General features: G+C 69.5%; 58 protein-coding genes and 1 tRNA gene (2 of these 59 cut by a window edge). 31 read left to right on the top strand and 28 right to left on the bottom strand.

The genetic code is table 11. The features are described from left to right. A protein-coding gene (locus tag ABZW60_RS15375) for a sulfatase-like hydrolase/transferase (protein ID WP_355477134.1) crosses the window boundary here: on the bottom strand, nucleotides 1-1,354 show its 5' portion. It extends 83 nt beyond the left edge of the window; only the first 1,354 of its 1,437 coding nucleotides appear in the window; it begins with the start codon at nucleotides 1,352-1,354; its stop codon lies off the left edge, out of view. Beyond that, on the bottom strand, nucleotides 1,351-2,604 hold the full coding sequence (locus ABZW60_RS15370; RefSeq protein WP_355477132.1) for an MFS transporter: 1,254 nt from the start codon (nucleotides 2,602-2,604) through the stop codon (nucleotides 1,351-1,353). Before ABZW60_RS15370 ends, ABZW60_RS15375 begins: the two co-directional genes overlap by 4 nt. A gap of 102 nt (nucleotides 2,605-2,706) precedes the next feature. Between ABZW60_RS15370 and ABZW60_RS15365 the strand changes: the two genes are divergently transcribed. The 9 genes from ABZW60_RS15365 (at nucleotide 2,707) to ABZW60_RS15325 (ending at nucleotide 9,971) form a co-directional block, all read left to right on the top strand. Continuing rightward, nucleotides 2,707-3,549: a uracil-DNA glycosylase gene (locus ABZW60_RS15365; RefSeq protein ID WP_355477130.1), complete on the top strand. Its 843-nt coding sequence runs from the start codon at nucleotides 2,707-2,709 to the stop codon at nucleotides 3,547-3,549. Between the two features lie 61 nt (nucleotides 3,550-3,610). Continuing rightward, nucleotides 3,611-4,351: a hypothetical protein gene (locus ABZW60_RS15360; RefSeq protein WP_355477128.1), complete on the top strand. Its 741-nt coding sequence runs from the start codon at nucleotides 3,611-3,613 to the stop codon at nucleotides 4,349-4,351. After that, nucleotides 4,348-5,007, top strand: a complete 660-nt coding sequence (locus tag ABZW60_RS15355) for a DnaJ domain-containing protein (protein WP_355477127.1) — start codon at nucleotides 4,348-4,350, stop codon at nucleotides 5,005-5,007. Before ABZW60_RS15360 ends, ABZW60_RS15355 begins: the two co-directional genes overlap by 4 nt. 59 nt (nucleotides 5,008-5,066) lie before the next feature. Then, on the top strand, nucleotides 5,067-5,888 hold the full coding sequence (locus tag ABZW60_RS15350) for a nuclease-related domain-containing protein (RefSeq protein WP_355477125.1): 822 nt from the start codon (nucleotides 5,067-5,069) through the stop codon (nucleotides 5,886-5,888). 80 nt (nucleotides 5,889-5,968) lie between these two features. Then, nucleotides 5,969-6,472, top strand: a complete 504-nt coding sequence (locus ABZW60_RS15345) for a GNAT family N-acetyltransferase (protein WP_355477123.1) — start codon at nucleotides 5,969-5,971, stop codon at nucleotides 6,470-6,472. A gap of 98 nt (nucleotides 6,473-6,570) precedes the next feature. Next, nucleotides 6,571-7,095 (top strand): hypothetical protein, encoded by a 525-nt coding sequence (locus tag ABZW60_RS15340; protein WP_355477121.1) that lies wholly within the window; start codon nucleotides 6,571-6,573, stop codon nucleotides 7,093-7,095. A gap of 100 nt (nucleotides 7,096-7,195) precedes the next feature. After that, on the top strand, nucleotides 7,196-8,908 hold the full coding sequence (locus ABZW60_RS15335; protein WP_355477119.1) for an alkaline phosphatase family protein: 1,713 nt from the start codon (nucleotides 7,196-7,198) through the stop codon (nucleotides 8,906-8,908). A gap of 371 nt (nucleotides 8,909-9,279) precedes the next feature. After that, nucleotides 9,280-9,549: a hypothetical protein gene (locus ABZW60_RS15330; RefSeq protein WP_355477117.1), complete on the top strand. Its 270-nt coding sequence runs from the start codon at nucleotides 9,280-9,282 to the stop codon at nucleotides 9,547-9,549. A gap of 140 nt (nucleotides 9,550-9,689) precedes the next feature. After that, nucleotides 9,690-9,971: a hypothetical protein gene (locus ABZW60_RS15325; RefSeq protein ID WP_355477115.1), complete on the top strand. Its 282-nt coding sequence runs from the start codon at nucleotides 9,690-9,692 to the stop codon at nucleotides 9,969-9,971. A gap of 69 nt (nucleotides 9,972-10,040) precedes the next feature. Here ABZW60_RS15325 and ABZW60_RS15320 read toward each other — a convergent pair whose 3' ends face one another. The 5 genes from ABZW60_RS15320 to ABZW60_RS15300 form a co-directional block, all read right to left on the bottom strand. Then, nucleotides 10,041-10,433: a hypothetical protein gene (locus ABZW60_RS15320; protein ID WP_355477113.1), complete on the bottom strand. Its 393-nt coding sequence runs from the start codon at nucleotides 10,431-10,433 to the stop codon at nucleotides 10,041-10,043. 250 nt (nucleotides 10,434-10,683) lie between these two features. After that, nucleotides 10,684-11,421: a hypothetical protein gene (locus ABZW60_RS15315; protein ID WP_355477111.1), complete on the bottom strand. Its 738-nt coding sequence runs from the start codon at nucleotides 11,419-11,421 to the stop codon at nucleotides 10,684-10,686. 528 nt (nucleotides 11,422-11,949) lie between these two features. Continuing rightward, nucleotides 11,950-12,032 (bottom strand) — tRNA-Leu (locus ABZW60_RS15310). A 25-nt stretch (nucleotides 12,033-12,057) separates the two neighbouring features. Beyond that, nucleotides 12,058-12,573, bottom strand: a complete 516-nt coding sequence (gene def / locus ABZW60_RS15305; protein WP_355477109.1) for a peptide deformylase — start codon at nucleotides 12,571-12,573, stop codon at nucleotides 12,058-12,060. 23 nt (nucleotides 12,574-12,596) lie between these two features. Continuing rightward, complete coding sequence (locus ABZW60_RS15300) at nucleotides 12,597-13,103, bottom strand: ACT domain-containing protein (RefSeq protein WP_355477107.1); 507 nt, start codon at nucleotides 13,101-13,103, stop codon at nucleotides 12,597-12,599. Between the two features lie 104 nt (nucleotides 13,104-13,207). Here ABZW60_RS15300 and ABZW60_RS15295 point away from each other — a divergent pair, with 104 nt between their 5' ends. Both ABZW60_RS15295 and ABZW60_RS15290 read left to right on the top strand, forming a co-directional pair. Further along, nucleotides 13,208-14,320 (top strand): histidine kinase, encoded by a 1,113-nt coding sequence (locus ABZW60_RS15295; protein ID WP_355477105.1) that lies wholly within the window; start codon nucleotides 13,208-13,210, stop codon nucleotides 14,318-14,320. Beyond that, nucleotides 14,317-14,976 (top strand): response regulator transcription factor, encoded by a 660-nt coding sequence (locus ABZW60_RS15290; protein WP_355477104.1) that lies wholly within the window; start codon nucleotides 14,317-14,319, stop codon nucleotides 14,974-14,976. The genes ABZW60_RS15295 and ABZW60_RS15290 overlap by 4 nt, the downstream gene beginning before the upstream one ends. Here ABZW60_RS15290 and ABZW60_RS15285 read toward each other — a convergent pair. From ABZW60_RS15285 to ABZW60_RS15270, 4 genes are all read right to left on the bottom strand, one after another. Further along, a complete protein-coding gene (locus tag ABZW60_RS15285; protein ID WP_355477103.1) occupies nucleotides 14,973-15,431 on the bottom strand; it encodes a nitroreductase/quinone reductase family protein in 459 nt (152 codons plus the stop codon). The genes ABZW60_RS15290 and ABZW60_RS15285 overlap by 4 nt on opposite strands. Before the next feature lie 105 nt (nucleotides 15,432-15,536). Beyond that, nucleotides 15,537-16,844 (bottom strand): NAD(P)/FAD-dependent oxidoreductase, encoded by a 1,308-nt coding sequence (locus ABZW60_RS15280; protein ID WP_355477101.1) that lies wholly within the window; start codon nucleotides 16,842-16,844, stop codon nucleotides 15,537-15,539. A gap of 187 nt (nucleotides 16,845-17,031) precedes the next feature. Next, nucleotides 17,032-17,406: a VOC family protein gene (locus ABZW60_RS15275; protein WP_355477099.1), complete on the bottom strand. Its 375-nt coding sequence runs from the start codon at nucleotides 17,404-17,406 to the stop codon at nucleotides 17,032-17,034. A 15-nt stretch (nucleotides 17,407-17,421) separates the two neighbouring features. Then, complete coding sequence (locus ABZW60_RS15270; protein ID WP_355477098.1) at nucleotides 17,422-18,615, bottom strand: GNAT family N-acetyltransferase; 1,194 nt, start codon at nucleotides 18,613-18,615, stop codon at nucleotides 17,422-17,424. A gap of 105 nt (nucleotides 18,616-18,720) precedes the next feature. On the opposite strand from ABZW60_RS15270, the gene ABZW60_RS15265 reads away from it, so the two are divergent. From ABZW60_RS15265 to ABZW60_RS15255, 3 genes are all read left to right on the top strand, one after another. After that, nucleotides 18,721-19,470: a DUF4118 domain-containing protein gene (locus tag ABZW60_RS15265; protein ID WP_355477096.1), complete on the top strand. Its 750-nt coding sequence runs from the start codon at nucleotides 18,721-18,723 to the stop codon at nucleotides 19,468-19,470. A gap of 228 nt (nucleotides 19,471-19,698) precedes the next feature. After that, on the top strand, nucleotides 19,699-20,526 hold the full coding sequence (locus tag ABZW60_RS15260) for a Bax inhibitor-1/YccA family protein (RefSeq protein ID WP_355477094.1): 828 nt from the start codon (nucleotides 19,699-19,701) through the stop codon (nucleotides 20,524-20,526). 112 nt (nucleotides 20,527-20,638) lie between these two features. Continuing rightward, nucleotides 20,639-21,712, top strand: coding sequence for a VOC family protein (locus ABZW60_RS15255; protein WP_355477092.1), 1,074 nt, complete (start codon nucleotides 20,639-20,641; stop codon nucleotides 21,710-21,712). A gap of 34 nt (nucleotides 21,713-21,746) precedes the next feature. Here ABZW60_RS15255 and ABZW60_RS15250 read toward each other — a convergent pair whose 3' ends face one another. Next, on the bottom strand, nucleotides 21,747-21,977 hold the full coding sequence (locus ABZW60_RS15250; protein WP_355477090.1) for a DUF4287 domain-containing protein: 231 nt from the start codon (nucleotides 21,975-21,977) through the stop codon (nucleotides 21,747-21,749). A gap of 115 nt (nucleotides 21,978-22,092) precedes the next feature. Further along, nucleotides 22,093-23,109, bottom strand: a complete 1,017-nt coding sequence (locus ABZW60_RS15245; RefSeq protein ID WP_355477088.1) for an SGNH/GDSL hydrolase family protein — start codon at nucleotides 23,107-23,109, stop codon at nucleotides 22,093-22,095. 77 nt (nucleotides 23,110-23,186) lie between these two features. On the opposite strand from ABZW60_RS15245, the gene ABZW60_RS15240 reads away from it, so the two are divergent. After that, nucleotides 23,187-24,560: a cystathionine beta-synthase gene (locus ABZW60_RS15240; protein ID WP_355477086.1), complete on the top strand. Its 1,374-nt coding sequence runs from the start codon at nucleotides 23,187-23,189 to the stop codon at nucleotides 24,558-24,560. 230 nt (nucleotides 24,561-24,790) lie between these two features. On the opposite strand, the gene ABZW60_RS15235 is transcribed toward ABZW60_RS15240, so the two are convergent. Both ABZW60_RS15235 and ABZW60_RS15230 read right to left on the bottom strand, forming a co-directional pair. Beyond that, nucleotides 24,791-26,242, bottom strand: a complete 1,452-nt coding sequence (locus ABZW60_RS15235) for an NAD(P)/FAD-dependent oxidoreductase (protein WP_355477084.1) — start codon at nucleotides 26,240-26,242, stop codon at nucleotides 24,791-24,793. A 35-nt stretch (nucleotides 26,243-26,277) separates the two neighbouring features. Then, a complete protein-coding gene (locus ABZW60_RS15230; RefSeq protein ID WP_355477083.1) occupies nucleotides 26,278-27,504 on the bottom strand; it encodes a lactate racemase domain-containing protein in 1,227 nt (408 codons plus the stop codon). Nucleotides 27,505-27,686: 182 nt separating this feature from the next. Here ABZW60_RS15230 and ABZW60_RS15225 point away from each other — a divergent pair, with 182 nt between their 5' ends. After that, nucleotides 27,687-29,066, top strand: coding sequence for an FAD-binding oxidoreductase (locus ABZW60_RS15225; protein WP_355477081.1), 1,380 nt, complete (start codon nucleotides 27,687-27,689; stop codon nucleotides 29,064-29,066). Here the strand turns inward: ABZW60_RS15225 and ABZW60_RS15220 are convergent. Further along, complete coding sequence (locus ABZW60_RS15220; protein ID WP_355477079.1) at nucleotides 29,063-29,788, bottom strand: hypothetical protein; 726 nt, start codon at nucleotides 29,786-29,788, stop codon at nucleotides 29,063-29,065. The two genes, ABZW60_RS15225 and ABZW60_RS15220, sit on opposite strands and share 4 nt — an antisense overlap. 19 nt (nucleotides 29,789-29,807) lie before the next feature. Between ABZW60_RS15220 and ABZW60_RS15215 the strand changes: the two genes are divergently transcribed. Together ABZW60_RS15215 and add are read left to right on the top strand one after the other, a co-directional pair. Further along, nucleotides 29,808-30,287: an NUDIX domain-containing protein gene (locus ABZW60_RS15215; RefSeq protein WP_355477077.1), complete on the top strand. Its 480-nt coding sequence runs from the start codon at nucleotides 29,808-29,810 to the stop codon at nucleotides 30,285-30,287. A gap of 21 nt (nucleotides 30,288-30,308) precedes the next feature. Further along, nucleotides 30,309-31,316, top strand: coding sequence for an adenosine deaminase (gene add, locus ABZW60_RS15210; protein ID WP_355477076.1), 1,008 nt, complete (start codon nucleotides 30,309-30,311; stop codon nucleotides 31,314-31,316). Between the two features lie 232 nt (nucleotides 31,317-31,548). Here add and ABZW60_RS15205 read toward each other — a convergent pair whose 3' ends face one another. Beyond that, nucleotides 31,549-32,427 (bottom strand): NAD(P)H-binding protein, encoded by an 879-nt coding sequence (locus ABZW60_RS15205; RefSeq protein WP_355477074.1) that lies wholly within the window; start codon nucleotides 32,425-32,427, stop codon nucleotides 31,549-31,551. A 102-nt stretch (nucleotides 32,428-32,529) separates the two neighbouring features. Here ABZW60_RS15205 and ABZW60_RS15200 point away from each other — a divergent pair, with 102 nt between their 5' ends. Beyond that, nucleotides 32,530-33,375 (top strand): AAC(3) family N-acetyltransferase, encoded by an 846-nt coding sequence (locus tag ABZW60_RS15200; protein WP_355477072.1) that lies wholly within the window; start codon nucleotides 32,530-32,532, stop codon nucleotides 33,373-33,375. 31 nt (nucleotides 33,376-33,406) lie between these two features. On the opposite strand, the gene ABZW60_RS15195 is transcribed toward ABZW60_RS15200, so the two are convergent. From ABZW60_RS15195 to ABZW60_RS15175, 5 genes are all read right to left on the bottom strand, one after another. Continuing rightward, nucleotides 33,407-34,435 (bottom strand): NADPH:quinone reductase, encoded by a 1,029-nt coding sequence (locus ABZW60_RS15195; protein WP_355477070.1) that lies wholly within the window; start codon nucleotides 34,433-34,435, stop codon nucleotides 33,407-33,409. Between the two features lie 10 nt (nucleotides 34,436-34,445). Beyond that, a complete protein-coding gene (locus ABZW60_RS15190; protein WP_355477068.1) occupies nucleotides 34,446-34,949 on the bottom strand; it encodes a GNAT family N-acetyltransferase in 504 nt (167 codons plus the stop codon). A gap of 86 nt (nucleotides 34,950-35,035) precedes the next feature. Beyond that, complete coding sequence (locus tag ABZW60_RS15185) at nucleotides 35,036-36,772, bottom strand: hypothetical protein (protein WP_355477067.1); 1,737 nt, start codon at nucleotides 36,770-36,772, stop codon at nucleotides 35,036-35,038. Between the two features lie 148 nt (nucleotides 36,773-36,920). Continuing rightward, nucleotides 36,921-37,733: an alpha/beta hydrolase gene (locus ABZW60_RS15180; RefSeq protein ID WP_355477066.1), complete on the bottom strand. Its 813-nt coding sequence runs from the start codon at nucleotides 37,731-37,733 to the stop codon at nucleotides 36,921-36,923. Nucleotides 37,734-37,804: 71 nt separating this feature from the next. Next, complete coding sequence (locus ABZW60_RS15175; protein ID WP_355477064.1) at nucleotides 37,805-38,629, bottom strand: alpha/beta hydrolase; 825 nt, start codon at nucleotides 38,627-38,629, stop codon at nucleotides 37,805-37,807. Between the two features lie 186 nt (nucleotides 38,630-38,815). Here ABZW60_RS15175 and ABZW60_RS15170 point away from each other — a divergent pair, with 186 nt between their 5' ends. From ABZW60_RS15170 to bfr, 4 genes are all read left to right on the top strand, one after another. Continuing rightward, nucleotides 38,816-39,319, top strand: a complete 504-nt coding sequence (locus ABZW60_RS15170; RefSeq protein ID WP_355477062.1) for a DinB family protein — start codon at nucleotides 38,816-38,818, stop codon at nucleotides 39,317-39,319. Nucleotides 39,320-39,599: 280 nt separating this feature from the next. Next, nucleotides 39,600-41,504: a heparinase II/III family protein gene (locus ABZW60_RS15165; protein WP_355477060.1), complete on the top strand. Its 1,905-nt coding sequence runs from the start codon at nucleotides 39,600-39,602 to the stop codon at nucleotides 41,502-41,504. Nucleotides 41,505-41,619: 115 nt separating this feature from the next. Beyond that, nucleotides 41,620-41,829 carry a (2Fe-2S)-binding protein gene (locus ABZW60_RS15160; protein WP_355477059.1) on the top strand — a complete coding sequence of 70 codons (210 nt, stop codon included), beginning with the start codon at nucleotides 41,620-41,622 and terminating at the stop codon, nucleotides 41,827-41,829. Continuing rightward, complete coding sequence (gene bfr / locus ABZW60_RS15155; RefSeq protein ID WP_355477058.1) at nucleotides 41,816-42,304, top strand: bacterioferritin; 489 nt, start codon at nucleotides 41,816-41,818, stop codon at nucleotides 42,302-42,304. The genes ABZW60_RS15160 and bfr overlap by 14 nt, the downstream gene beginning before the upstream one ends. 14 nt (nucleotides 42,305-42,318) lie before the next feature. Here bfr and ABZW60_RS15150 read toward each other — a convergent pair whose 3' ends face one another. After that, nucleotides 42,319-42,894, bottom strand: coding sequence for a hypothetical protein (locus tag ABZW60_RS15150; protein ID WP_355477056.1), 576 nt, complete (start codon nucleotides 42,892-42,894; stop codon nucleotides 42,319-42,321). A gap of 79 nt (nucleotides 42,895-42,973) precedes the next feature. On the opposite strand from ABZW60_RS15150, the gene ABZW60_RS15145 reads away from it, so the two are divergent. After that, entirely contained in the window at nucleotides 42,974-43,735 is a 762-nt protein-coding gene (locus ABZW60_RS15145) for a class I SAM-dependent methyltransferase (RefSeq protein WP_355477054.1), read from the top strand. 5 nt (nucleotides 43,736-43,740) lie between these two features. Beyond that, on the top strand, nucleotides 43,741-44,343 hold the full coding sequence (locus ABZW60_RS15140; RefSeq protein WP_355477052.1) for an ATP-binding protein: 603 nt from the start codon (nucleotides 43,741-43,743) through the stop codon (nucleotides 44,341-44,343). Nucleotides 44,344-44,416: 73 nt separating this feature from the next. Here the strand turns inward: ABZW60_RS15140 and msrA are convergent, their stop codons facing one another. Beyond that, nucleotides 44,417-45,061, bottom strand: coding sequence for a peptide-methionine (S)-S-oxide reductase MsrA (gene msrA, locus ABZW60_RS15135; protein WP_355477051.1), 645 nt, complete (start codon nucleotides 45,059-45,061; stop codon nucleotides 44,417-44,419). 200 nt (nucleotides 45,062-45,261) lie between these two features. Continuing rightward, on the bottom strand, nucleotides 45,262-46,698 hold the full coding sequence (locus ABZW60_RS15130) for a PLP-dependent aminotransferase family protein (RefSeq protein ID WP_355477049.1): 1,437 nt from the start codon (nucleotides 46,696-46,698) through the stop codon (nucleotides 45,262-45,264). A gap of 63 nt (nucleotides 46,699-46,761) precedes the next feature. Here ABZW60_RS15130 and ABZW60_RS15125 point away from each other — a divergent pair, with 63 nt between their 5' ends. Then, entirely contained in the window at nucleotides 46,762-47,421 is a 660-nt protein-coding gene (locus ABZW60_RS15125; protein ID WP_355477048.1) for a hypothetical protein, read from the top strand. A gap of 27 nt (nucleotides 47,422-47,448) precedes the next feature. After that, nucleotides 47,449-47,865, top strand: coding sequence for a YbjN domain-containing protein (locus ABZW60_RS15120; protein WP_355477046.1), 417 nt, complete (start codon nucleotides 47,449-47,451; stop codon nucleotides 47,863-47,865). Nucleotides 47,866-47,938: 73 nt separating this feature from the next. Here the strand turns inward: ABZW60_RS15120 and ABZW60_RS15115 are convergent, their stop codons facing one another. Further along, a complete protein-coding gene (locus tag ABZW60_RS15115) occupies nucleotides 47,939-50,095 on the bottom strand; it encodes an MMPL family transporter (protein ID WP_355477044.1) in 2,157 nt (718 codons plus the stop codon). Nucleotides 50,096-50,199: 104 nt separating this feature from the next. On the opposite strand from ABZW60_RS15115, the gene ABZW60_RS15110 reads away from it, so the two are divergent. Continuing rightward, nucleotides 50,200-50,781, top strand: coding sequence for a helix-turn-helix domain-containing protein (locus ABZW60_RS15110; protein ID WP_355477042.1), 582 nt, complete (start codon nucleotides 50,200-50,202; stop codon nucleotides 50,779-50,781). Continuing rightward, entirely contained in the window at nucleotides 50,778-51,080 is a 303-nt protein-coding gene (locus ABZW60_RS15105) for a DUF1905 domain-containing protein (RefSeq protein WP_355477040.1), read from the top strand. Before ABZW60_RS15110 ends, ABZW60_RS15105 begins: the two co-directional genes overlap by 4 nt. A gap of 24 nt (nucleotides 51,081-51,104) precedes the next feature. On the opposite strand, the gene ABZW60_RS15100 is transcribed toward ABZW60_RS15105, so the two are convergent. Continuing rightward, nucleotides 51,105-53,543, bottom strand: coding sequence for a DUF4097 family beta strand repeat-containing protein (locus ABZW60_RS15100; protein ID WP_355477038.1), 2,439 nt, complete (start codon nucleotides 53,541-53,543; stop codon nucleotides 51,105-51,107). An 8-nt stretch (nucleotides 53,544-53,551) separates the two neighbouring features. Further along, nucleotides 53,552-54,133: a hypothetical protein gene (locus ABZW60_RS15095; RefSeq protein WP_355477036.1), complete on the bottom strand. Its 582-nt coding sequence runs from the start codon at nucleotides 54,131-54,133 to the stop codon at nucleotides 53,552-53,554. A 192-nt stretch (nucleotides 54,134-54,325) separates the two neighbouring features. On the opposite strand from ABZW60_RS15095, the gene ABZW60_RS15090 reads away from it, so the two are divergent. Together ABZW60_RS15090 and ABZW60_RS15085 are read left to right on the top strand one after the other, a co-directional pair. Continuing rightward, nucleotides 54,326-55,480 (top strand): cystathionine gamma-synthase, encoded by a 1,155-nt coding sequence (locus tag ABZW60_RS15090; RefSeq protein WP_355477034.1) that lies wholly within the window; start codon nucleotides 54,326-54,328, stop codon nucleotides 55,478-55,480. After that, nucleotides 55,477-55,774 carry the beginning of a glutamate mutase L gene (locus ABZW60_RS15085; protein ID WP_355477032.1) on the top strand. The gene runs 1,073 nt beyond the window's last position, so 298 of the gene's 1,371 nt are visible here — the first part of the coding sequence; it begins with the start codon at nucleotides 55,477-55,479; the stop codon falls past the right edge of the window. The genes ABZW60_RS15090 and ABZW60_RS15085 overlap by 4 nt, the downstream gene beginning before the upstream one ends.

Raw genomic sequence — 55,774 nt, 5'->3', positions numbered from 1 at the left:
TCGCGCCGACGATCAGCGGCCGGTTGGCGCCCAGCGTGTCGAAGTCGGTCTCGGCGAGGTCCGGGAAGTGCTTGGCCGCCTGGCCGCGCAACTCGAGCAGCACGTCCCGCAGCCGCACGTTGTACGCATGGTTGGTCGTCTCGCCCGGGTCCCGGCGCCGGTCGACGAGGTACTCCTTGCCGTCCGGCGCCGACCAGATGTACTTCCACTCCCGCGTGATCACGGCGTACAGCCCGAGCTCGGCCTGCTGGAACTGGCCGAACACGACCCGCTCCGACCGGGCCTCCTGCAGCGGTACGCCGTCCGTCGCCGGAACCGTCACCCCCGCACTGGTCAGCGCGGTCGGCAGTACGTCGACCAGGCTCGCCGGCGCGTCGACCCGGGCCGGCTCGAAGCCGGGGCCGCTGCAGATCATCGGCACCCGCGCCGCCGCGTCGAGGAACGACCGCTTTCCGAAACAGCCGTAGTCGCCGAGGAACTCGCCGTGGTCCGCGGTCAGCATGATCACCGTGTTGTCGAACTGGCCGCGGCCTTTCAGTTCCTCGACCACGCGGCCGATCTGGTGGTCGACGTACGTCACGGAGGCGTAGTAGTACGAGCGAATCAGTTGCCACAGGCGCCGATCACGCCCGCCGTCGCGGTACTTGTACCGGTTCTGCAGCCGGTTGTACGCCGTCAGCAGCCCGTCACCCGACGGCGGGAGATGCGGGTCGGGCATCAGCGACGCCGGGTATCGCTGGTGCCACGGCGCCGGGGGAGTGAACGGCGGGTGCGGTGCGATGAAGCTGGACCAGAGGAAGAACGGATCGTCCTGATTCCGGAGGAACTCGATCGACCGGTCCGCGACCCAGGTCGTGGGGTGCAGCTCGGCGGGCAGTTGCGAGAGCTGCGGGACGTAGTACATCTCGTCGCGCAGTCCGTGCGGGTACTCGACGTGGCCGAAACCGTTTTCCTTGACCCAGGCGAGGTAGTCGTCGGACTCCGCCGTACCGAACTCCTCCTCGCTGTCGCGGGTCTGGAACCCGCGCAGCGCGTCGCCGTCCGGTGTGAAGTGCATCTTGCCGACGCCGTGCGTGCGATAGCCCGCGGCCGTCAACTCGCTCATCAACGTCGGGCCGTCCGGCATCGGCGATCCGTTGTCGTAGCAGTCGTTGACGTGCGGTTCGCGTCCCGAGATCAGCGAGGCGCGGGCCGGCACGCAGACCGGGGAGGGCGTGTACGCCGATGTGAACAGCGTCCCGTCGGCGGCGAGCCGGTCTATGTTCGGCGTCTCGACGATCGGGTTGCCGTAGCAGCCGAGGGCATCGGCACGCAGCTGATCGCAGAGGATGAGCCAGATGTTCGGTCTGCTCATCGGACCGCCGCCAGGGACTGCGGCCGGCGCGGCATGTACACGGTCCCGATCAGGACGCTGAGGAACGTCGCGATCGCGAGGATCCAGGCGAACGCGGTGAAGCTGCGGGCCACGATCAGCGGGACCACCAGGCTCCAGCCGGCCAGCAGCATCTTCTGGGCGAAGATGATCACGCCCTGCGCGGTCGACCGCAGCATGGTCGGGAACAACTCCTGGCACCACACCCGGTACAGCTGCTCCTGACCGCACGAGGACGCGAGCGCGTTGATCACGATGAAGGCGACGATCGCGACCGAGTTCGTGACCGGGAAGATGATCAGCAACAGCGCCGCCACGACCGAGAAGAAGCCGGCCACGCCGTACAGCAGGCGGCGGTTCACCCGGTCGACCAGCGGCATGAACAGGAACGCGACGCCGAGCCCGACGAGCGTGAAGTTCAACGCGTTCAGGCCGACGCTCGCCGCCTGACCCTTGGCGCCGACGGTCTTGAGGATGTACGGCAGGAAGAACCCGAACGTGCCCGCCGCGACGCTGCCGAGCGTGTGCACGCCGAAGACGAAGACCAGCGGCTTCGCGAGCTCGGGCCGTAGCAGCGCCCGTAGCTGGGCCGCGGACACCTGCGCCCGGTCGGCCTGCGCGTCGACCCAGATCTCGGACTCGCCCATCCGCCGCCGCAGGAACCAGGTCACGAGCGCGACGACGACGAGTTGGCCGAACACGATCCGGATCCCGAGCAGGCCGAAATCGGCGAGCGCGAACGCGAGCAGCAGGCTCACGACCGGGCCGAGGCTCCAGAACAGCGATGTCAGGCCGATCGCCCGCCCGCGCGCCCGTTGCGGGGCGATCTCGCCGACCAGTGCCCAGGACGTCGGTACGTCGGCGCCGACGGCGAGCCCCATGATGATCAGGCCGATGAAGAGCGTGGCGCTGTTGAACGCGGCCATCACCAGCAGGCCGCCGAGCACGTAGATCAGCAGGTCGTACTGGTAGATCCGCTTGCGGCCGAACAGGTCGCCGAGGCGGCCGCCGATCAGCGCGCCGACGGCGTACGACGCGGCGTTCGTCCCGAGCGCGCCGAGCAGGCCGACCGTCGACTTGCTCATCCCGAACTCGGCGGACCAGAGCGCCAGCCCGGACGACGCGGCCACGATCGAGCCCGCGTCGATGTAGTCGGCCATACAGGCCAGGACGGTCCTGCGGACCGGGACACGGTCCGCCCGGGCGGTCTGCAGCTGGGTTCCGCTTGCCATGGTCACTCCTCACTTAGATCGATCTAAGTCAGAATGAGATCGATCTAATCCTGGGTCAAGACCTGACCGTGGCCGGATCCGGTCGCCGCTTACGCTGTGTCGATGAAGCTTCCGCATCCGTTGACCGGGCAGCTGTTCGACAGTCCGGTCCCGCCGGGGACCGGCTGGCCCGAGGATCCCGCCGTACGGCGGACTCCGGTGGCCGGCGACGCGGCGGCGGTCCGGGAGCTCGCGGAGACCGGCGACTTGGCGGAGCTCGAGGCCCGGGTCTCGGTCTGCCGGGCGTGCCCGCGGCTGGTCGAGTGGCGCGAAGACGTTGCGGTCGGCAAGCGGAAGTCGTTCGCGGACCAGCCGTACTGGGGGCGGCCGATCGCCGGCTGGGGCGTCGCCGAGCCGCGGATCCTGATCGTCGGCCTGGCCCCGGCGGCGAACGGCGGGAACCGGACCGGCCGCGTCTTCACCGGCGACCGCTCGGGCGACTGGCTGTTCGCGAGCCTGCATCGCGTCGGCCTGGCCAACCAGGCGACGAGCGAACACGCGGGCGACGGGCTGCACCTGGTCGGCGCGCGGATGATCGCCGCGGTCCGCTGCGCCCCGCCCGCCAACAAGCCCACGCCGGCCGAGCGCGACACCTGCGCTCCGTGGTACCGGCAGGAGCTCGAGCTCGTCCTCCCGAGTACCAGGGCGATCGTCTGCCTCGGCAAGTTCGCGTACGACGCGCTGCTGGCCGCACTGGTCGCGCTCGGGGCCGACGTACCGCGGCCGCGGCCGAAATTCGGTCACGCGGTCGAGTACCGGATCCCCACACCACAAGGCGAAGTCAGCGTTCTCGGTTGCTTCCATCCCAGCCAGCAGAACACGTTCACCGGCAAGCTCACCGAAGAGATGCTCGACGGCGTCCTGCTCCGCGCGAAAACCCTCTCAGGCCTCGGTCAGCAGAGTTGACCTGGATACGCAACGTCATGGAAGCTGCCGACTATGCATGCCGCCCCACGCCGCTGCCGCTATGACGCGTGACAACCTGCCCGAGCACTCTCGGGGACGCCCGGCCGAGCAGCGGCCCGCGGGTGGCGGCGTGGAGCGCGCGCCGGCCGCGCCGCGGATGCCTGCCGCGCACGAGGCAGGGCCGCTGGGCTTCGTTCCCAGCCCGGACCGGTTCCACTGGTGGGCGGAGATCCACGACGACGTCAAGGCATACCTCGAGCGCAAGGTAGGACCCGCGATCGAGTGGTGGGCCGACCTGCACGAGCGCGAGCGTGACCGGCCGTACGCCGTCGTCCTCGGCCCGAACGGTCTGGCCGTGACCACACCGCGCGTCAACAGCCAGGGGCAGCGGACGCAGAGCGTGCGGATCGACCCGTTCGTACCGTCGAGCATCAAGCACGCCGTCGTACAGCAACAGCCGACAAGGCCGCGCGGTGGTCTGCGTTCACTCGTGTCGCGTGGCCGGGACGAGCCGGCGTCTCCGGCGCCGCAGTTGGAGCTCACGCAGGACATGCGGGGCACGCTCGGCAACTTGCCGCTGGAGGCGCAGCAGCGGCTGCAGACGCCGTTCCTCGGGTCGCAGGCCGTCCAGCACTACCGGTATTACTACTACGGCAACGACGAAGACCTCGACCTGTGGATGTATCTGGCGGGCGAGCGGACCGTCACGTTCGCGTCCGGCCACCGCACGCTGCCCAGCGGCGCCGACCCGCACCAGGCGTCCTGGCGCCTCACCTGCTACCAGGCGGACGTCGCTCGATGAGTTCCCGGCGCGACTTCCGGGACCTCGACGGAGCCGACCCCTGGAAGCTGCTCGGCGTCACCCGCGACGCCGGCCCCGAAGAGATCAAACGCAGCTACCGCCGCCTGTCCCGCAGTCACCACACCGACGTCGGCGGCGACGCCTCCCAACAAGCCAAGCTGAACCGCGCGTACGAGATCCTCTCCGACCCTGGGCGGCGCGCCGACTACGCCCTCCTTCTGAACCCGAAGAAGCCGACCGCGCCGTCGCAAGCACCCCGTGCCGCCGAACCCGAGGAGGACCCTTTCGACTGGTCCTCCGGCCCTGGCACCACGTACACGCCCCCGCGCCAGCCACGTCAGGACCCGTACACCGCCCCGCCGTACCGCGAGCCCACCGCTCCGCCGTACCGCGAGCCCTACACCGCCCCGCCGTACAACGACCCGTTCACCGCCACGTCATACCGGCCCCGACGCCCAGGCGTGAGCCGCCAGGCAGTAGCCGCCCTCCTCACCGTCCCGTTCTGCTCCCCGGTCTCCATCTACCTCTCCATCACCGCCCTCCGCCAAATCCGATGGTCCGGCCAACGAGGCAAATCCATCGCCTGGCTCGCCCTCCTCCTCAACATCGGCCTCTTCGTCTGGGTCATCATCGGCGGCGTTCTCACCAAACTCTGACCTGTAACGCGTCCCGCCCTTCCGCGGATACCTCGTACAACGGGGATCGGGGGAACGAGATGACGTCAGACACGAAACCGAACGAGACCAGCCGCCTGGTCGCGCTACAAGACCGCCCGCCGGGCCACGCGGTGATCCACGCCTTGTGCACTCAGCCAGGTTCATTCCGATCGCGCGGTCGGTTGGCACGCCTCTTCGGGGTACGCCCGCTGAGCAACGACGGCAACCACTGGTACCAAGGAGCCCTCGGCGAGCGGGAAGTCGGCCGCTTGCTGTCGAAGCTGGGCCCGGGCTGGACTGTCCTGCACGCGGTCCCGATCGGCCGCCGGGGAGCGGACATCGACCATGTGGTCGTCGGCCCGGCAGGAGTCTTCACCATCAACACGAAGCACCACGCCAACCAGAAAGTCTGGGTCGCGGACCGCGCCCTCATGATCTCGGGCACCCGTCAGCACCACATCCGCAACGCCGAATTCGAATGCCGCCGAACCGCCAACCTCCTCACCAAGGCCCTCGGCCGACCGGTGCCAGTGACGCCAGTAATAGCCGTAGTCAACGCACAGAAACTGACCATCAGAAACCCACCGACCACCGTGGCAGTCGTCGACGCCCGCCGCCTGGTCAAGCTCCTGAAGCGTCAGCCGGCCGTCCTGACTCCAGACGACCTCGCACACCTGGCCCGACTGATCACAGACCCCACGACCTGGGCCCACCAACCCAACCCCTCAGCCGACCTCGACCGCCGCCGAGAGTTCAATACCATCCACACCACAGTCCGCGCCGCCCGCCGCACGCGGATCGCGTGGGCCTGCATCATGGTTGCTGCATCAGGCATGAGCGCTGTGCTGTTGGTTCAGGAGCTACTTCGTCTGTCGTCCTAGCAGCAGCATGATGCGTCTTCGATACAGAGCTGCCAACCACAAAGGCACGCGGTTCGGCGCAGACGTGGTTTCCTGGCGCGATGACAACCCGGATCCGCCTGGCGACCCAGGCCGACATCGAGGACCTCGTCGGGCTCGAATCACAGTTGTTCGCTGCGGACGCGGGCGAGCACGAACCTCTTGTCGACACCACATGGCCGCGGCGACGCGGGGCCGCCGACTTCGCGGCGTTGCTGGGCAAAGAGAAGGCGCTGGTGCTGGTCGCCGCCGACGCATCGGGAGTGTGCGGGCATCTGGTCGGCTGGGTGAGCGAGTCGAGTGAGGTACGCCGTGGCGTGGTGACCGGCTACCTGCGCAGTCTGTTCGTCGAGGAACGCGCCCGCCGGCACGGCGTGGCCGGCGAGCTCGTGGAGCGGTTCGCAGCGTGGGCCGAGGGCGAGCACGGCGCTGTTGCGGTCTCGGTCACGGCGTACGCCGACAACCAGGACGCCCGCGCGTTCTACGCAGACCTCGGCTTCGACACCCTCAGCGTCGTACTCACCCGTGCCCGCAAACCCAGTCGAGCGACGCCGTCGGACCGTTAGCTACAGAGGTTGCAGTTCGGCCACGTCGTCGCCGGAGCCAGCCAGGCTGTGCGAAGTTTTGCCTCGTGACCACATCTGGCGCGGGACGGGCTTGGCGGGTGAGCTGGGTGTATGGACTCCTCGGCTTGGGCCTGGTCGCTGTGCTTACCGGGTGTGAGACTGTCGCGCCCGCCGGCTCGACCGGTATCAGCGTTGACGGGCAGGGCCGTCCGGTCGTCGTCTTCGCGCTCTGCAACGATCACATCGATGGGGCAACGATCTACCGCGATCGGACAGCTAGTGACCCGGCGAGCGACGACTCCTCGGTCTCGGTAGCGGACTGGGACGCTGTCTCGCCGGTGACACCCGCCAACGCGGCGCAAGCCGCTCTGAACACTGCAAAGCCGTCCGCAGTATGGCGCAGGGACGGCCCGGGCGAGGCACTCCGGCCAGCTGTTCAGTACGTCGCCTACGGCTGGACCCGCGACAACTCCTGGTACACCGGGCACGTCGAGTTCACCCTCGAACGTCTGTCGACGTTGAGCCCCGGCCAGGTCCTCACCCAAACCTTCGTCGAGGCCAGTCAACGGCACGAGGAGAGAGTGCAGCCGTATGCGCAGTTCGCGAAAGAGGCCTGCACCTAGAGCACCCGCCGCCTAGACCGGCCAACGCACATCGGTAGGCGCGTTGGCCGGCAGCTCGGGGGTTGTCGCGCGCGGTAGCGATCGAAGTCGTCCGCTTGGGGTGATTGCGGGGGCCGAGCAGCGGATTAGCGTCCCTGACACGAGCGACCGGAGTGGCTCTGGGCAGGGAGTGCAGCGAGGGGGTCTCGGTGCTCGTCAGCCACCTGGTCCTGGAGCGTGGGCAGGAGGAACGGTGGCCGGAGCTGGAGATGGTCCGAAGTTCGATCATGTTGTGTCGGTGATGTTCGAGAACCGGTCCTTCGACAACCTGCTGGGCCGTTTGTATGCGCCGGGTGAGGTGGACTCCTTCGAGGGCGTGCTCGGCAAGGACCTCTCGAACCCGATCCCGAGCTACGCCCCGGGCGCCGAGCGTGGCGTGGTGCCGTATCACGTGGCGACGTCCATGGACGTGCCGAATCCCGACGCGGGCGAGGAGCACCCCCACACGAACGCCCAGTTGTTCGGGACGGTGTCCCCGAACGAGAACCGATTTCTGTCCTACGAGGCGATGCAGCCGCCGTACAACGCCCCGGACGACCCGGCGCGGGTGCCGACGATGGACGGCTTCGTCCTCGACTACGTGAACGCGTTCCGCAGCGAGATGGGCCGGCTTCCGGAGTACGACGAGTACGCGCAGATCATGTCCGGCTACACCCCCGAACAGGTGCCGGTCATCTCAACGATCGCCAGGGGCTTCGCAACCTTCGATCACTGGTTCTGCGAGGTGCCTTCGCAGACATTCACGAACCGGTCCTTCTACCACGCAGCGACCTCCTCCGGTCTGGTGGTGAACGCCGCCGCCCGGCCAGGCGCGGCCCCAGCGTTGGACAGTTTCCCGAAGAACAACGACGCCGAGACGATCTTCGAGCGACTCGACGCCGCGGGGCTGTCGTGGCGGGTCTACGTGGACCCGGGCATGCCGTTGTCGATCACCGGGATGATCCACCGGCCCCGGCTCCACACGCGGTTCGCGACCCAGTTCTCGACCCTCGACGACTTCTTCGACGACGCCGAACGTGGCACGTTGCCCACCTACTCGTTCATCGAACCGAATCTGTTGCACGCGCACAACGACTACCACCCGGCCTACAACGCGCTCTTCCCCGGGCTCTCCGCCGATCCCCCGTCGTCGATCCTGGGCGGGGAGGAACTGCTCGCTCGTATCTACTCCGCCATCCGCACCTCCTCCACGAAGGACGGGTCGAACTTCGCCAATACGCTGTTCCTGGTCGCATTCGACGAGCATGGCGGCAACTACGACCACGTCCCGCCCCCGAGCGCTCCGCCGCCCGACCCGGCCGCTCCCGCTGGGGAGATGGGATTCCGCTTCGATCGCTCCGGCGTCCGCATCCCGACACTGGCCGTCTCCGCCTACATCGATCCGAAGACCGTCGTGACCCAGGAGTACCGCAACACGTCCCTGATCCGGACACTCAGAGAGCGCTTCTCCCTCGGGCCACCCCTCACCGGGCGCGATGCAGCCGCCGCCGACATCGCCCCGATCCTCACGCGTGACACCCCGCGCCCCCAAGAGGACTGGCCGGAGGTCACAGCACGCGCCGTACCCCCGCTCCTCGACCCCATCACGCCAGCAGACAAGCCGCTGCCCCCACTGGGCCAGGTCCTCCTAGGTGCCTTGATCGAGATGGACACGCTGAACACCGGCCACGTGCCGTCGATCAACCCGAAGACCGCGACCGGCCAACAGGCACACGACTACCTAACCGAACGCACCACCCGAATCTGGCCCGGCCTCGTCGTCCCGGTCCCATGAGACGCGGCCCACTCACGCCACACAGCTCACTAATCCCGACCATCCCCAGCCAGCCAGACCCGCCACCGCCCAGTCCCTTTCGGGCCCTGAAGGGCCCGTCTTAAAGACGTAGAGAAACGTGGCACACGACTATCGGCCCCCGACCTCTCCTCCGTCGGCTGATACGCGACACTTGTCCGCCGGGTGATCTGCGACAGTCGAAAGCGCGGATCGCGGCCGCGGATCTTGGCGCGACAGCGCGACAGCCGCGAAGCCTCGTTGTCTCTGGGCGTAGGCGCTTGGGCTCTCCTGCCTCCGCGATGCCTGACCTCCGGCTCTACCGGCGGGTTTAGCCACCGGATCGACTAGGAGTGGACCTTTAGGAGGCAGCCATGACAGCAACCATGCAAGATCAGTCTTCAGTTCCCTCCCGTGATGGAGGCTGGGCTGCACGGATCCTTGTTCGCGAGATGTGGGCCACGCTGGCGATCGTCGCGATGTGGGTGGCCGTGCTGTTCGTCGGCGTGTATGGAGGCGAGGCGACCTTCCACGGTGTCGATTCGAGTTTCAGTAGCATTCCCTCGGTGGTCTTTGTCGCCCTGTTCGCCGCTATCGGCACCGGCTCCGTCGCCAAGCGAGTGTTCGGGCGCAAGCCGGAGTAGCGGCCAAGGCAGGTCGTTCGGCAGTGCCCGGTATCGATTCGCCACGCTCGTGATTCAAAGAGCGGTCAGCCATCGACCGCACATCGACGTGAGCCTGCGATTGCGGCAGAGGAGTGCGTCCGGGATGCCATCATCGAGGGATGGCGAAGTACTCGATTGAAGTGGCGGACTACGACGCATCCCGCGGAGTTGTCGTCCTCACTGAGGAGGGCGGGGATATCGTCGTCCGCCTCGGTTCCGACGGTGTGAAGATCGAGGCGAATCCCGCTGGTCTGCGTGATCTAGCCCGGTGGTGTCTCGCTCTTGCAGATCCCGACGCACCTGCCGGCGCGCACATCCACATGAACCCAGGCCAGTACCTACTGACTGGGGACAGTGAATCGTTGACGCTTGGGCGCTCAGACCCGCTCCGCGCGCAGTAAAACCGTCGGCCGCTCGATGCGCCCACTCTTCGGCATGAGCGTGCGGATTGCGGCAGATCCGAGCGATCGCTAGTCGACTGGTTTCGATGCCATGCTGTCCCACCCGCACCAGTCATCGCGGTCGAACTCGTCGGGGTGGTCGATGACACGCTTCGACCGGCGCGCCCAGGTAAATAGCCATGGGTCATTCGATTGGCCGGCTATTTCGATGGCCGCGGCGATTCGCGAGTCTGAATGGTCGGAATGACCGATGGTGCAATACAGGCTTCCGAGCAGGTCCCGGCGTGATGGGCATGCGGAATCCCCAACTAGCTGAACGAGCGCCTCGAGATTCTCGGGCTCGGCCATGAAGATGTCCCAGTCCTGCTCAGGCCACTTGGCGCCGCTGTAAGCCCATGCCCGGATCTCGTCCCCGGAGGGCTCGTAGACTCTCCGAATCGGTGGTCCGTCGTACTGGGACATGAGCCCACCTTGGCACGTCGCTTTGCCGTCGCGCGACCCTTCGGTGCTCACCCGCATTTTCGGCAGATCCGTGCGTTGCTCCGACACGTGGACCGAGGTCTAGCTTGTCGCACATCGGTTGGCGGAGATGTGTCGCGGATCTGTTGGCGGATCACATATCGGCCCACAACCTGTCGTCCGTCGATACATGCGCACAGTCGTCCGCCAGATGATGTGCGAGAGTCGAGACCGGTGCCCGTATGAGCGTGCGTCAACTGGCAGGTGCGCCCGGGGGCTTGCCCCAGGCTTTGAGCACCTGGTCTCTCACACGGTTTGACTCGAAGGAAACGTTGCGCCACGGCACACCGAGTTCCGGAAGGCTGCCCCACAGCTCATTCCAACTCCTCGGCGAAAGGGTTCGCCCACTAGGCGAGATGCGAACTTCGAACCGGCGACGCCATCGCATTGGTGAGCAGATCACTGCGGTGGGACTCGGGGGCGTCCGCCAGACCGTCGTTCGGCCGGGTGAAGGCCGCCCTTCCAGGAACGCTTTGGCCTCCTCGGCCGTCCAGCGGTCGAGATCTTCGGTGCCGAACTCGGAGTAGTCCACACAGCCGTACATGTCGTCGAGATCGACGAACACCTGGCACCGCGCGTCGCCGTCGTGGCCGACGTTGGAGTGTGCCCAACGGACGACTTCACGGGCACTGAACTCGTTGCGTTCGAAGCGGCGGAGCACGGCACCAAGGGCTCCTCGTTGAGCGTCGACCGACAACATGTCCAGCATCCCCAACTCGTGGAGTGTGCCTTCGATCAGCGGCTTCAGAACGAACGGCGAGTCCCGCGGCGAGGCTCCGGCGAGCTCTCGAAGTGTCGGCGAGTCAACATCGGCTACAAGACACTGTGCGGCGGCATCGATCACCTCATTGGCGGTGCCAGGACTGAGGCGCCAAAGACTGACGGCGTCTGCCAGCATGGCAGTGGCTTCGTCTCGGGCAAGGTCCGGCATGCGGCCAATCCTGCCCCTTCGGACTCGCTCATCGCACCAGCTTTGCTGATGCCAGGTAGTCAGGAGACCTGCGTCGTGATCGGCATGCCGTGCATTGGCGGCGGCCCTTTGGCCTGTCGCGAATCAGTTGGCGGACATCCGTCGCAGGTCTGCCGGCGGATCACAGTGTTTACCCGGGCGGCTGGCTGTCTGCGCGGGTGCCCGAGCGGCGCGCGTCCGTTTCAGATCCGCTGCGGGGGACTGGGGCCGCAGATCGCCGGACGGGTCCGCTCACTCATCACGTGCCGCGCGCCGGGGGCAGTCGCGTCGCGCGGTAGCGCGTGGTCCCGGGCGGTAGCCCGGAAGTTCGCGGGCGGGAGCCCGCAGCTCGCCGGCGGTAGTCGGCAAGAGAGAAGGTCCGGCGCTGAGCCGGGGGTGGGTGGGAGCGGCCGGAGTGGGTGCGCTGAGGAGCGGAGCGACGAAGCAAGCGCTCGCGCAGGACGCGTGGGCTCGACCAGCCAGCTCCGCGTGGGAGGTGCGCCGTACCAGTGCCCGGGACGGGATTCGAACCCGTATGCCTGTGAGGGCCGCGAGGTTTAAGCTCGCTGCGTCTGCCGTTCCGCCACCCGGGCCGGAGGCTCGGGATGAGAGTACTCGTTACTGGTAGACCTTTCGGGGGTACACGGCGTGGGCGCCGGCTACCCGGTCGAGGAAGAGCTTGCCGTTGCAGTGGTCGATCTCGTGCTGGAGGGCGCGGGCTTCGAAGGCGTCGGTGGTGATCGTGAGCTGTTCGGTCGTGCCGGGGAGGGTTCCGGTGACGGTGAGCCGGGTCGCGCGTTTGACGTCGCCGGTGAAGTCGGGGACGGACATGCAGCCTTCGCGGGCCTTCTCGTTGCGGGAGGCTTCGACGACGACGGCGTTGCACAGGACGAAGACGCCATGGCAGGTGCGGGTCTTCGGGTGATCGGTGACGTCGAGCGAGAACATCTGCGCCGCGACGCCGACCTGCGGCGCTGCCAGGCCGACGCAGCCGGGGGAAACCCGCATGGTCGCGACGAGGTCCGCGGCGAGCTGGATCATCTCCGGATCGAGCGGGTCGACAAGAGCGCCTTCCGTCGCCAGCACCGGGTGCGGCGCCCGGACGACCTCCAGAACGTTGCCTGCGACGTCCAAGCGGGCAGGAGACCAGTCGGTGATCACAGCTCGTCGCTCTCGGCCGGGCGCAGCGTGACGCCCACCCCGAGTTCCTCGGCGGTGATCTCGAGTGCGCGGCTCAGCATGGTCAGCTCGGCGGTCGGCGGCAGCTCGACCTCGGCGGTCAGGACGTACAGCCCGCCGCTCAGCCGGGTCGCCAGGTCGGTGATGGTGCCTCCGGCGGACGCGATCATCCGCGTCACGGCGGCCACGATCCCCGGCCGGTCCGCGCCGTGCACGCTCAGCATGTACGGCGCACCGATCGGCGCGTGTTCGTGCTCGGGGCCGACCTTGCGGACCGTGATGACCAGCTCGCCGCGCAGCGGCTCGAGCGCCGTCTTCACCTCGTCGAACGGGCCGGCGCAGACGATCATCATCGCGAAATGCCCGCGCAGCAGCGTCATCGTGGAGTCCTCGAGGTTGACGCCGGTACCGGCGAGGGCCTCGGTGACGTCGGCGATGATTCCCGGGCGGTCCGGGCCGATGACGGTGACTGCGAGCTGACTCATGCCCGGCAACCTACCGCCGACCTAAGTACCGAACCGCACCGACTTCGGTATCCGGACACCCGCGAACGCCCCGGAGATCGCTTACCCACCGCTACATTCATCACATGAGCGAGCCGCGTCGTACCGCCCGTAACTGGGTCGTGGACAGCGTGTCGTTCGTGCTGGCGGTCCTGATCGGGCTGCTCGCCTACAGCGAGGGTGAGTCCGACCCGGTGTCGCCGACGCTGCTCGCGATCGACTTCTGGTCGGGCATGGTGCTGTGCCTCGCCCTGTGGTTCAGGCGCCGTTGGACCGTACCGTTGGCGCTTCTCGCGGCCGCGGTCTCGGTGTACTCCGACACCGCGGCCGGGCCGGTGCTGGTGCTGACCATGACCGTCGCCGTCCACAAGCCGTGGCGGACCTCGATCTGGGTCTTCGCGGTGAATTGCGTCGCCACGCTCAGCTATCTCCAGGTGCGGCACAAGGAGGACTGGAAGACCCAGCTCATCATCGGCATCACCCTGTACGCCGCCATGGCCGGCTGGGGCTTCTACATCCGGTCGCGGCGACAGCTCATGCAGACGCTGCGAGACCGGGCGGATCGCGCCGAGACCGTGGCGACGCTGCAGGCCGAGCAGGCCCAGCTCAGGGCCCGCGAGGAGATCGCCCGCGAGATGCACGACGTACTCGGGCATCGGCTGTCGCTGTTGAGCGTCCACGCCGGCGCGCTGGCGTACCGTCCGGACGCGTCCACGGAGGAGGTCGCCGGCGCGGCCGAGATCATCCGGGCCAGCGCGCATCAGGCGCTGCAGGATCTCCGCGAGGTCATCGGCGTACTCCGGGCCCCGGTCGGCGAGCTCCCACATCCCGCGTTCGCCGACCTGCCCGCGCTGGTGGAAGGCTCCCGCGCGGCGGGGATTCCGGTCGAGATGACGCTCGAGGCGCCGGGCGCGCTGCCGGAGCACGTCGGGCGTACGGCGTACCGGATCGTCCAGGAAGGCCTCACGAACGCGGTCAAGCACGCGCCGGGCGAACCCGTGACGATCAGCGTGACCGGTGCCCCGGGCAACGGATTGTCCGTCGAGCTGCGCAACCCGGCACCGAACCGCCGGCGCGGGGACGGCCAAGGGTTGAAGGGCCTCAGCGAACGCGCCGCCCTGGTCGAGGGCCGCGTCGAGCACGGCCGCACCCCCGAAGGCGACTTCCGGCTCTTCGCCTGGCTACCGTGGCCCGCATGACCATTCGGGTTCTCATCGTCGACGACGATCCGTTGCTGCGGGCCGGGCTGAAGCTGATGCTGGGCGGCGCCGAGGACATCCGGGTGGTCGGGGAGGCCGGCGACGGGTCCGGCGTGCAGGGGCTGATCGACAGGCTCGCGCCGGACGTGGTCCTGATGGACATCCGGATGCCCGGGACGGACGGCCTGACCGCGACCGAGACGGTACGGCGGCGCTCGGGCGCGCCCGAGGTCGTCATCCTCACCACGTTCGATGCCGACGAGCACGTACTGCGCGCGCTCCGCGCGGGCGCGGCCGGGTTCATCCTGAAGGACACTCCGCCGGCGGAGATCGTCGAGTCGGTACGCCGGATCGCGGCCGGCCAGCCCGTGCTCTCACCGGCGGTCACGAAACGCCTGATCACCCGCGTCGCCGACGCGGGCCAGAACGACCGCAAGGCCAAGGCTGTCACCCGGCTCGCGGATCTGAACGACCGCGAACGCGAGATCGCTGTCGCCGTCGGGGAGGGCAAGTCGAACGCCGAGATCAGCGCGACTCTCTACCTCAGCGTGCCCACGGTGAAGACGCACGTCTCGCGCATCCTGACCAAACTCGACCTGAACAACCGCGTCCAGATCGCACTCCTGGTCCACGACGCCGGCCTGCTGCACGACTAGCGCGGTTCGAGCACCACAACGGCCGTCGGCTTGGAACGCCGCGCCGCCCACGCGTCGAGCTTCTTGTCGATCTCCCGCCAGCGGTCCCACAAGCGATCCCGCTCCGCGCCCTCGGCCGCCCGTCCGTGCACCGACCGCGTCCCGTCGGCGACCACGACCTCGGCGTCCGGGTGCGCCTGCAGGTTGAGCCACCAGGCAGGCTCCGGTTCCTCCCAGCCGTTCATCGCCAGCGTGACGAGATTCTCGCCGTCCTCGTAGTACCCGAGGATCACGCTGCGCGGCTCACCGGTGCGCCGGCCGGTGACCGTCAGGCGCATCGTGCCGTAGCGCCCCTCCCGCGGCAGCGACAAGCCCAATCGGCCGCCGCTCAGGTTGTAGATCCCGCGATGGATCTTCCACGCCAGCCACTTCACCCAGTGCGGTGGCACCCAGGCCGTCCGCTCCGAAGTACTCATGTCCCCCTCCAGACACTCGTGGTGTCCAGGGTGACAGAAGGCCGGGGCCTCCGGCGAGTTGGAGGCCCCGGCCGATCAGGTGGTGTTACGACTGCTTACGACCGCTCATGACTGGGTCGCGCGGCGGAACTCCTCGTTCGGCGTCTGCAGGCTGCCGAGGCTGGTGACCTCGCGGCGGAAGAACAGCGCCAGGGTCCAGTCGAGGATGACGCGGGCCTTCCGGTTCAGGGTAGGCACGCGGGACACGTGGTACGTCCGATGCAGGAACCAGGCCAGCCAGCCCTTCACCTTCACGCCGTACAGCTGCGCGACGCCCTTGTGCAGGCCGAGGCTCGCGACCGAGCCGACGTACTTGTGCTTGTAGTCCTGCGGCGGCTGCCCGTCGACGACCCGCAGGATGTTCGCGGCCAGCCGGTCGGCCTGGCGGACGGCGTGCTGCGCGTTCGGGGCGCAGTACGCACCGGTCTCACTGGTCAGGTCCGGGACGGCGGCGTTGTCGCCGGCGGTCCAGGCGTCGTCGACGCCCTCGATCCGCAGGTTCGCCAGGGTCTTGATCCGGCCCTTCTCGTCCAGCGGGAAGTCGGTCGCGGCGAGCGCCGGGTTGGCCTTCACTCCGGCGGTCCAGACGATCGTGTCGGCGTCGAACTCCTCGCCGTCGCTGAGGATCACGTGGCCCTTCTCGCAGGACTCCAGCCGGGTCTCCAGCCGGATGTCCATGTTCCGCTTGCGGAGCTGGTCCACGGTGTACTTGCCGAGGTCCGGGCCCACCTCGGGCAGGATCCGGTTGGTCGCCTCGACCAGCACCCAGCGCATGTCCTCGGGCTTGATGTTGTCGTAGTAGCGGGTGGCGTAGCGGGCCATGTCCTCGAGCTCGGCGAACGCCTCCACGCCGGCGTACCCGCCGCCGATGAAGACGAAGGTCAGCGCGGACTTGCGCAGCGCCGGGTCGGGCTGCGACGAGGCGACGTCGAGCCGGTCCAGGACCTTGTTGCGCAACGCGATGGCCTCTTCGACGTTCTTGAACCCGGTGGCCTCCTCGGCGAGGCCGGGGATCGGCAGTGTGCGGGCGATCGAGCCGAGCGCGACCACGATCTGGTCGTAGGCGAGCTCGTACTCCGGGCCCTCCTCGGGCATCACCTTGGCGACCTTGTGGGCGTGGTCGATCCCGGTGACGCGGCCGGTCACGACCCGGCAGCCCTTGAGGGTCTTGCGCAGCGGCACCACGACGTGCCGCGGCTCCACCGAGCCGGCCGCGGCCTCCGGCAGGAACGGCTGGTACGTCATGACCGAGCGCGGGTCGACGACGGTCACCCGGATCCGGCCCTTGCGGGCGGCGCGGCGCAGACCGTACGCGGTGTACATCCCGACGTAACCGCCTCCGACGACGAGGATGTGCGGCACCTGGGCTGTCATGCGGTTCACTCTCCCTGAGTGGTTCTCCGACTTCATGTTCACTTCAACGCTAAACGCTCGTGAAAGATTTCACAAACCCTCTCGCGAGTGATCTCACCCATCGAACATCCCCCACCCGAGGGATCTGCCATCTCCTCATGGTGGGGCTTCGAGGCCTGTGCCCACCAGCGCCGAACCGGAACGGCGTCTACTCCGTAGGACCTTCCAGCGCGAGCCGGTATCCGCTGGGCGTCCGGAGCAGCAGCCGCCGGTAGGTCCAGTTCGCGGCGGGCGTGTTCTGCTCGAGTTCGAACTCAAGCCCGGCTTCGCGGCAACGGTCCGCGGCTGCGTCCACGTCGAACACGGCGATCTGCCAGGTGAGCACGCTCGGCGGATCGTTCGGCCCGTGCGCCTGCTGGATGCCGAAGTGCACGGTGTCGGTCCCGAAAGCGATGAAGTCGGGGTACTCCGGACCTTCGTAGATCACCGGGAGTCCGAGCCGCTCGTAGAACGCGCGCTCGGCACCCAGATCCGACACGTTCAGGACCGGGGCGAGACGGGTGAACAACGGGTCGGTGGTCACGGGTCCCAGCATCCGCTATTCGAGAGGCAGGCGGTAGACGGAGACGTGGGAGGGGGAGTCGGCGGTGAACGGGGTGCCGGACCAGTCGGCGTGGCGGGACTCCAGGGTGAAGCCGGCCAGTTGGGCCATCAGGTCGAGCTCGGCGGGCCAGATGTAGCGGTGTGGGGTGCGGAAGAGCTGCGCCTCAGTGCCTTCGCCGAAGTGGAAGTGGTGGGAGACGACGTGCTGTTTCAGTACGTCGTACGTGTCCAGCAGGACGTAGCCGGGGTCGGCGACGCCGACGGTCGCGGGCGTGCCGGGTGGGAGGCGGCGGAGCTCGGGAACCCAGAGCTCGATCACGAACCGGCCGCCGGGGGACAGGTGCCGGGCGGCGTTCCGGAAACACTCGACCTGCTCCTCCTGGGTGAGCAGGTTCGCGATCGTGTTGTAGACCAGGTACACGAGAGTGAACTCGCCCGGCACGCGGGCCGTGGCCATGTCGCCGGAAACCACCGGAATGGTGTCCGCGTCGGCCTTCGTCCGCAGCTGGTCGAGCATCGCGTCCGACAGCTCGATCCCGCTCACCGGCACGCCGTACTCCGACAGCGGTACGGCGACCCGCCCCGTGCCGATCGCGAACTCCAGTGCCCGGCCGCCGGCGGCGAGTCCGGCCAGTCGCTCGACGGTCGGTCCGAGGACGTCGGTCGCGAACATGCCGGTGCCGGGGGTGTCGTACCGCCCGGCGACGTCCGCGTTCCACAGGCCGTTCTGCTCCGCGGCCTTGGTCCACTCCATGACGTCCTCCTTGTCGTCGCCGCCGGTCCTGACGAAGCCGAGACGGTCGTACAGCCGCCGGGCGTTCGGGTTGTCCCGCTCGACGTGCAGCCGCAGCGGTACGCCGCGACGCGCGGCCTCCGACTGGAGCGCGGCGATGATCGCCGTACCGACACCGCGGTTCTGTACGTCCGGGTGCAGCTGGATGCCGTTCAGCTCGACGGACTCCGGCGTACGGCTGACGCGCAGGCGGCCGGCGCCGCGCCCGTCGACCTCGACGACGGCGAGATCGGTGGTGGGGTCGGCCACCGAGTCCCGGCTCCACCCCTCGAACTCGGCCCGCCACGCCGCCTCGTCCACCTCGGCAGGCATCCGCCCCTGGCCGCTCGTCGCCGCGAACGCCACCGCGGCCAGCAGCCCGGCGTCCTCGTCTGTTGCCGGCCGGATCCGATACATGCACCTCAACCTAGGTGCACCCCCGATGATCGAGCACAGGGTTTTCGGTGTCAGACCTTTGTGAGAACTGTTGAACCTGAGAGGGCGGCGAGGGTCAATAGAGCTGTGGAGAACTACCGCGCTCCGGTCCTGACGGCCTCGCTGCTGGTGCCCCCGGCGGTCTGTGCGTTACTGGTCCCGTTCCGGGAACACTTCGACAACGCGAACGCGGCGCTGGTGCTGGTGGTCGTGATCGTCGCGGTCGCGGTCTTCGGGATCCGGCTCGCCGGTGTGCTGGCGGCGGTGTCGAGCGCGGTGTGGTTCGACTTCTTCCTGACGGTGCCGTACGACAGCTTCACGATCAACAGCAGCAACGACGTGGAGCAGGCCGTCCTGCTGCTGTTGATCGGGATCGCGGTCACGCAGATCGCGATCTGGGGCCGTGAGCAACAAGCGAAGGCGGCCCGGCGGCGCGGCTACCTGGACGGGGTGATCACGGTCTCGCAGGCGGTCGCGGCCGGCGGGTCCACCGACGACCTGATCGAGCAGGTGCGGGCCGAGCTGACCGCCGTACTGGGGATCGACGGCGCGAAGTTCGTTGCCGGAGACAAGCAGACCCGGGCGCCGCGGCTGAACCCGGACGGCTCCGTGACGCGCGGGACACACGTCCTCAAGGTCGAACGCGACGGCCTGCCGACGAACGCCGAGATCGAGCTCACCGTCCAGCACGCCGGCGAGACCCGCGGCCGCTTCCTCCTCACCGCCGCCACCCGCGTCACCCGCCCCGACCTCGAGCAACGCCTGGTAGCCGTAGCCCTAGCCGACCAGGTAGGCGCCGCCCTCGCCACCCACGAACCAACCCGTCCCCACCTCTGACCGGCCTGCGGGAGCACGACGTCCCGGGTGGCCGCCGGTCCGGCGTCGTACCTGCACCCCCAGGTACGACGCCGCACGACCGCTTTGATCGGCAGCGAATACATCGGAAGATAATGAATATTTCCGGCTTTTTTCGGTGCGGAATGGTTGGCGGATTCTCAGATGTTGTTAAGGGTGGGACCGTAGTATCTCGATACGGCCCCGGATGTGGGTCATCAGGAGGAAGAGATGCAGAGCAGTAACCCGGTGCTGAACCGGTCGAGTGCGTTCGCGCCTGGCCAGGGCCAGGCCTATCCGGGGGCCGCTCCGTACGGTCAGCCGGCACCCTACGGTTACGGCGGATCGGGTATGCCGCCGCAGCAGTACCAGGGGGCTCCGGCCGCGAGCCGCCCCATGACGCTGGACGACGTGATCGTGAAGACGGCGATCACCCTGGGCGTGGTCGTGGCGGCTGCCGCGTTCGCCTGGTACGCGATTCCGGACTCGGTGGTGACGCCGGCGTTCCTGGCCGGTGCGCTGGTCGGGTTCGCGCTCGCCATGGTGCTGTCGTTCGCCCGCAAGGTGAACCCGGCGCTGCTGATGGCGTACGCCGTGGCCGAGGGTGTGTTCCTCGGGATCGGCAGCAAGTTCATCGCCGGCTGGGTCGGTGATTCCAGCATCATCGTGCAGGCCGTGCTGGCCACGATGGTGACGGCCGGTCTGACGCTGGCGACGTACAAGTACTTCGCGATCAAGGTGACGCCGAAGTTCACGAAGATGGTCATCATCGGTACGGCGGGCTTCGCCGGCGTGCTGCTGGTCAACTTCGTGCTGAGCCTGTTCGGGGTCAGCACCGGGATCAGCGGGATGGGCCCGATGGGTCTGCTGTTCGCCGCGCTCGGCGCCGGCCTGGCGGTGTTCAACCTGATCCTCGACTTCGACATGGTCGAGCAGGGTGTCCGCCACGGCGCTCCGCAGAGCGAGGCCTGGCGGGCCGCGTTCGGCCTGACCGTCACCCTGGTCTGGCTGTACTGGAACATCCTGCGGATCCTCGCCATCCTCCGCGGTGGCGACTGACCCCGGGTACTGAACAAGCGGGTACTGAACAACGGAAGGGCCGGTCCAGGTGGGCCGGCCCTTCCGGCTTTTCCGGACGCAGTTCGTCCGGTTCCCGCTCTACGGTGGGTGGATGACCTGGTACGACGCTCCCTCGCACACCGCAGGCGCCGCACTCGTCGCTCGGCTGGCGGACCTGCCGGGCGGGATGCCCGACATCGACCTGCGGGCAGGTGGGCTGCGGGTGCAGCCGTCCGACGGGACTGCCGAGGCGGCGCAAGAGCTCGGCCTGGTGGCGAATCCGGCCGGCCTGGAGACCCTCGACGTGGTGATCGAGGCAGCGGATCCCGCCGCGGTGCAACCGTTCTGGCAGACCGTGCTGGGCTACCCGGCCGGCCTCGAGGACCCGTTGCGCCGCGACCCGGCGTTCGCCGTACGGCGCTTGACCGAGCCCCGGCCGCTCCGGAACCGGATCCATGTCGACGTGGTCCGGGCGGCGGATGCGGTGGACCGGGCGCGCGAGGTGACCGGGCGCGAACCGTCCGGGGCGTTCGGCGTGATGCTGCCCGACGACGAGGGCAACGAGGTCGACCTGGTGCCGGGGGAGACGCTGCCGGGGACGACCGACTGGCTGGCGCTGTTCGGCGCGATGACGTTCTACCCGACGTCCTCGCCGGCCCCGCTCGTGACCGCCGCGGCCGAGCTGGCCGATGCCGCCGGCGTTCCGCTGATGATCGACGTACGGCGGGAAGGCGTCGCGTTCGACAGCGGCAAGGACCAGTGGGAGGAGAGCCCGGAGTTCGTCGCGCTCGCCCAGCGGATCGAGACCGCGGCGAAGGATCTGGGGCTCAGCGCGGACCCGGCGCGGCTGCGGTTCGTGCAGTTCGGGATCGACGCGGCCGACGTACCGGCCCTCAGAGCGTTCTGGGTGACGTTGCTCGGCTACGAGGAGGATCCCCGGCCGCACGTCACGGACATCTACGATCCGCGGCGGCTGAACCCGGTGCTGTTCTTCCAGCAGCTGGAGGAGCCGCGGGAGCAGCGCAACCGGATCCGCTTCGAGCTGGCGGTGCCGGATCCGGAGCGGACGGTCGAGGCGGCGATGGCCGCGGGAGGGCGGATCCTGTCCGAGAAGCCTTACCTGGTGGCGGATCCGGAGGGCAACGAGGTGGTCGTCAGAACGCCGAAGACCCGCCCTTCCACCTGAAAGGGCAGGTCTTCGAATTCTTCTCCTTTGCGGCTCAGCCCATTCGCCGGTGCGCCTTGACCAGGTCGTACTCGTGGACGATGGCGGTAGCGTGCCCGTGCGCGAGTGTGTACTCGCCGGCAAGCCATCTCACTCTGTCGTCGAAGCGCAGGAACGACGGTCCGTCGTTCATCAGCTGGAACCACTCGGTCATTGCGCGTCCGGTGCATCTGGGCACGGCCTCCACCAAACGCCGATGCGTCTCCTCGGAGTGGTTCAAGCCCATCTTCGCCTCCCGTCATCGGGGTACCGCGTAGTTATCGACTGTGCACCACGTGGCTGCCCGGAGGCAAGACTCCCGACATGAAAGTCCCCGCTCAGCGGACGCACAACTCCAGCAACTACTGACCAACCGGCACAGCGTCGGTCGTTTCGTCGATCCGGTCGACCTCGGCCTTGGGGTGGCGGCGGCGGTGGCGGAGGGCGGCCCAGCGGCCCCGGGGACCGCGGGAGCGGCCGCCGACCTCGGTCGCCGCGACCTCGGTACCGGCCTGGCGTGCGGCCCGGACGGCGGCCTCCGCGATCGGCAGGATCGCCTCGCCGCGGAACGGCTCCGGGTGCACGAACGACTCGGTCCCGACGCCCATCGCGGCCGCCACCGACGGCAGCAGCGCGGCCGACGCGGCGGCGTACCCGGTCGCCGACGGGTGGAAGTTGTCCCGGCCCCACATCGACGGGTTGGTGCGGAACACCTCGCCGAGCAGTGTGCCGAGCGACACGGACCGGCCGCCGGCCTCGACGACCGCGATGGTCTGCGCGGCGGCCAGCCGATGGCTCCAGGACCGGGCGACCCAGCGCAGCGGCGGCTGGATCGTGCGGATCACCCCGAGGTCGGGGCAGGTGCCCACCACCACCTCGCAGTTCGCGGCGCGCAACCGGCGGACGGCGGCCGACAGCAGCCGGACCGACGTCGACGGCGGCATCTTGGCCTTCACGTCGTTCGCGCCGATCAGGATCACCGCGACGTGCGGACCGGCCTGCAGCGCGGCGTCGACCTGGGCCGCGAGGTCGGTCGACTTCGCGCCGGTCTTGGAGACGTCGACGAGGCGGACCGGCCGTTCGGCCAGCTCCGCCAGCCCGGAGGCGAGCAGCACCCCGGGTGTCTCGTCCGGCGAGTCGGTGCCGTACCCCGCGGCACTCGAGTCGCCGAGCATGGCGAACGTGATCGGATGTCCCGGATACCGGCCGTACAGACCGTCGCCCGGAGTCGGGTAGTAGCGCATCGGTCCGATCACGCGCTTCGCATACTCGGCCTCAGCGGTCAGTACGCCGTACAACGTGGCACCGATGAGTCCGAGTCCCCCGCCCCCGAAAGCTGCGGCCTGGGCCAGCTTCTTGGCTGCCCTGGCTCTACTCATAAGTACAAGGATTACACGCTGTTACGTCGATGCAAGTGAAAATAGGGCAATGGCGTCCATATCACTACAGTAAAGATGTGCGCTACGCAGACTCTCTCCTGGACCTCGTCGGCAACACCCCGCTGGTGAGGCTGTCCAAGACCACAGACGGTGCCAAGTCCCTCGTGCTCGCCAAGGTCGAGTACTTCAACCCCGGCGGCTCGGTGAAGGACCGGATCGCGGTCCGGATGATCGAGGCCGCGGAGGCCTCCGGCGAGCTCAAGCCCGGCGGCACGATCGTGGAGCCGACGTCCGGCAACACCGGTGTCGGCCTGGCGATGGTCGCCCAGCAGAAGGGCTACAAGTGCGTCTTCGTCTGCCCGGACAAGGTCAGCGAGGACAAGCGCAACGTGCTCAAGGCGTACGGCGCCGAGGTCGTGGTCTGCCCGACCGCGGTGGCGCCGGAGCACCCGGACTCGTACTACAACGTCTCCGACCGCCTGGTCCGCGAGATCGAGGGCGCCTGGAAGCCGAACCAGTACGCGAACCAGAACAACCCGCGCTCGCACTACGAGACCACCGGCCCGGAGCTCTGGGAGCAGACCGAGGGCAGGATCACGCACTTCGTCGCGGGCGTCGGCACCGGCGGCACGATCTCCGGCACCGGGAAGTACCTGAAGGAGGTCTCCGGCGGCCGGGTGCAGATCATCGGCGCCGACCCGGAGGGCTCGGTGTACTCCGGCGGCACCGGCCGGCCGTATCTGGTCGAGGGCGTCGGTGAGGACTTCTGGCCGGAGACGTACGACCGCGACATCTGCGACCGCGTCATCGAGGTCTCGGACGCGGACTCGTTCGCGCTCACCCGGCGGCTGGCCCGTGAGGAGGCCATGCTGGTCGGCGGCTCGGCCGGGATGGCCGCCGCGGCCGCGATCCGGCTCGCGCACGAGCTCGACGACCCCGACGCCGTCATCGTGGTCCTGCTGCCGGACGGCGGCCGCGGCTACCTGACGAAGGTGTTCAACGACGACTGGCTGGCGCAGTACGGCTTCCTCGCGCACACCCGGCAGGGCACCACCCTCGGCGACGTGCTGGCCGGCAAGGACGGCAGCTTGCCGCCGCTGGTGCACACGCACCCGCACGAGACGGTCGCCGAGGCGATCGGGATCCTGCGGGAGTACGGCGTCTCGCAGATGCCCGTCGTCCGGGCGGAGCCGCCGGTGATGGCGGCCGAGGTGGCCGGCGCGGTGTCGGAGCGAACGCTGATGGACGCCCTGTACTCCGGCAAGGCGCGGCTGGCCGACATCGTCGAGCAGCACATGGACCCGGCCCTGCCGTCGCTCGGCGCCGGTGAACCGGTCGCCAGGGCGGTCGAGCTGCTCGAGGGTAGGGACGCCCTGATGGTTCTGGACGACGGAAAGCCGGTGGGCGTGCTGACCCGGCAGGACCTACTGGTCCATCTGTCGGCCGACTGACCTCAACGGTCCACGACGGACGGGATGATGGCGATCAGCGCCGTGATCACGATGCCGATCACGATGACTGCCGCTCCGGCGATCTGAAGGATGTCCATGTCTCAAGAGTCCTTCAGCGGCGCCCGGTAGACATCGGTCTCCCGGCCGGTCTTCGGCTCATCCCAAGGTCGTACGCCGGGTCACCCGGACTCCTACTCCAGGAGTCCGGGCCACCCCTAAGGGCACAGAACCTAATGGACGACCGCGAAGTCGGCCGGATCGAGCCGCCGCGTCCGTCGCCAGTACGCGAAGGTCCACTCGGGCCAGATGGTCGAGTTCCGTCCGGCACCGTCCAGGTACCAGCTGGTGCAGCCCGACTGCCAGACGGTGTCGCCGAGCTCACGCTGCATCGAGTCGACGAAGCGGTCCTGGACCTCCTCGCGGACCTCGACGTACGTCGCGTTACGTCGCCGCAGCAGGTGCAGCGCCTGCATCACGTACCGGACCTGGGCCTCGATCATGAACACCATCGACGAGTGGCCGAGGAGCGTGTTCGGGCCGACCAGCAGGAACAGGTTCGGGTATCCGGCGACGGTGATACCGAGGTGCGCGCCGATGCCGTCGCGCTTCCAGTGCTCGGCCAGGTCGACGCCGTCCTTGCCGAGGATCGGCATCCGGGTCAGGTTGGCCGAGACGTCGAAGCCGGTGCCGAGCACGATCGTGTCGCAGGCCCGCTCGATGCCGTCGGCGGTGACCACGCCGGTCGGGGTGACCCGTGTGATCGAGTCGGTGATCAGGTCGACGTTCGGCCGGGCCAGGGCCGGGTAGTAGTCGTTCGAGATCAGGATCCGCTTGCAGCCGATCTGGTAGTCCGGGGTCAGCTTCGCCCGCAGCTCCGGGTCGGTGACCTGCTTGTGCAGGTGCCGTTTGGCCTGCAGCTCGAGGCCCTTCATCAGCTTCGGGTTCCCGGCGAAGCCGGCGCCGCGGCCCTCGAGACCCCAGTAGATGGCATTGCGGATGGTCCGCTGGCCGGCCGGGAACCGCTCGTGCAGCTTGCGTTCCCAGACGCCGATCGCGCGGTCCGGCTTCCCGGTGATCCACGGTGCCGTCCGCTGGTACACGTCCAGGTGGGCGACCTGCGGGGCGATCTCCGGCACGAACTGGATCGCCGACGCGCCGGTGCCGATCACCGCGACGTTCCGCCCGTGCAGGTCCACCGAGTGGTCCCACTGCGCCGAGTGGAACGTCGTACCGGCGAAGGAGTCGAGGCCCGGGAGGTCCGGGCGCCTGGGCTTGTGCAGGCTGCCGACGCCGGTGACCAGCGCCTGGGTCTCGATGGTCTCGTCGCCGTTGACCGTGACGGTCCAGCGGCCGGTCCCCTCGTCGAAGGCCGCCTCGGTGACCTCGGCGCCGTACCGGATCTTGTCGGCGATGCCGTACTTGCCGGCGCAGTGCCGCAGGTAGGCGAGGATCTCGTCCCAGGGCGCGAACATCCGCGTCCAGCGCGGGTTCTGCTCGAACGAGAACGAGTACAGGTACGACGGGATGTCGCACGCGCAGCCCGGATACGTGTTGTCCCGCCAGGTGCCGCCGAGGTCGCCGGCCTTCTCCAGGATGACGAAGTCCTCGCACCCGGCCTGCTTGAGCTTGATTCCCATGCACAGCCCGGCGAACCCGGACCCGATGATGACAACGTCCGACATAGCCGGTCAGGTTACCGGCGAGTCACCTCGCGAGGCTAGACCTTGAGGCGGTAGAGCGTCTCGCCGGCGTTCGGGACGACGAACGTGTCCGGGTCGGCCTCCCACGCGGCGAGGTCGACGGCGGCCGGGTCCAGGTAGCCGAGGTTGGCCCGGCGGACGACGTCCTCGGGGATCCCGGTGGCGAGCGTGACCCGGACGCGGAGGTGCTCGCCGTTGACCGGGTCCCAGGTGCCGGCGCCGCGCAGGTGGGTCGAGTGTGCGAGGACGCCCCAGTGCAGGTCGCGGAACTTGTCCCACTGGCCGAGGAAGTAGTCGCGGCAGTGGTAGCCGATCTCCTCGATCTCGGGGTGCATCGCGGCCAGCTGGGTGACGTGCGGCGCGTACAGGATCACCTCGCCCCCGTCGGCGACGATCGGCTCGACCTTGTAGAAGCCCTTCGCCGCGGTCCAGATGTCGGCGTACTTCGGCGGCATCACCGAGACCACCCGCCGCACCGGGTGGTCGAGGTAGCGGACGTGGGTCTGGGCGGAGATCGCGGCGGCCGCGCGCCAGGACGAGACGGTGTCGCCGAACGCGACCGCGTGCAGCGCGTCGGTGCCGGACTGGGCGACCACCGACAGCGCGAGCTTCGCGGCCGGGATGAGCGCGGCGGCCTCGTCGATCAGCGCGCGGACGGGCGTGACACCCGGCGTGCCGATGATGTTCGCGCTGGTGATCAGCGCGCCGAGCCAGTGCGAGAAGTCGATCACCTCCTGACCCGCGACGCCGGGGAAGAAGTACTTGTTGCCGCCGGAGAACCCGACCACCTCGTGCGGGAACACCGGCCCGACGACCAGCGCGACGTCGTGCTCGACGACCGCGCGGTTGAGCCTGACCGGGACCTCGTCGCGGAGCATCTCGCCGGAGATCTCCCCGACCCGGTCGGGGCCGATCGTGCCGAGGTCGGCGAACGTCTCCGGCTTCCACCACTCGTGGTTGATCACGTTCGGGTAGTCACCGCCGAGATGCGCGCGCAGCTCGTCCGGCGTCATCTCCGCGTGGGTGCCGAGGGCAACCAAGATCGTGACCTGGCTGTCCTGCAGGGCCTGGGTGACCGCCTTCAGGAGCAGCGGGAGCGGGCAACTGCGGGTGGCGTCCGGGACGATCACGCAGACGCTCCGCCCGGCCAGGCCGGCGCCGGCCAGTGCCTCGCCGACGAACGCCGTCACCTCGTCCTCGGTCAGGACCTGACCCACACCACCGATCACCGCCGCATCAGTCACCCCTCGACCCTACCGATGGACAGCGGGTGATCCCAGACCGTCTCGGGGCGTGATCGCCCGAAAGCCCTTGGTGGACACGCGTTCGCGTGAGGGCGCGGTAACCGGCCGGGCGTTGACCCCGCCCGGGCCGCGATGCACGATCGGTGGATCACCTGGGGGAGTGAGCAAGGGGGAGTCCCACCATGTCCGAAACGATCGAGCACGCTCGGCCTCACGGGTTCGGGGGAGTGGTGCTGCAGGACGGCGACCCGGCGTACGACGGGGCTCGGTCCGTCTTCAACGGGATGATCGACAAACGACCGGCGATGATCGCGCAGTGCGAGTCGGCGGCCGACGTCCAGGCGGCGCTGCGGTACGGCCTCGACCGGGAGCTGGAGATCGCGGTCCGCGGCGGCGGTCACGGCGTGGCCGGGACGGCGGTCACCGAGGGCGGCCTGGTCGTCGACCTGCGCCGGATGAACAGCGTCCAGGTCGACCCGGAGGCGCGGATCGCCCGGGTCGGCGGCGGCGCGACCTGGGGTGACTTCGACCGGGCGTGTACGCCGTACGGGCTGGCCACGACCGGCGGCCGGGCGTCCACGACCGGTGTCGCCGGGCTCACGCTGGGCGGCGGGTCCGGCTGGTTCGAGCGCAAATGGGGCCTGGCCTGCGACGCGCTGGTCTCGGTCGAGCTCGTGACCGCCGACGGCCGGCTGGTGATCGCGGACGAGACCAAGAACGCCGAGCTGTTCTGGGCCCTGCACGGCGGCGGCGGGAACTTCGGCGTCGCCACGTCGCTGACCTTCCGGCTCCAGTCGTTGCCAACGGCCACATTGGGGTTGCTGCTGTGGCCGGCCGAGGCCGGTCCGCAGGTGCTGCGCGCGTACCGGGACCTCATCGAGGGCGGCGCGCCGGACGAGCTCGGCGGCGCGGCGCTCTACCTGACCGGGCCGCCCGAAGAGTTCGTGCCGGCGCATCTGCAGGGCAAGCTCGTGGTCGGGGTCGGAGCGGTCTACGCCGGCACCGAGGCCGAGGCCCGCGAGGTGTTCGCGCCGATGTTCGCGCTGGCCCCGGAGGGCGTGATGGTCGCGGAGCTGCCGTACGACGTGTTGCAGTCGGCGCTCGACGATCCGCCGGGGTTCCGGAACTACTGGTCGGCCGAGCACCTGTCTGCCCTCCCGGACCCCGCGGTTGACGCGTTCTGCGACCGGGTGAGCGACATGCCGAGCCCCTCGCCGTCACAGCAGCTGATCGCGCCGTGGGGCGGTCAGGTGCTGCGGGCCGCGGACACCTGGCCGCTGCCGCACCGCAAGGCGGCGTGGGTCGTGCACCCGTTCGGCCTGTGGGAGGACGCGGCCGACGACGCGCGCGGGATCCGGTGGGCCCGCGACCTGTGCGCGGATCTGCAGGAGTGGGCGACCGGCTACGTGTACCTGAACTTCATCGGCAACGAAGGGCAGAGCCGTGTGATCGCGGGCTTCGGCGAGGACAACTACCGGCGGCTGGCGCGGGTGAAGTGCGAGTACGACCCCGAGAACGTCTTCCACCTCAACCAGAACATCGAGCCGGGGTGGCCCTGCTAGGGCGTGGCTGCTGAGCGCGACCACTGCACGGCCGCGATCACGGCGTACGCGATCCCGGCGAGGGGGACCGCCCAGAACCGGAAGAACGGGAGCTGGCCGGTGACGGCGGTCGCGGCGAACACGACGCCGATCGTCGTGAGGCCGGCGACCGTTCCCCGGCGGCGGGAGGCGAGCGCGGTGCTCGGCAGCGGGCCCATGTGCCGGTCGAGCAGCGCACCGACCGCGCTCAGGCCGACGAGTGCGGTGACGAGGAAGAGGACGGCGCCCGGAAGACTCCCGAAGACGATCGCGGCCGCGTTCAGGAACGTGACGAACGCGAACGCGACCGCAATGTCCAGCGCGCCGAACACCAGGTGCGACCGGCGGCGGCGTTTGAGGTCGTCGCCGCCGGTCCTGGTCGGGCCGGGGTCTCCGCTGAGCCGCCGTACGGTCAGGATCAGGCCGGTCGCGATCAGGACCAGCAGGAGTACGCCGACCACGGACAGGACCACCGAGCGGGTCGTCGACATGTACTGACGGACGTCGTCGCCGGACACGCAGCTCGCCGACGGCGGGAACCAGCTGGTCCGCGGCACCGCGTCGACCGCGCCGACCTTGCGCGCGCAGTCCTCACCCGGGTCGTACCAGTTCGGCATCGACAACGTGACGACCGTCGTCCACACCAGCCCGCCGATCAACCCCACCCCGAGCAGGGATCCCGCCCGCCGCCGTACCCAGTCCACGGGCCCTACCCTCTCATCCGTGGATTCCTACCTTGCCGCGCTCCGCCGCGACGTCGGCTCCCGCCTGCTGTTGCTGCCCGGCGCACAGGTCCTCGCGATCGACGCGGACGACCGCATCCTGTTCCAGCGAAGCCGCGACACCGGCCTGTGGGAGCTTCCGGCGGGCGGCGCGGAGCCGGGCGACAGCTTCCGCCGTACGGCGGCCCGCGAGTTCTCGGAGGAGACAGGGCTGGTCGTCGCCGAGGAGGACCTGGTGCCGTTCGCCAGCCTGTCCCGTGCCGACGTCCACACGCTGACCTATCCGAACGGCGATGCGGTTCAGTGCTTCGCCCTCTGCTTCGAGGCCCGCCACTGGACCGGCACGTTGCGGCCTGGTCAGAACGAGGTCCTCGAGGCCGGGTTCTTCGCGACTCCACCCGGACCGCTGCACCCGCCGACCGAGACAGTGCTTCGGCTGCACGCCTCTTATTGCGAGACGGGGCTCTTCCAGGCGTCCTAGGTTGCCGCCATCATCGCAGGTATGACGACGTTCGACGCGCTGCCGAAGGTGGAGTTGCACTGCCACCTCGAGGGCACGATGCGGCCGGCGACCGTGGTGGAGCTTGCCCGGCGCAACGGCGTACCGCTGCCGGTGTCCGAGCCCGCGGAGTTGTACCGCTACGACTCCCTCGACGGCTTCCTGCGGGTGTTCTGGTTGGTGCAGTCGACGCTCGTCCGGCCGGAGGACTGGGCGCGGTTGGCCTACGAGTCCGTGGTGGACGGCGCGCGGCACGGTGTCGTCTACCGCGAGGCGTTCTTCACGCCCGCGCGGCACCTGGCCGACGGGCAGGACCTGGCGTCGATCGTCACCGGACTGGACGAGGGGCTCGCCGCGGCCGAGAAGGAGACCGGCGCGCTGTGCCACCTGATCGCCGACATGGATCGTGCCTTCGGGCCGGCGGCCGGTCTGGAGCTCGTCGAGCGGCTCGCCGGGCTGCGCCGGTCGGGCGCCCGTGGGATCGAGCGGGTGCTCGGCGTCGGGATGGATTCGACGGAGCTGGGCATCGATCCGGCGTCGTACCTGCCTGCGTACCAGGCTGCTCGCGCCGGCGGGTTCAGGCTGACCGCGCACCAGGGGGAGAACTCGCCCGCCTCGGCGATCGCCACCTGCGTCGACGTCCTGGGAGTCGAGCGGATCGACCACGGCTTGTCGGTCATGGAGGATCCCGAGCTGGTCCGCCGTCTCGCAGCGACCCGGGTCCCGCTCACGGTGTGCCCGACCTCGAACATCCGGATCGCGAACGCGTTCCCCCGGCTCGAGGACCACAGCTATCCGCAGATGCGGGCCGCCGGCCTGCTCGCTACCGTGAACACCGACGACCCGGCACTCATCGACCTCGACCTCAGCGCCGAGTACGACGCCGTCGCCGCCGCCTTCGGCTACTCGTGGCACGACATGGTCACCATCTCCCTGGACGCCCTCGAGGCCAGCTGGCTGGACGACGATCGCAAGGCCCGCCTCCGGGACCGCATCACGCCAGCCGTGTGACCGCGTGGCTCCCCGGTGTCCTTCGTCCCCTTCCCGGTCGGGCGGGAGTCCGATCCCTGGCGCATCCGGGGACGACGGCGGCCGAGGCGGACGCCGTCTTTCGGCCTGCTCGAGCAGGGATTCTCGGACTGCGCGTCGTACACCCACGAGGTGGTCTCCGCAGGCGTGAGCGGCGACTCCGCCGCGAGGGCGGTGCGTGGAAGGTGTTCCATCGGCACGGCGACGAGCTGAGCTAGCGGTTGGCGACCTGGGCGCGGAGGAAGGCGGTGGTCGGGCGAGGGCTGATTCCTCTGCTGCGCAGGGGCTCGTCGGTCCAGGGCACGTCCTCCAGGGAGAGCAGCAGGCTGATGCCGAGGACCGAGGCGACGGCTTCGTTTCGGCGGTTGAGGAGTCTGCTCGCCAGCCGAGCCACGGATGCGGGCATCCGTTGCACCTTGAGCTTGCGGTGCAGGAGGTCCTCGGCGAATCTGATCGCCTCGTTCCGGCTCAGCGCCTCCGGTCCGCCGAACTCGATCAGTTCGGGCGGGTCGGCCTCGACCGTGACGGCGACGACCAGGGCGGCGACGTCCGCTGTGCTCACCCAGCGGTGCTTGGCGTTGCCGTTGCCGATCACCGCGACCTTGCCGTTGGCGAGATCGAAGCGCCCGAGCGGACCGAGGTGGATCTCCTGGAACGCGTCCGGCCGGACGACGACACGTTGCAGGGCCGAACGCCGCAACCGGGCCTCGACGGCGAGCTTGGCCCGCTCGATCGGCACGCCGAGTCCCGCGTCCACCCCGGCATACGAGACATAGACGAACCGCCGTACGCCGGCCTCCTCGGCGGCATCGACCAGCGCCAGCATGCCGAGCTCGTCGGTCTCCCGGATCGACGGGCCGCGAACACCGGCCAGCAGCCGCCCGATGGCCGTTGCCGTCGCGACCACCGTTGCCACGCCCGCACACGCTTTCCGCAGGCTTGCGGGATCGGTCAGATCCCCCACGACCACCTCGGCCCCGCGAATTTCCGTGGTCCCGGAACGCGCCGGGCACCGCACGTTCACCCCGCGGTCGACCAGTCCCCGAACGACTTGTCCGCCCAGGTCCCCGGTGCCACCGACCACCAGCAGCATGGCAACCACCCCCACCACCGACGGTCCACCTGGCCGCCGATCCACGCAACTGTTCGTGAAATTGCCAGGCGGAGCCGGGGCCGTGGATGGGATAGTGCCGGGATGCGTGCGACGGAAGCAGTGACCCGAGCGGAGCTCGTCGACGGGCTGCGGCAGTTGGGCCTGGAGCGGACGGGCGAGGTGATCGTGCACTCGTCGCTCAGTTCCTTCGGGTACGTCGACGGTGGCGCGGAGGCGGTCTGTGCGGCGCTGACCGAGGTCTGCGGGACCGTGCTGATGCCGGCCGGCAGTTGGGATCTCACCGCGATCCCGGCGCCACCCGGACTGGTCCGCCCGCACAACGCCTACTGGAACGCGGAGAGCTGGCCGGACTTCGACGAGAAGTTGTCGCAGGCAACCAGTTTCCGGGACGACCTCCCGATCGACAGTTGGCTCGGAAAGATTCCGGAAACGTTCCGCCAGACGTGCTCACCTTTCCGAACCGGACATCCGCTGTTTTCCTACCAAGCCGCCGGGCCCGCGGCCGAGCGACTCCTCGGAGCGCAGCGCCCCGACTGGCCGCTCGGCCCGATCGAGGCCCTCGACGGCGACGTCCTGCTGCTCGGCGTCACCCACACCTCGAACACCACGATCCACCTCGCCGAGCAGTACCTCGGCCGCTCCTGCTTCTACCGCTATGCGAAATCCGCCGACGGTCTGTGGGTCGAGTACCCGAACATCCCGGGCGACAGCCGCGAGTTCGACGCCATCGAGCCGACCCTGCGCTCCGCGACGAAGGAAGTCCGGATCGGTCAGGCCCGGGTTCGCCGGATCCCGAAGCAGGCGGTGCTCGCCGCAACCCGCCAACTCGTGGAGAACGACTCTGCCGCACTGCTCTGCACCGACGACCCGGCCTGCCGCTGCGCAGCCGCCCTGCAACAACGCCTGGCGTTCCTCGCCACAGCGTAGGCGGACCGGTCCTCCGCTGCCTGCCTGCTGGTCAGTCCGGGACGACGTCGATCAGGACCTTGCCGACGATGCTGTCCTCCACGGCGGCGTGGGCGTCCGCGGCGCGCTCGAGTGGATAGTGGTGCAGCGGGAGACCCGCTTCCGGGCCGATACGGATCGCGCCGGCTTCGACGGCGGCGGTGACGTCGGCGAGGCCGCGGGGGCGCCAGGACTCGGGTGCCGTGTAGAGCAGGACGAACTGCCAGCGGGCGTTGGGCACCATCGACGCGCGCACCGGGAGCTCCATCGACGGGCCGCCGTCGGTCGCGTACACCGCGACCGAGCCGTGCGGGGCGATCACCGCGGCGTCCACGGCCGCGTTCGCCGCGGGGGACACCTCGACGATCGTGTTCACGCCGCCGGGCGCGATCGCCCGTACCTCCGCGACCACGTCCTGCTGCTTGTAGTCGATGACGTGGTCGGCGCCCGCGAGCCCGGCGAGGTTGCCCTTCTCCGGGCTGCTCACAGTGGTGATCACCGTCGCGTCGGACCACCGCGCCAGCTGGATCGCGGCGTTGCCGACCGCCCCGGCGCCGCCGGCCACCAGCACGGTCCGCCCGGCGAGCTTGCCCGGCCCGAGGCGGTCGGGGCCGTCCTCGGTCACGGTCAGGCAGCGATGCGCGGTCAGGAACGGTACGCCGAGCGCGGCGCCCAGGTCGTACGACGCGTCGTCGGGCAGCGGCATCACGTGCCGCACCGGGACCACGGCGTACTCCTGCGCCGTACCGCCCGCCGGCCGCTGGTACGCGGCCTCCCAGAGCCAGACGCGGCGCCCGGTGAGCGCCACGTCGACACCCTGGCCGACGGCGTCGACGACACCGGCGCCGTCCTGGTTCGGCACCTGCGCGGGGTGCACCGCCGTACCGGCCTCGGTGCCGCGGCGGGACTTCCAGTCGGTGGGATTGACGCCCGAGCGGTGGATCCGCACCCGGACCTCGCCGGGACCCACCTCCGTCAGCGGCCTGTCCACGAGGGTCAGGACATCGGGCTCACCGGTCACGGAGTACTCGATCGCACGCACCCCATCGACGCTACCGCAGTTGTTTGGTGAACATCAGCGTCGCGTCGTCGTCGTTGCGGATCATCTCCATCGGCGCCACCTGGCGGCCGCCGTAGATCAGGCCGCGGCCGTCCGGGAGGTAGCCGCGGCGGACGTACATCCGCTGCGCCTGCCCGTAGTCCGGGTACAGCCCGACGCCGATCCCGACCACCGGCGACCGCTCCGCGACCAGCGCCTCGGCCGCGTCCATCAGCGCGCTCCCGATGCCGCGGCGCCGCAGACTCGGCAGCACGTTGAAGTCCTGGATCTCCGGGATCCCGCCGAACGGTTCGTACGGCGACTCCCAGCGGACCGTGACGTAGCCGGCGTACTCGCCGTCGACGGTGGCGACGAGGATGTCGCGCGTCCCCGCACGCTGCTCGGCCTGGTACCGCTGGTACTGCGACAAGGGCTTGTTCCAGCCGATCGCGCTCATCGCCCCGGAGATCAGCTCGGGGTCGCCGTCGCGCAACGGCCGGATCTCCAAGTCGGTCATGAGGTCAGCCTGGTGGCAGCGCCTGGGGCGCGCAAACGGTTTACGGCGAGGGCGCCGCCGCACGGACGGCGCCCTGCGCTGTCAACTCACGGTGTCGGATCCGGGTAGCTGCCTCCGAGGATGTCGGTGTTGCCGAAGGTGGCGGGGCAGGCGCCGAGCACGTCCGGCGCCGGTACTGGGCTCGCCGTGTACAGCGATGCCCGGTAGGCGTTGATCGCCGGGCAGACGCCCGCGTTGCCGGCGTCGTTCCAGACCGCGACGGCGCGGTCGTTGGTCGCGGCCGCGTACACATAGTCGCCGAGGAACTCCGAGATCAGCGCGTTCGCACTGCTGCCTCGTGGGTCACCGCCCGGTGTCCGTTCGAGCGTGGTCCACCCGGACGGTACGCCGCCGGCCACGTTCGCGTGCCGGACCTCGCCGACCAGACCGCGTGGATCCGTCGTGTTGGTGCGGTACGGCGTCGTGAACGAGTTGTGCACGATGTACAGGTCTGTGCCGTCGGGCGACACCGCGGGCGCGGTGTACACCGGGCGGTCGCCGGCTGTCAGGGCGAGCGGAGCCGGTGGCACCCAGGACGTGCCGCCGCGCGGCGACCAGGTCAGCATCAGCTGCTCGTTGTTCAGACCCGCCCGGCCGTCGGACCAGGTCATGAAGAGCTCGTCGGTCGCGCCGGCGCCGGTGGGACGGCCGTTCGCGATGTCGACGTTCGGGCCGCCGGCCAGGTCGACGCGGGCGCCGGCGATGCCGTCCATCACCGGGCGACCCTCGACCGGGTCGAACACGCCGGGCTTCACCACGGGCGCGACCAGCGTCGGACCCGTCCAGTGCGCGCCGCCGTCGGTCGACTTGTACATCAGCTGCCAGTTCGTGCCGCCGCGCGCGCCGACGCCGAAGACGTAGACGTTGCCGGTGCTGTCGGTGCGGACGACGCAGCCGTCGGCCTGCTGGTTGACGCCGTTGCTCGCCGCGGGCCCGACCTGCTTCGTGATCCAGGAGCGGCCACCGTCGGCCGATCGCGCCACGGTCAGCGGGATCGGCAGCGCCTGCCCCTGGCTGTTGCTGCGGAAGCTGGCCCAGCACACGTAGACGTGCCCGAAGAACCGGCTGCTCGCGGCGTTGTCGGCGTAGATCTGCTCCTTGTCGGAGAAGGTCGTCGACGACTGCCTGGAGATGATCACCGGCGAGGTCCAGGCACCGGCGTTGCCGGCCGCGGCGGCGCGGACGTCGTCGGCGGCCGACACCGCGATCGCCTCGACACCCCGGAAGGTCTCGAGCTTGCGGTCGGCGGAGAAGTTCGAGGTCAGGTTGGCGTAGTACAGCCGGGACCCGTTGGCCCAGGAGAAGGTGCCGTTCGGGCCCGGTCGTGGACCGAAGGCGACGGCCGGGTCGCCGTCGGAGACCAGCCCGGCCTCGAAGTAGTGCGGCAGCGTGCCGATGGGGCCGACGCGCGGAACGCAGGCCGCCGGGCCGAGGCAATGCCTGGCGGTCCAGCCGGAGTACGTCGGCTGCGTCCAGCTCTGCCCGCTGTTGAACGAGAAGTACACACCGGAGACACCGACACCGTCGGTGAACGGGCAGGTGCTCGGGTCACCCGCCGCGCACGACTCCATGTCGATCTCCTCGTTCGCGCCGGCGACCATCACCGCCGGGTCGTGCGCGTCGATCGCGACGGCGGGCTCGTTCTGCTTGTTCTGCGAGAACGGCGTCGGCGGGCTCCCGACGGTGACCTGCGTGGCCGGTGCCGCGTACGCAGCGACGGCGGCTCCACACAGCGCGGCTGCGAAGGCAGCAACGGAAGCGATGATGAGGCGTGGTCTGCCCATGATCCCTCCCCGGGGACGACCATCGGTCCGGGACGGTTTCCCGGCCCGCATGGACGTTTCCGACCTAGCACCTGGGCCCGGGGCAGACAACAGTTCGGGCCGGGTGATGACGGCTTGCGCAGCGTCGTGCGCAAGCCGTCATCGACGGTCAGCGGGTGGCGCGGACGGCGGTCTTGATGACCCTGGTGATCGCGTCGGGCTCGGTGATCAGGCCGAGGTGGCCGGTCGGGATCCGGGTGATGGTGGAGTGTGCCCGGGTGGCCATCGCGTTCTGGGCGGTCGGGGTGATGATCAGGTCCTTGGTGCCGAGCACGTACCAGGACGGGATCGTGGCCCACGCGGGCGGTCCGGACGGGGTGAAGCCGGCGCTGAGCGTGAGTGGGCGCTGGGACGGGTAAAGGTTCTCGGCCTGCCGGCGCGGAACGCCGGACGCGAACGACGTCAGGAACGTGTCGTGCTTGAGGTACAGGTCGACGTCACCGGCCGGTGCGCCGGGGTAGGGGACGAAGTCGAAAACGTTTTCCGGCGGGACGGCGAGGGCCGAGTCGGCACCGGCCAGCGGGAACACGACCTCGCCCTCGGCGGGTGCGAACGCGTCCACGTACACAAGGGCCTTGACGTTCGGGTTGCCGGTGGCGGCGTTGGTGATGACGGCACCGCCGTACGAGTGCCCGACCAGGACGATCGGGCCGGACAGGGTGGACAGGAAGTCGCGGATCGTCGCGGCGTCGGTGGTGAGGTTGCGCAACGGGTTCGGTGGTACGCGGACGGTGTACCCGTCGTCGAGCAGGCGGCTGGTGACCTTCGACCAGCTGGACCCGTCGGCCCACGCGCCGTGGACCAGTACGACGGTCGGTCGCGGGCCGCCCGAGTCCGACGCCGCGGCCGGTGTCACGGCCGCGATCAGGACAGCGAGGACGGCCCCCAGGACAGCCAGAAAACGTGTTCTGCGGTGCTGCATCGGTGATGCCTTTCGTCAGGCGACTGTCGCCGGGAGGGCGCGCTGATGCGTGACGAAGCCAGGAGGGTGAACTACGACTGGAAGAACTCGAGGAGGTCGGCGTTGACCACGTCGGCGTGCGTGGTCGGCAGACCGTGCGGGAGGTCCTTGTAGGTCTTGAGGACCCCGTTCTTGAGCAGCGCGGCCGACTTCGGGCCGGAGTCGGCGTACGGGACGATCTGGTCGTCCTCGCTGTGCACCACCAGGACCGGGAGGGTGATCTTCTTCAGGTCCTCGGTGAAGTCGGTCTGGGAGAACGCGACGATGCCGTCGTAGTGCGCCTTGGCGCCACCCATCATGCCCTGGCGCCACCAGTTCGCGATGACTGCCTCGTTCGGCACGGCCCCCGGCCGGTTGTAGCCGTAGAACGGCCCTTCCGGCAGTGCGCGGTAGAACGCCGACCGGTTGGCCGCGAGTTGGGCCTGGAGGTCGTCGAAGACCGCCTTGGGCAGCCCCTCCGGGTTCGCGTCGGTCTGCACCATCAACGGCGGGACCGCGCACAGCAGCGCGGCCTTGGCGGCCCGGCCCTCGCCGTGCCGGGCCAGGTAGTGCGTCACCTCGCCGCCGCCGGTCGAGTGGCCGACGTGGATGCAGTCGCGCAGGTCGAGGTGGTCGACGACCGCCTTCAGGTCGTCGGCGTAGTGGTCCATGTCGTGCCCGTCACCGGTCTGCGTCGACCGGCCGTGCCCACGACGGTCGTGCGCGACGACGCGGTACCCCTTCGACAGGAAGAACAGCAGCTGGGCGTCCCAGTCGTCGGCCGACAGCGGCCACCCATGACTGAACACGATCGGCTGCCCCGTCCCCCAGTCCTTGTAGAAGATCTCCGTACCGTCGCTGGTCGTGATCGTTCCCACGGTGAACCCCCTTGCTCGGCAACGGGGCCGGCCCTGTCGCCGCCCCCGCGAAACGCTAGTCGCCAATGCCCACCGGGAGAAGCGGTATCTCGTTCGACCACGCCCGGACCACGCACAAACCACGAACCGACCACGGATTCCGGTAGCGGACAGGAGCTGACCGCTATGGCCTTTACAGTTCTTGCCATGACGACAAACGAGCGGGGCGACATCCTGGACTTTCTCGGGAAGCACCGGTACTTCCTGCGGCACACCGCGCAAGGTCTGACCGACGACCAGGCGCGGACCCGGAGCACGATCAGCGAGCTGACGGTCGGCGGCCTGATCAAGCACGTGAGCGCGACCGAGCAGCACTGGGCCGAGTTCGCGCAGGGCAAGGCGGAGGCCACCCCGACCGAGTACACGCCGGAGATGATGGCAACCTGGCAGGACCAGTTCCGCCTGACCGAGAGCGAGACGCTGGCCGGCGTCCTCGCGGAGTACGAGAAGGTCGCCGCCGCCACCGACGAGCTCGTCCGCACCCTCGACCTGGACGCCGGCTACGAACTGCCCGCGGCGCCGTGGCAGCCGCCGGGCGTCTTCTGGAGCGTCCGCCGCGTGTTCCTGCACATCGCGGCCGAGACCGCCCAGCACGCCGGCCACGCCGACATCGTCAGGGAAGCGATCGACGGCCAGAAGACCATGGGCTGACCCAACGAACAAGCCGAGCGCCAGGACTCCTCCGGGGTCCTGGCGCTCTGTCGTGTTCGCAACCTTCGGCGGTCCGCTCGCATCAAGGCAGATAGGGGAGATTCAAACCTCGGTGAGCTGACCGCCCCCGCGGACTCCGCGGGCTGCCCGAGGTCGGGTGCGCTGCGCGCGTGCCGGTTCGGTCGGGAGCCGTCGCCGGTGCCCGGAGACGGTGGGGGAGAGGCACAACTTCATGCGATTCAGGGGAACGGCCCTCGCGGCCGTAGGAATCGCTGTTCTCTTGCTGGGGGCAGGAACGGCATCAGGAGAAACCCGTGCGCCGGGGGAGAGCCCCGGCATCCAGATCGTCCCGGGGCCGGAGGACCCGGGTGGTTCACAGTTCGTGCCGGGCGCGAGCAACGTCGTACCCGCGACGGCCGCGCCGGCCACGGACATCGGCACCGCGGCGGTGCAGAGCCTTGCGGCGCCGTTCTACGCGTGTCCGGGGTTCAGCGGGATCGAGAAGACGAATCCGTTGGCGAATCTGTACGCCGACAAGTTCGCCTGGGGGCCGTACGCGGCGTACAAGGTCGGTAACGGTGGCGGCAACATCAACTGGTCGCTGAACCCGTACAAGAACGCCAGCTGGTACATGTGGTTCCACTCACTCCGTTGGCTCGGCCAAGGAATCATCGCCGCGGGGAAGGGTGATCTGACGGCGCTCACGAGGGTGAACACGATCGCGTACGACTGGTATCGCGACAACCCGTACTCGTGGAAGGCGAACGTCGGCGCGTGGGAGTCGACCATGCACCGTACGAACGTGCTGATCTGCCTGCGGCAGGCGATCCTGTCGGGGCTGAAGGTGACCGCGGTCCCGGCCCGGTACGCGTGGGTGGATGCGGCGCTGCTCAGTCACGCGCGGTTCCTGACCAACTACTGGAGCGGTGCCTGGAATCACGGCACGGACGAGAGCATCGCGCTCTTCGGCGTTGGTGTCACCCTCAATCGCAGCGACTACAAGAACCTCGCCGTCAAACGGCTCGCGGCGGGCATCACGACGTCGATCGACGCGCAAGGTTCCACCAACGAGCAGTCGACCGGGTATGCCTCGTTCAACTACTCCTTGTGGGGCAGGGCGGCTGCGGTGCTGCAGAACGGCGGGGTGAGTCCGGGGACCACCATCACGACCCGGCGAGCACTGCTGGCGAAGTGGTTGACGCTGGCCACGAACTCGCTCGGCAAACTGCCCCAGATCGGCGACACCGAGCTGCAGGCGACGTACCCGTGGAGCGGTACGCCGATGGAGTACGCCGGTTCGCTGGGGACGAAGGGCACCGCGCCGCCGTGGCGGGTCGGGGTGTACTCGGCCGGCTACGTCTTCGGGCGGACCGGCTGGGGTACCGATCCGGCGCGCGGGTTCACCGGCGAGTCGGCGTACAGCATCAGGTACGGCCCGCCGCGGGCGTTCCACGGGCACTTCGACCACACCGGGATCACCTACACCGCACGGGGTCGCGACATCATCATCGAGGGCGGGTACGCGGCGTACAACGCCGGCGCGTACCGGACGTGGGCCGTCGGTCCGACCGCGCACAGCGTGATGACCACGCCGCTGTCGACGTACACGAACCCGACCACGCGGCTGACCGCGTACTCGGTGAAGACCACGTCGGAGTCGTACGTGTTCGCCGACGCGCCGGGGAGCGGGATCAGCCGGGTACGGCGGGTGCTGGTGCTGAAGGATCCGGATCTGCTGGTCACCTGGGACAGTGCGTCGGCGCGGACCGCGCAGGCGTTCCAGACGCTATGGCACCTGCCGGCGGATCAGCGGGCGAGTGTGTACTCGCGGACGACCGCGACCGCGATGGCGCCCGGTGACAGCACGAAGACGATCCTGTTCCAGGTGCCGTTCAAGCAGGCGCTGCCGCCGGGCGCGATCCTGGTCAAGCAGGCCCAAACCAGCCCGATCCAGGGCTGGACCTACCCGAGCAGCTTCGTCCGGAAGTCGGCGCCGACACTGATGCTGGCCCGGTCCGGGAAGACGGCGTCGATCCTGTCGTTCGTGGTTCCGGTGCGCGCGAGCGGGACGGTCACGTACTCGGTCCGGCAGTCGGGTACGACCTTCATCGTCAACCTCAACGTCGGCGGCAAACGAGCAGCCATCGCCATCTCCGGCGGCGGCTCCCTCTACCGCGCCGGCTGACCGACAGTGCCCCGGTAGCCTTGCTACCGGGGCACCGGCCGGCGCGTGCGTGAGGGGCGTCTCATTCGTGGACAGGCGGGTGCCCGGAGGTCAGGGTTAGGGTAGCCTCACCTCTGTGATCGTCTGCCACTGTGAGGTCGTCAGCGACCGGGACGTCGTCGAGAGCATCGACGCCGGGGCCCGGACGCTCGCCCAGGTGTGCGGAGCGACCGGGGCGGGACGGAACTGTGGGGGCTGCGTCTTCTCTGTGAAGCGCCTGTTGTGCCAGCATGGGAGGTCGGTCTCGGCAACTCCGTTCACGGAGGTGGCAGGTGCAACCGGTTAACCCACGCGTCGTCGAACTCCTCAACGCGGCGCTGACCCTTGAACTGACCGTCATCAACGGGTACTTCCTCGAAGCCCGGATGCTCGACAACTGGGGCTTCGGCCGGCTCGGCAAGGCGTTCTACGACCTCTCCATCGACGAGATGAAGGACGCCGACGCGCTGATCAACCGCATCCTGTTGTTCGACGGTCACCCGAACCTGCAGAAGCTCGGCGCGGTGACGGTCGGCGAGGACGCCCAGGAGATGCTCCGCCTCGGCCTGGAGGGCGAGCTGTCGGCGGTCGCCCAGTTCAACGCGTCCGCCCAGGAATGCCACGACCTCGGCGACCACGGCACCGCCGCCGTCTTCGAGGAAATGGTCCGCGACGAGGAAAACCACGTCGACTGGTTCGAGTCCCAACTCGACGCCATCGACCGGATCGGCGTACAGCAATACCTCGCCCAGCAACTCGACGCCGACAAGTCCCCCGGCTGAACGCGGTACGACGGCTACACGCCCTGACCCGTGGCCATCTCGAACCGCACACGGTCGGCGGTGCCCACGGTCATCGTCTCGTCGACGTACTGCCGGCTGGACCGGACCAGGAATCGGAGCTCGGCGTTCTCGATCGCGCGGTACTCCGCCACCGTCACGCCGGTTCGCTCGGGTGCATTTCCGCCACGGATCCAGGCGGCAACGGCGGCGCCCTGCTCCCGGACGGAGCTCCAGCGCGCGCGGGTCAGCGGGCCCATCCCCGCCTCGATCGTCGCAACCACCTCCGGCGGCGTCTCCGGCCAGGAGCACCAGTCGCTCAACACCTCGACCAGCCCCAGCGTGAGCGCGTCGTGGAGCGCATCATCGAGATCGGGTCTCGCCAGCGCCTCTTCGGTGATGGCGAGCGCGGTCATCACGGGAGCCGCGTCGCCCCGCTCGATCGCCGGACACAGCCGATGCCGGGCAAGATGCTCGAGCTGCTGGTTCGGCGTCGGAGCGTCGTCGACCGACGGCCGGAACCACCGCAGCTGTCTGGAGAGCCGTCGGAGGACGTCCTCGGTGGGGTCCACCGACCGGCGGAAGATGCGCATCGGCCAACCTTATGGCGGGGGCCGCCTCCACGTAGAAAATGGCGAGCGCCGTGGGCCTTGAGGGTGTCAGGATGCCGGGATGGGTGCGCGTGGGTTGAGTTTTGGGGCGGTGGCGGAGGCGTACGAGCGGTTTCGGCCCGGATACCCGGTGGAGCTTCTCGAGTTGGTGGCCGAGTACGCGGGTGGACCGATGCGGACCGCGCTCGAGATCGGTGCCGGAACCGGTAAGGCGACTCGCCTGTTCGCGCAGGGCGGGATCGCGGTCACGGCGACAGATCCTGACGCGGCCATGCTCGTGGAGCTGCGCAAGCACGTGCCGGCGAGCGTCACCGTGGTGCAGGCCGCGTTCGAGGACCTGCCGCTGGACTCGGCGTACGACCTGGTGTACTCGGCTGCCGCGCTGCATTGGACGAATCCTGAAGGCCGGTGGGACCGGATGGCGGCACTCGTCCGGCCGGGTGGCGTGTTCACCTCGTTCGGTGTGCCGATCCAGCTGGCCGATCCGGACCTGAAGGAGGCCGCCCGCGCAGCCCGCGCGCCGTACCTCCACGACGACGGTGTCCCGTCGCCCGACGGCACCCCCGCGGACCGCCCGATGCAATGGCCCGGCACGGAGCTGCAGCAGACCGAATGGTTCACCGATGTCCGGCAGACGATCATCGAACGCCCTCTGACGATCAGCGCCGAGGACTACGTCGGACAACTCTCGACCGTCTCTGCATACGTGATGCTGGACCCCGCCGACCGCGACGAGGTCTTCCGGCGAACCCTTGAGGCCCTTCCCGAAACAGTGGAACTCGACGCCCAGATCCACGTCCACCTCGCCCGCCGCGCACCATAGACCACATGCACGCGACTGTGAGAGACACACAGGCCGGGCAGGTACCCACGCTGTTCCTGATGGTGGGTCTTCCCGGGTCCGGGAAGACCGTTCGAGCGCGGGAGTTGGCGGCGGAGCGCGGAGCCCTGCAGCTCACCCCCGACGACTGGGCGCTCACCCTCTTCGGCCAAGAAGACCGTCACCAGGAGCCCGGCGGCAAACGGTGGCTGCTGGAGGGCCGACTGGTCGCACTGGCCATCGACGTCCTGCGCCTGCGGGTGAGTGTCGTTCTTGACTTCGGACTCTGGTCGCGTGACGAGCGCTCCGCCCTGCGCTGGATGGCCGCTTCAGTGGGAGCAGTATGTGAGATCGTGTACCTGCCTGTGGAGCGCGAGGTGCAGTGGAGCCGGATTCAGAACCGCTGGAAACACACGCCAGAGCAGACATTCCCGATGGCCGAGGTGGAGCTCGACCCCTGGAGAGAGCAGTTCGAGGTGCCTGACGCAGACGAGCTCTCCGGTTCGTTCCTGCCCTCCCCGCCGCCCGGAGATGACAGCTGGCTCGAGTGGGCACAGCGATTCTGGCCCTCCCTCGCCCAGAGCTTGAACGGGCGACTCTCCGAGAGATGACGCTCCACGGCGCGTGCGCCGCAGAGGCAAGCGACAGGGGAGCGACCATCAGGACGCTCCCCTGTCGTACTACCTAGGCGTCAGCCGGGAACCGCGCGCCGGTGTTGCTGTGGCAGCGGTAGCCGTTCGGGTTCTTGTGCAGGTACTGCTGGTGGTAGCCCTCCGCGTAGTAGAAGGTCTGCGCGGGGGCGATCTCGGTGGTGATGTCGCCGTAGCCGAGGGGCTTGATGACCGGGGCGTAGAGGTCGCGGGTGCGCTCGGCCTCGGCGCGCTGGGCGTCGGTGGTGTAGTAGATCGCCGAGCGGTACTGCGAACCGAGGTCGTTGCCCTGCCGCATGCCCTGTGTCGGGTCGTGGGTCTCCCAGAACACCTTCAGCAGGTCGGTGAAGGTGGTCTTGGTCGGGTCGTAGACGACCCGGACGGCCTCCGTCTGGCCCGTGCGGCCGGTGCAGACCTCCTCGTACGTCGGGTTCGGGGTGTAACCGCCCGCGTACCCGACGGCGGTGGTGTACACGCCCGGCTGCTGCCAGAAGATCTCCTCGGTGCCCCAGAAGCATCCGGTGCCGAACCAGACCTCCTCGAACCCCTCGGGCGCGGCGGCGGTCTGCGGCGTGTGCAGGACGATGTTCTCGTCCGGTACAGCGAAGCCAGGTGTGGACCGGCCGGGCAGTGCGGCCTGCGGCTCGACCATGGCGGTGTTGCGGGTGAAGAACGACATTCTCACGCCTCTCGCAGAGTGACTCTCATAGTCTCCCAACGCCCGCGGTAAGGCGAACCTTCCCCGCACCCCTTACGGCGCGATGACGTGCCGGGGCGGACCTGCATCACTCATCAACCGGTGTCGGAGGCCGTCCGGACACCGAAGCTGAGCGTGTCGCGACGCCCGGGCGGGAGGTTGGTGAGTGATGGGCGTCCGCCTCAGGCGATCATCACCCCGGTCCGGCGGGCCGGGGCGGTGGTCAGGGAGTCGAACGAGGCGGCCACCCGCTCCACGCCCTCGCGGAGCAAGTCCTCGTCGAGCGTGAACGGGAGGCGGATGAAGGACTCGAGGCCGCCGTCGGGGGAGAACCGGGACCCGGCCACCAGCAGCGCGCCGTTGCGCTGGGCGACCCCGACCAGGCTCGACCCGACCGGCTCGGGCAGCTCGCACCACAACGACAGCCCGCCGCCGGGCAACCGGAACTTCCACGAGGGGAGCTCGGCGGTGACCGCCGCGGCCAGCGCGTCCCGCCGCCGCGCCAACGTCGCCCGGCGCTCCGGCAGCAGCGTCGAGCGGTGCCGCAGGAGATCCGCGACGACCAGCTGCTCCAGCACCGGCGCACCGAGGTCCATCGACGCGCGCGCGTCCAGCACCCGCGCGACCAGCGCCTCCGGCACCCGCATCCACCCGATCCGCAGCCCGCCCCAGAACGACTTGCTCACCGACCCGACCGTGATCACGCCGTCCGGGTCGTACGACGCGAACGGCGGCGGCATCTCCTGCCCGTCCAGCGCCAGCTCGAACAGCGTCTCGTCCACGATCACCGTCGTCCGCGACCGCGCGAACGCCCGCGCCAGCCGCTGCCGGTCCGCGGCCGGCATCAGGAAACCGGTCGGGTTCTGGAAGTCGACCACCAGCCACGCCGCCCGCGGCGCCGTCTGCCGGATGGTTGCCTCCAGCAAAGGCAGGTCCCAGCCGCCCGGCGACATCGGTACCGCGACCACGCGGCAACCGCTGCGCCGGATCGCGTCCACCGAGTTCGGGTGTGTCGGGCTCTCGGTGAGGACCCGGTCGCCGATCTGGGTGAGCGCCCGCACCGCGATCGACGTCGCGGCGAGCGCACCGGCGGTGACGACGATCTGGTCCGCGGTCGTCGGCAGGCCGCGCTCGCAGTACGCCGCCGCGATCTCGGACCGCAGCACGGGCAGGCCTTGCGGGTGGTACCCCGGCGTCGCCAGCTGGAGCGGCAGCTCGAGAGCCGCGGACGCGACCGCCGTACTGATCCCCGGTACGGCGGCCGGCGCCGCGCAGGTGAAGTCGTACAGCCCCTCGGTGTCGATCCCCGGCGCGTGGTGCCGCCCGAGCTCCGGCTCGACCTTCGACGGCAGTGCGGTCACGCTGCCCGAACCGCGCCGGCTGGTCAGGTACCCGCTGTCGCGGAGCTCCCGATAGGCGGACGCCACCGTGGTACGGCTCACGCCCAGCGCCTCGGTCAGCTCCCGTTCGCTCGGCAGCCGCGACCCGGGCATGATGCGCCCGTCCGCGATCAGCAGCCGGAGCCGCTCGGCCAGGACCCGGTACGCCGGGCCGGTCCCGTCGGCCCACTCGCCGAGCAGGCCGGTCAACGTGCTGGCGGGGAGATAGCGCGCGTGCATGCAGTCCACTATCGCGCAATTGGCTATCGAACACCAGGCCACTTACTCCGGACACTGGACATCGTGACCGCCACCTCCGATGCCCCGCCGCGCCAGCTCGCGCCCATCAACCCGATCCAGCAGCTGAAGGCAGGCCACCTCCCGCGCCGCCTGGTCCAGCTGTACGTCGGCCTGGCCCTGTACGGCGCCTCGATGGGCCTGATGATCCAGGGCAACCTCGGGCTGGACCCGTGGGACGTGTTCCACTCCGGCATCACCAAGCACGTCCCGCTGAGCTTCGGGACCGTGGTGATCGCGATCAGCTTCGTCGTCCTGCTCGCCTGGATCCCGCTGCGGCAGTGGCCCGGTCTCGGCACGATCAGCAACGCGATCGTGATCGGCCTGGTCACCGACCTGACCCTGGCCACGGTCGACCGCCCGGACGCGCTCTGGCTGCGGATCGTGTTCATGCTGTCCGGCGTCGTCCTCAACGCCCTGGCCGGCGCCCTCTACATCGGCGCCCAGTTCGGCCCCGGCCCGCGCGACGGCCTGATGACCGGCCTGGTCCGCCGTACCGGCCTGAGCGTGCGCCTGGTCCGCACCTCGCTCGAGCTGACCGTCCTCGCCACCGGCTTCCTCCTCGGCGGCTCGATCGGCGTCGGCACGGTCGTCTACGCCCTCTCGATCGGCCCGCTCGTCCACGTCCTGCTGCCGATCTTCACCGTCCGCCTGAAGCACGAGTAGACCCCGGGCCGACCGTACGATGAGGTGGTGTCGCTCGTCGTTCCGGACCAGGACTTCATCAAACAACTGCTGGACCAGATGGAGATCAAGCACGTCGTCGACGAGGAAGGCGATCTCGCGGCGCCGTGGGAAACCTTCCGGACGTACTTCATGTTCCGCGGCGAGGGTGATCAGCGGGTGCTGTCGGTGCGGACGTTCTACGACCGCCGGTACGGCCTCGACGACAAGCCGGGACTGCTGGAGACGATTGACGACTGGCACCGGACGACGCTCTGGCCGAAGGTCTACACGCACACCGGCGACGCCGGCGACGTCTCGCTGATCGGTGAGAGCCAGATGCTGATCGGGGTCGGGGTCGAGCTGGACCACTTCGTCCAGGAGGTGGTCAGCTGGATCCGGGCCGCCATCGAGTTCGACCGCTGGCTGCTCGAGCAACTCGCCTGAAATCTGACGGGTCCCGGACCACCTGGTCCGGGACCCGTCTCTTCTCGCAGGACCCCTCAGCCTGCGGGCTCTGTCAGCCGATCGGCTCGAGTTCGCGTTCGTCCACGGCGGCGCGGGTCTTCAGGCGGCGCGGCCACCAGGCGCGGGGGCCGAGCAGGGCGATCACGCTCGGGACCAGGAAGCTCGACATCACGAACGCCGAGATCACGATGCCGGCCGCGACCGAGAATCCCATCTCGGTGAGCAGCGCCATCCCGGCCAGCATCAGCGACGAGAACGTGCCGGCCAGGATCAGTCCGGCCGCCGCCACCGACGGGCCGCCGTGCTCGATCGCGCGGTCGGCCGCGGTCCGTGGATCCGTCCCGCGCTCGGCCTCCTCCCGCAACCGGGCGATCATCAGGATGTTGTAGTCGGTGCCGATGGCAACGACGAACAGGTACAGCATGATCGGCAGCGAGAACGTCACGCCCGCGTGGCCCGCCGCGCCCTGGAAGACGAACACGGTCGCGCCGATCGAGCTGAAGAAGCTCAGCACCACCGCGAGCATCAGCACCAGCGGCGCGATCAGCGACCGCAGCAACAGCGCGAGGATGACCGCGATCAGCCCGCCCGCGACCGGGAAGATCACCGAGAGGTCCCGGCTGTTGGCGTCCCGGATGTCGGTGTAGCCGGCCGTCACGCCACCGAGCAGCGTGGCCGTCCCGGCCGGCGCCTCGGCGTGCGCGGTGTCCCGCAGCTTGCCGTCGACCAGGTCCAGCGACGAGTTCGCGTACGGCGCGCCGTCGAGGACGACGTTGATCTGGGCAACGGTCTTGTCCTTGCTCAGCAACGCCGGGCTGCCGTCCGCCGCGGCCGGCAGGACCCCGCCGACACCTTCGACCTTCGCGAGCTTCCCGGCGTACGCCGTGAGCGCGGCCGGGTCGAGCGGCTTGCCGTCGGTGCTGCGCACGTACACCGTGGTCGGGTTCAGCGCCCCGGCCGGGAAGCCCGCCTGCAGGTCCTTGATCGCGCGCGCCGACTCGGTGCCATCCGGCAGCTGGCTGAACGCGTCGTAGTCGACCTTCATCCCGAGCGAGCCGAGCGCGAGCACGACCATCACGCCGCCGGAGATCGCCGCGACCACGCCCGGGCGGCGGGCGGTGAAGGTGCCGAGCCGCTTGAACGTCGCGCCCTTCGGCGTCTTCTGCCACGACTTCGACGGCCAGAACACCTTCGGGCCGAGCAGCGAGACCACCGCCGGGATCAGCGTGATCGCCGCGAACGCCATCACCGCGACCGCGATCGCGAGCCCCGGGCCGAGGCTCTTGAACCCGCCGAACACCGCCAGCAGCAGCGCGCTGAACGCGACGACGATCGCGCCCGCCGCCGACACGATCACCTCGGCGACCCGGGCGACCGCGTTCACCAGCGCTTCCTTCGGCTGCTCGCCGGCCCGGAGGCGTTCGCGGTAGCGGAACAGCAGGAACAAGATGTAGTCGGTGCCGACGCCGTACAGCACGACGGTCAGGATCGTCTGCAGGTCCTGGGTGACCTGCAGGTCGGTCGCCTTCGCGACCAGCGCGATCAGGCCGGGCGCGATCGCGGACACCAGGCCGACCGTGAGGATCGGCAGGAACGCCGCGACCGGGCTGCGATAGATCACCAGCAGCAGGCCGATGATCAGGACGACGGTCGCGATCCCGACCACGATGAACGCGTTCTCGAACGCGTCCTGGTTGTCGAGCATCAGCGCCGCGTCGCCGGTCACGCCGTACTCGAGGTCGGCGCCGGTGAGCGTGGACCCGGTCACGTCCCGGACCTTCTGGACGGCGTCGAGCACCGCCTGGTCGTCCGGTGCGCCCTTCAGGCCGATGCTGACGATCTGCACCTGCTTGTTCGGCGAGACCGCCTGCGGGCCGGTGATCGCGGCGGTCACCCGGTCGATCTTCGCGGCGGTGATCCTGGTCGCCAGTTCGGTGACCTTGGCCTGGTCGGCCGCGGTCAGTTCGCCGCCGGTGCCGCGTTTGACGACGATGCTGGCGGTCGCGTCGTTGGTCTGGCCGAACGCGTCGGCGGCCAGCTTCTGCGCCTGGACCGACTCGTACTTGTCGGGCAGCAGTGCCGCCTGGTCCTTGGTGGTGACGTCCGCGAGTGTCGGCGCGAACGCGATCACGGCCACCGCCGCGACCACCCACGCGGCGATCACCTTCCACGGGTTCTGGACGACGAAGCGTCCGAGTCTGGTGAACACCCCGAGACCCCTCTCACAGCTTGTTCTGAGATGCTGTCTACCTGCCGGTCGGTAGGTAGACTACCTGCCGCCCGGTAGGCGGGTGAAGGTGAGAGGGTGGTGACGTGCAGCACGCGACCAGTTCCCGCGACACCAAGGCGGCGATCCACCGCGCCGCGGTCGACCTGTTCTCCAGCCAGGGGTACGACAAGACCAGCCTGCGGGAGATCGCCGAGCAGGTCGGCATCACCAAGGCGTCGTTGTACTACCACTACTCGTCGAAACAGGAGCTCCTGCGCGCGATCGTCGGGACGTTCCTCGACGACGTGTTCGCCGTCCTGCGGAAGGTCGAGGACCTCCCGTGGTCACCGGAGAACGAGCGCGAACTGCTCGCGGCGTACGTCGACGTGGTCATCGCGCACCGCTCCACCGGGCCGACGCTGATGCGCGACATCGCCGCCGTCCTCGCCGCCTTCGGGGACGACCTGGACATCCTGATCGCGCAGTCGCGGCGCTTCCAGCTCTGGCTCGCCGGCCCCGACCCGACGCCCGCCGACCGGCTGCGCGCCGCCGCCGCGGTCGAGACCATCGGCGCCGCGATGTCGGCCGAGCTGGACCTGGGCGTCTCGGACGCCGAGATCCGGGCCATCCTGCTGGACGCCGCCTCGGCCATCCTCGCCCGCCGCGGCACGCCGGTCGCCGAATGACGGCGCCGAGCTATCAGTTCACGGTGCCGCTGTGGCAGTACCCGGGCGAGGGCAGCTGGTACTTCGTCACCGTTCCCGAGGAGATCAGCGACGACATCGCGGCGCTCACCGCGGGCCGCCGGAAGGGCTTCGGGTCGGTCCGGGTCACGGTGACGGTCGGTGCGAGCACGTGGCAGACGTCGGTCTTCCCGAGCAAGACCGGCGCCTACGTCCTCCCCGTCAAGAAACCGATCCGCACCGCGGAGAACCTCACCGAAGGCACTCCAGTGGAAACGCAGCTGACGCTGACCGACTTCTGACGACCCCTGTGGTCCGCGGCAGTGTCACCGTTCGGAGGCAGGGCCGCGGACCGTAGGCGACTGCCGGCCCGGCATCTGGTGGTCCGGTCTGGCGCCCTGGCCCGACTGGCCCGACTGGCCGGACTGGTGCAGCGGTGCGGTGGACGCACGCGGCGGCGCGCTGGCGCGGCCGGTCATCGACGTGGCGTCGGCGTTCAGGTTCTGCGCGACCCCTTCGCTCGAGGTGCTGATGGTCGCGTTGCCGGACATCGAATCGGCGCGGACGATCCGGGGCCCGTTCGCGGCCGGATCGACAACGTGGATCCGGGCGTTGCCGGACATGGAGTTCGCGCGTGCTGTCCCGCCGGCGAACTGGTCCACCGACACGTTCCCGCTCTGTGTCTTCGCGCGCACCTCGCCGTCCGCGCGGCCGACCGACACGTCCCCGCTCTGTGACCTCGCGTCGAGGTCCTGGACCCGGCCGACGGACACGTCCCCGGACTGGGTGTCCGCACTGACGGTCCTCGCGGCGTCCACGTTCACATCACCGGACTGGGTCCGCGCCTCGACGGTGTCGAGGCCTCTCGCCTCGATGTCGGCGCTCTGGGTGCGTGCGCTCAGCGCACTGCCGGGCGGCACGACGGCGGTCACCTCGATCGGCGACGGGGCCGGGGTCGCCGTGAGGTCGGAGCCGTTGCCGTTGATCTGCCTGCCGTTCACCACGATCGAACCGCTGTATCCGGCGATCTGGATGCTGTTGTTCCCAGTGGTGATCACAGCGCCGTTCGAGGGGCCGGCAACCTTCGCGGAGAGTACGCCGTCGGGGCTCTGCCCGAGCGTCGCGCGCTGCACCGCCTCGGCCGAAGGCCCTTCGGTGTCGGCGGTCGAGATCTCCAGCCTCGCTTGCGTGCAGTTCGGATCGACCCTGACCGTGACCTTGCCGGCAGATCGCATCAGCTCGGCATCGATGGTGACGGGCCCGGGTGTGTCTGCCACGAGTTCCCGGCGGGTCGACGGCGTTCTCCTCGGCGCCTCTCCGGCGGCGGGCTCTTGTGGTCCCTGCGCGGACAGTTGCTGGTCGGTGCCGGGTTGCTGGGCGGCGACGGCTGGTGCTGGAGTGCTTGCCGGGTCCTGCGGGCCGGCTGCGGGTGCGTCCAGTTCGCCGGTGGGCTGCCGGCCTTCTTGTGCCTCTGCGGACCTGGCGGACTCGCCCTGGGTTTCGGACGAGACGGTCCAGTCCTCGGCGGGGTTCCGCGCTTCCGCGCCGTCGACCTCCGGGCCGGCCTGAGGCGTCCGCGGCTCTCCGCCCTCACCGACCTGCGGCCCGTTGTCGTCCCCGACCTCGACCTCACCCGTCGCCCGGCGCTCGCCGACCTCCGCCTCACCGGTGGCGCGGGGCTCGGCGGTCTCGCCGACCTCGGCTTCGCCTGTCGCGCGGGGCTCGGCGGTCTCGCTGATCTCGGCTTCGCCTGTCGTCCGGGGTTCAGCGGTCTCGCTGATCTCGGCTTCGCCTGTCGTCCGGGGTTCAGCGGTCTCGCTGATCTCGGCTTCGCCTGTCGCGCGGGGTTCAGCGGTCTCGCCGACCTCGGCTTCGCCTTCGGCGCGCTCGCCCGGCTCCTGGCCGGTGCCTGCTTCGAGTTGATTGGCGCCTTCGCGCTGCTGGTCCCGGCCGGGCTCCAGGGCCGGGTTCGTGGCGGCGTTCTCCTGCTGGAGCTGCTGGACGCGGGCCTCGAGCAGGTGACGCATCTCGGCCTGGAGGCGGTTGTTCTCCTCCATCAGCGTGAGCATCTGCTGCTGGCTCTCGAGGATCGACTGCTGCAGCGCCGCGATCCGCTGGGTCATCTGCTCGGACTGCTGAGGCTCCTGCCGGACCGCATCCCGGGACTGGATGCCCTGCCCCTGCCGCCCGGCGCCGTTCTGCTGCCCGGGCACCCCCTGGAAGCGGCCCTCCGGCCGGAACACCTCGTCCATCCGGCTCGACGCCAGCGCCGCGAGGTCCGCGCTGTTCAGCGTCGAGCGGCCGATGGCCTGCAGCACGGACGGATCGGTCCGTTTGATGTCCTTCGCCGCCTGCGTCAACGCGGCCTTGAGCGCCTTCGTCCCCCGGCGTTCGTTCCGTCCCCAGCGGGAGTACCGCCGGGCGATCCTGCGGACCGGATTCCTGGTCCTGGAGACGCGGGGTTGTCGGGGAGCGGGGCCCGCCTGCGCCAGCCGGTCGCCGGCCCGCTGGCCGAGCCGCTCGGAGACACCGGCATACCGATCCGGGCGCATCTGTGCCTCGACGTGGAGGCTCGCCAGTTGCTGCAGGTCGGACTGCGTCATGTTGGCGCGACCGATCCGCTCGCGGACCGCCGGGTCCATCCGCTTCACGTCGCGGGCCGCCTGCGCGTACGCCGCCTTCAGCGTCTTGCGACCCCGCGACGTGGCGCGCCAACGGGAATACCTGGCGCGAACGCCGGTGCCTTCCTGCGTGGGCTCACTCATCGGGTCTCCTAGTCGATGTACACGGCGTAGTTGACGCCGACCGAGGTCGTCAGCGGGTCCTTGCTGGGCTTGGTGCTGTAGAGGTGGATCTGGGCGCCGGGGCGCAGCCAGACGGCCAGGTGCCGGCGGCCGGTGCCGGCGCCGGGCTCCCACTCGTCCGCGAACGTCGGGCTGCTCTCGTCGCCCACGTAGTCGGGCTGCCCCCAGTGCTTGGTGGCGAGGGCGAGGTGGTCCGGCCAGTGCGTGTCCAGCCCGGACTCGGCGGCGGCGATGTCGTCCGGACCGATCTCGTACGCCGACCAGCCGCTGTCGGGGCAGTCGGGGAACGCCAGGCCGTCGAACACGATCATCGTGGTGCCGCGGCGGGTGGTGAATCCCCAGGAGACCATGTCGGCGCCGATCACCTCGCCGGCCTGCAGCGGCCACGGCTCCCAGGCGGTCTGTCCCATCACCCGGTGCACCAGGGCGCGCACGACCTCCGGCCCGGCCTCGTCGCCGTCCGGACCCGCGATCACGGTCCAGTCCGGAACCTCGGCGAGATCCGCCATCGCCAGGTCGTCCTGGTCGAGCGGCCTGTCCTGCGTCTTCATCCGGCCCCGACGTCCTTCCTGCCCGGTTCCCTGACCGCAACTCTGCGTAGAACTTCTGTGCGCAACCGTAGGCGGCCCAATGGGTCATTCGCCAGCCGGTCCGACGCGCCTGTGGACAACCTGGATCCCACGGATCGTCCCTGGCCGGGACGGCCTGCCGGAGCACAGCAGACCAGGCCGTACGCTGGTCCGGTGAACAAGGAACACCACTACGGCTTCGAGACGCTCGCCATCCACGCCGGGAACGAGCCCGACCCGACCACCGGTGCGGTCGTGCCGCCGATCTACGCGACCAGCACCTACAAGCAGGACGGCGTCGGCGGGCTGCGCAACGGGTACGAGTACTCCCGCTCGGCGAACCCGACCCGGACGGCGCTCGAGGAGTGTCTGGCCGCGATCGAGGCCGGCACCCGCGGTTTCGCGTTCGCCAGCGGTCTGGCCGCCGAGGACACGCTGATCCGGTCGGTGTGCGCGCCGGGTGACCACGTGGTGTTCCCCGACGACGCGTACGGCGGCACGTTCCGGCTGTTCTCCCGCGTGCTGAGCAACTGGGGTGTCGAGATGACGCCCGCCGCGGTCACCCACCCGGAGGCGATCCGGGCCGCGATCCAGCCAGGGAGGACGAAGGTCGTCTGGCTGGAGACCCCGACGAACCCGCTGCTGAACGTCGCCGACATCGCGATCGTCGCCCAGATCGCGCACGACGCGGGCGCGCTGCTGGTCGTCGACAACACCTTCGCCTCGCCGTACCTGCAGCAGCCGCTGGAGCTCGGCGCGGACGTGGTCGTGCACTCGACGACGAAGTACATGGGCGGGCACTCCGACGTGGTCGGCGGCGCGCTGATCGTGCGGGACGCCGAGTTGGCGGACAAGATCGCCTTCCACCAGAACGCGATCGGCGCCGTCGCGGGGCCGTTCGACGCGTGGCTCGTGCTGCGCGGCATCAAGACGCTGGGCGTCCGGATGGACCGGCACAGCGACAACGCCGAGCGGGTGGTCGAGTTCCTGCAGCGGCACCAGTCCGTCACCCAGGTGCTGTACCCGGGCCTCGACGGGCACGCCGGCCACGAGACCGCGGCCAAGCAGATGAAGCGGTTCGGCGGGATCGTCAGCTTCCGCGTCAGCGGCGGCGAGGCGCAGGCGCTGGACATCTGCAACAAGGCCGAGGTCTTCACGCTCGGGGAGTCGCTCGGCGGCGTCGAGTCCCTCATCGAGCACCCCGGCAAGATGACGCACGCGTCGGTCGCCGGCACCCCGCTGGAGGTCCCGGCGGACCTGATCCGGCTGAGCGTCGGCATCGAGACGATCGACGACCTGCTGCTCGACCTCGATCGCGCGATGGCGTGACGCTCGTAGTGGCGGTCGACTTCGGGTCGACCTTCACGAAGGCGGTCGCGGTGGATTCCGGCTCGGGCGAGCTCGTCGCCCGGGCCGAGCACCGCACGACGATCGACACCGACGTCATGGACGGCTGGCACGCGTGCCGTGCCGTCCTGGAGGCGGCGGACCGGGGTGTCCGGGACGCCGAGGTGCTGGCCTGTTCGAGTGCGGGCGGCGGACTGCGGATCGGTGTCGTGGGCAACGAGGAGCTCGTCACCGCGGAGGCCGGCAAGCGGGTCGCGCTGTCCAGCGGCGGGCGCG

Source organism: Kribbella sp. NPDC003557 (assembly GCF_040610805.1).
Lineage (GTDB): Bacteria > Actinomycetota > Actinomycetes > Propionibacteriales > Kribbellaceae > Kribbella.
Note: the sequence above shows the minus strand (reverse complement) of the source record. Positions and strands in the feature narration are given on the sequence as shown.

Coding starts and splice junctions, on each gene's coding strand:
- ABZW60_RS15370 (WP_355477132.1), bottom strand. CDS start 2,604: ATGGCAAGCGGAACCCAGCTGCAGACCGCCCGGGCGGACCGTGTCCCG.
- ABZW60_RS15365 (WP_355477130.1), top strand. CDS start 2,707: ATGAAGCTTCCGCATCCGTTGACCGGGCAGCTGTTCGACAGTCCGGTC.
- ABZW60_RS15360 (WP_355477128.1), top strand. CDS start 3,611: ATGACGCGTGACAACCTGCCCGAGCACTCTCGGGGACGCCCGGCCGAG.
- ABZW60_RS15355 (WP_355477127.1), top strand. CDS start 4,348: ATGAGTTCCCGGCGCGACTTCCGGGACCTCGACGGAGCCGACCCCTGG.
- ABZW60_RS15350 (WP_355477125.1), top strand. CDS start 5,067: ATGACGTCAGACACGAAACCGAACGAGACCAGCCGCCTGGTCGCGCTA.
- ABZW60_RS15345 (WP_355477123.1), top strand. CDS start 5,969: ATGACAACCCGGATCCGCCTGGCGACCCAGGCCGACATCGAGGACCTC.
- ABZW60_RS15330 (WP_355477117.1), top strand. CDS start 9,280: ATGACAGCAACCATGCAAGATCAGTCTTCAGTTCCCTCCCGTGATGGA.
- ABZW60_RS15325 (WP_355477115.1), top strand. CDS start 9,690: ATGGCGAAGTACTCGATTGAAGTGGCGGACTACGACGCATCCCGCGGA.
- ABZW60_RS15320 (WP_355477113.1), bottom strand. CDS start 10,433: ATGTCCCAGTACGACGGACCACCGATTCGGAGAGTCTACGAGCCCTCC.
- ABZW60_RS15315 (WP_355477111.1), bottom strand. CDS start 11,421: ATGCCGGACCTTGCCCGAGACGAAGCCACTGCCATGCTGGCAGACGCC.
- ABZW60_RS15300 (WP_355477107.1), bottom strand. CDS start 13,103: ATGAGTCAGCTCGCAGTCACCGTCATCGGCCCGGACCGCCCGGGAATC.
- ABZW60_RS15295 (WP_355477105.1), top strand. CDS start 13,208: ATGAGCGAGCCGCGTCGTACCGCCCGTAACTGGGTCGTGGACAGCGTG.
- ABZW60_RS15290 (WP_355477104.1), top strand. CDS start 14,317: ATGACCATTCGGGTTCTCATCGTCGACGACGATCCGTTGCTGCGGGCC.
- ABZW60_RS15285 (WP_355477103.1), bottom strand. CDS start 15,431: ATGAGTACTTCGGAGCGGACGGCCTGGGTGCCACCGCACTGGGTGAAG.
- ABZW60_RS15280 (WP_355477101.1), bottom strand. CDS start 16,844: ATGACAGCCCAGGTGCCGCACATCCTCGTCGTCGGAGGCGGTTACGTC.
- ABZW60_RS15270 (WP_355477098.1), bottom strand. CDS start 18,615: ATGTATCGGATCCGGCCGGCAACAGACGAGGACGCCGGGCTGCTGGCC.
- ABZW60_RS15260 (WP_355477094.1), top strand. CDS start 19,699: ATGCAGAGCAGTAACCCGGTGCTGAACCGGTCGAGTGCGTTCGCGCCT.
- ABZW60_RS15255 (WP_355477092.1), top strand. CDS start 20,639: ATGACCTGGTACGACGCTCCCTCGCACACCGCAGGCGCCGCACTCGTC.
- ABZW60_RS15250 (WP_355477090.1), bottom strand. CDS start 21,977: ATGGGCTTGAACCACTCCGAGGAGACGCATCGGCGTTTGGTGGAGGCC.
- ABZW60_RS15245 (WP_355477088.1), bottom strand. CDS start 23,109: ATGAGTAGAGCCAGGGCAGCCAAGAAGCTGGCCCAGGCCGCAGCTTTC.
- ABZW60_RS15235 (WP_355477084.1), bottom strand. CDS start 26,242: ATGTCGGACGTTGTCATCATCGGGTCCGGGTTCGCCGGGCTGTGCATG.
- ABZW60_RS15225 (WP_355477081.1), top strand. CDS start 27,687: ATGTCCGAAACGATCGAGCACGCTCGGCCTCACGGGTTCGGGGGAGTG.
- add (WP_355477076.1), top strand. CDS start 30,309: ATGACGACGTTCGACGCGCTGCCGAAGGTGGAGTTGCACTGCCACCTC.
- ABZW60_RS15205 (WP_355477074.1), bottom strand. CDS start 32,427: ATGCTGCTGGTGGTCGGTGGCACCGGGGACCTGGGCGGACAAGTCGTT.
- ABZW60_RS15200 (WP_355477072.1), top strand. CDS start 32,530: ATGCGTGCGACGGAAGCAGTGACCCGAGCGGAGCTCGTCGACGGGCTG.
- ABZW60_RS15190 (WP_355477068.1), bottom strand. CDS start 34,949: ATGACCGACTTGGAGATCCGGCCGTTGCGCGACGGCGACCCCGAGCTG.
- ABZW60_RS15185 (WP_355477067.1), bottom strand. CDS start 36,772: ATGGGCAGACCACGCCTCATCATCGCTTCCGTTGCTGCCTTCGCAGCC.
- ABZW60_RS15180 (WP_355477066.1), bottom strand. CDS start 37,733: ATGCAGCACCGCAGAACACGTTTTCTGGCTGTCCTGGGGGCCGTCCTC.
- ABZW60_RS15170 (WP_355477062.1), top strand. CDS start 38,816: ATGACGACAAACGAGCGGGGCGACATCCTGGACTTTCTCGGGAAGCAC.
- ABZW60_RS15150 (WP_355477056.1), bottom strand. CDS start 42,894: ATGCGCATCTTCCGCCGGTCGGTGGACCCCACCGAGGACGTCCTCCGA.
- ABZW60_RS15145 (WP_355477054.1), top strand. CDS start 42,974: ATGGGTGCGCGTGGGTTGAGTTTTGGGGCGGTGGCGGAGGCGTACGAG.
- ABZW60_RS15140 (WP_355477052.1), top strand. CDS start 43,741: ATGCACGCGACTGTGAGAGACACACAGGCCGGGCAGGTACCCACGCTG.
- msrA (WP_355477051.1), bottom strand. CDS start 45,061: ATGTCGTTCTTCACCCGCAACACCGCCATGGTCGAGCCGCAGGCCGCA.
- ABZW60_RS15130 (WP_355477049.1), bottom strand. CDS start 46,698: ATGCACGCGCGCTATCTCCCCGCCAGCACGTTGACCGGCCTGCTCGGC.
- ABZW60_RS15105 (WP_355477040.1), top strand. CDS start 50,778: ATGACGGCGCCGAGCTATCAGTTCACGGTGCCGCTGTGGCAGTACCCG.
- ABZW60_RS15100 (WP_355477038.1), bottom strand. CDS start 53,543: ATGAGTGAGCCCACGCAGGAAGGCACCGGCGTTCGCGCCAGGTATTCC.
- ABZW60_RS15095 (WP_355477036.1), bottom strand. CDS start 54,133: ATGAAGACGCAGGACAGGCCGCTCGACCAGGACGACCTGGCGATGGCG.